Source organism: Microcoleus vaginatus PCC 9802 (assembly GCA_022701275.1).
GTDB classification, from domain to species: domain Bacteria; phylum Cyanobacteriota; class Cyanobacteriia; order Cyanobacteriales; family Microcoleaceae; genus Microcoleus; species Microcoleus vaginatus_A.
On record CP031740.1, the window covers coordinates 3,941,312 to 3,998,982 of the forward strand.

The following is a 57,671-nucleotide window of genomic DNA, read 5'->3' on the forward strand; positions in this document are numbered from 1 at the left end:
TGCCCATTGATTATTTTTTCAGCTATCCAAGATATTTTCGAGCAAGTTTGTAACTACAGCCTGAGTGAGAGAATTTATGATGTTCAATGCAACTGCTATCCTGATTGACGCTTTTGTGCAAGAGTTGCAGGCCGGCTACCGTCGCACCTACGGCAAGTACAAGCCTGACTACCCTGAAATTATCGCCTGGGCAGGGACTATGGCTCTGGAAAATATCGCTAACTGCGATGCTCTTTACCACAATGTGGAACACACAATGCTTGTGGCTTTGGTGGGACAAGAGATTCTCCGCGGCAAGCATATTCGCGAAGGGGGAGTGTCGCCGGAAGATTGGCTGCACTACCTGATATCGCTGCTGTGCCACGATATCGGCTACGTCAAAGGTGTTTGCCGCCAAGACCAAGAAGCTGTGGGACTCTACGCTACGGGTATTGACGGGGGCATGGTTTCTGTGCCTATCGGGGCAACTTCTGCCAGTTTAACTCCTTATCATGTCGATCGAGGAAAACTCGTAATTGACGAACGCTTCGGCGGGCACACATTAATTGATGCCGAACAAATCAAGCGCAATATTGAATTGACGCGCTTCCCAGTTCCTGCTAGCGAAACTCATCAAGACAGAAATAATTATTCTGGACTCGCTAGGGCCGCTGATTTGATCGGTCAGTTGAGTGATCCAAATTACCTGCGAAAAATAAGTGCCCTGTTCTACGAATTTGAGGAAGTCGGCACTAATAAAATCTTGGGATACAAGTCTCCGGGAGATTTGCGGCAAAATTACGCCAAGTTTTATTGGAATGGAGTTTTTCCTTACATTCCAGCCGCTTTGAACTACTTGGAATTGACCCAGGGAGGCAAACAGATTATTGCCAACCTCTACGCCAACGTATTTCAGGTTGAACACGCTGAACCGCTCGCTTTTACCAAGCCAAACGCTCAAGAATTCACCAAATCCCGCGCCAATAGCAACTTGAACGGCGAAAAAGAAGGTGAGAATCTTCAACCTTCCATGTCCGGGGAAAACAAGAAATTTACCGAGTTTCCAGACTTGAATTTGTGATGCTTTACGCCCCGAGTTGGGCAGCTATAAAGGCGAGTCAGTGAATTTGAGATTTTAGAAGTCGGCGTGACAGGTTGGCCGTAAATTTCGGCGTTCACTCAGTCAAATGATTGGAAATTTACTCCCTAGAGGCATCTGGGAGGTTGAACAATAGTCGAAAATTTTTGCCGACTGGCGACTCCTGTCGGAAAGTAAGTATCCGTTTTGGGGCCGGGTGATAATTAGAATAAGTTTGGATTTTCTAATTGCTGGCTCTTTTCTTTTAGCTCAAATTGAGATTTATCATCTCACATCTCCACTAGCTCTGGCAGCAGAGAGATTGCTAGCCCATTTTTTTGGAGCTAAAATCGAGAATTATAATCAAAAGTCGAAAATCGAAAATTGAAAACCTTAAATCGATATGGCAGCAGAGATTCAGCAGCAAATTCAACAGTTGAGGCAGCAGCTACAGGAAGCTAGCTATGCTTATTATGTTCTCGATGCGCCGATCATGCCAGATGAGGTGTACGATCGACTTTATCGCCAGTTGCAAGAATTAGAATCAGATTATCCTGAATTAATTACTGCGGAAAGTCCGACTCAGCGGGTGGGAGAACAGCCGGCTACTCAATTTTTTAGCGTCAAACACAATATTCCTCTCTACAGTTTGGAAAATGCTTTTAATTTTGAAGAATTTGCTAAATGGCAGGAACGCTGGCAAAGGGTAGCGCCCCCCCTAACCTCCGGTCAAGAGGGAAATGCACCCCCCCTAACCCCCCCTTGTGAAGGGGGGGGACAAGAGGGAATAACATCTTCCATTAGCAATCAGGAAAACAGGGAAATTACTCCCCCCCTTAGCAAGGGGGGGTTGGGGGGGGTTTGCTATGTTTGCGAGTTAAAAATTGACGGTTCTGCTTTAGCGTTAACCTATGAAAATGGAGTTTTAGTCCGTGGTGCGACACGGGGAGACGGCATTGCCGGAGAGGAAATTACTCAAAATGTCAAGACTATTCGCTCGATTCCTTTAAAGCTCAATTTAGATAATCCGCCGCCGGTTGTGGAAGTGCGGGGAGAAGCTTTTTTGTCTTTAGCTGTGTTTGAGGAAATTAATCGGGAACGGGAAAAAGCCGGGGAACAATTGTTTGCTAATCCTCGCAATGCTGCGGCGGGTACGCTGCGGCAGTTGGATTCTAAAATTGTGGATAAGCGACGGTTGGATTTCTTTGCTTATACTCTGCATTTAGATGAGGGTAACGAGGAGAAAACGCAGTGGGAATCGTTGGAATTGTTGCGAAGAATGGGGTTTAAGGTAAATCCCAATCGCAAAATTTGCTATGCTTTGGATGAGGTTCGGGAGTATTACGAATATTGGGATACTGAACGGCGAAATTTGCCTTACATGACTGATGGGGTTGTTGTTAAGATTAATTCGGTTTTGCTGCAAAAACAATTGGGTTTTACTCAGAGGTTTCCGCGTTGGGCGATCGCATTGAAGTATCCCGCCGCCGAAGTCCCTACAATAGTAGAAGCTGTCACCGTGCAAGTAGGGAGAACCGGGGCTCTGACTCCTGTAGCGGAACTCAAACCGGTGCAGTTGGCGGGGACGACGGTTTCGCGGGCTTCTCTCCACAACAGCGATCGACTTTCCGACCTAAATCTCCACATTGGCGATACTGTAATTGTCAGAAAAGCTGGGGAAATTATACCAGAAGTTGTGCGAGTTTTGCCGGAACTTCGTCCCCAAAAGGCTCAACTTTTCCAAATGCCTAGTTGCTGTCCCGAATGCCAACAGCCTGTGGTTCGGGAAAAGGGGGAGGCCGTTACTCGCTGCATCAATACGTCTTGTCCTGCGATTTTGAGGGGTTCACTGATTCATTTTTGCAGCCGGGATGCTCTCGATATTAACGGTGTTGGGGAAAAGTTGGTGCAGCAGATGGTTGATAGCAATCTGGTGCATTCTGCGGCAGATTTGTACGATTTGACTGCGGAAAAATTGATGAGTTTGGAACGGATGGGTAAGAAGTTAGCAGAAAAGTTGGTAAGTGCGATCGCCCAATCGAAAAATCAACCTTGGTCGCGGGTACTTTACGGCTTGGGTATCCGCCACGTCGGCACAGTCAACGCTCAATTGCTGACAGAAAAATTTGCCAATGTGGAAGAGTTAGCAGCGGTATCGGCAGCATCGATTGAGGGGGTTTACGGCATCGGGTCGGAAATTGCTCAAGCTGTTTATCAGTGGTTTCGAGTGCCGGCAAATCAAAGTTTAATTGCACGGTTGAAAACTGCCGGCTTGCAATTGCAGTCAGAAGTGAAAAATTCCAATTTAGCCCGCACAAATTTACCACTTGCAGGCAAAACTTTTGTGCTGACGGGAACTTTGCCCACTTTGAAACGAGATGAAGCTAAAGACTTGATTCAAAAAGCAGGCGGTAAAGTCACAAGTTCTGTGAGTGCTAAAACAGATTATGTGGTTGTGGGAGAAGAGGCGGGTTCTAAATTGGAAAAGGCTCAATCTTTGGGGCTAGAACTACTTTCGGAAGCTGAGTTATTAGAACTGCTATCGAAACCCTAAATGATTGGTGAAAGTCAATATATCTCTCTTTTTTCTTTCTCTGCGCCCTCTGCGCTCTCTGCGGTTCGTAAAAAAGCTGATTCACTTGAGCCGTTTTTCGACAACATCACCAACTATTCTATTGCGCCCGGTGCAAAATAGCCGATCGCGAAGTGGGCAATACCTCAAAAGGCATAGAAATCGCGTTAGCAGTTGGTGAATCTACATACTTCCCTGGCGGTGCTGCCCGAATCGGTTGTCGGTACAGGCTAGTTTTGCTAAAATTTGATAAAGTTTGCAATAGCGATGGCAACTGCGAGCTTAGCCAAATCCCAGCAATCATAGGAGATACATTATGTCTGAAATTCCAGCAGAACAAACACAAACAAACTTGACAACTCCAGAAATAACTACCGAAAGCTCAATTTCAGGAGTGGAAAACGTGAAAAACAGTTTGGGAAACGTCCTAAATAGTTGGAAATTGAAAGTAGGAGTAGCAGTTGTTGTACTGTTTGCAGTATCGCTATTTGCTTTCTACTGGCAGCATATCATTGCAGTCGTAGGTATGAAGAGTTGGTCGGCGCGATCGGGAGCTAACCCGATCGAATGTATGGTAAGAGATACTAATAACGACCAGTATGTCAGTTGCAGCGCCCTCCTCGATCAGCAGATTGTCCCTCTTGAGTGCAGTTCGAGTTTGTTCAATATCGGCTGTCGAGTCAATTACGGAACTGCGGCCGCAAATCCGAGACAAACCAACCCTAGATAGACCATCTGCGGGTTAGAGATGATTGTTCAAGGAACAGATTTGTTAGTAAAATATGGGACTTCCCCAAGATTTTCCACCGTGAAAATACTCCAGCAATAAAGATGAGAAAACTCTTGTTTGGCTGGTTGTAAATGAGCAGGTAAGTTGACTTACCTGCTATGGCAAGTTTCTGCTTGCTTGTTCCGGGTTAACATATCGGATGATACGATGCTTAGATAAACATAATTCACGCTCTTAAAGGTCGGGAGATAAGGACGCCAAAATACCAATCTGGCTCCTACCACAAAAACTCGCAAATTGCACACAGATGGTAGAATTTACTTGGATGTTATCTATGACGATTGATCCAAGAATATCAGGAATATTTGTATGCCATTTTACGAACTGCTAAATGTTCCCCAACGGAACAAATTCTCTCCCTCTTCCGAAGATATCATAGGCGTTATCGACACCCTTTATGACTACGTTGAATTTGTTAAGGGCGATCGTATTGCTACGCTTCCTGAAGACCGTTGGGGAACGGAAGTGGCGGTGATCGGTGCAGGAGTTGCTGGATTGGTTGCTGCCTACGAACTTTTGAAAATGGGTGCAAAACCTGTACTCTTTGAAGCTAGCGATCGCATTGGCGGACGGGCTTATTCTAAACACTTCACCGAATCTGATGGCAAAGAATCTCCTGTTTTGGCTGAGTTGGGAGCGATGCGGTTTCCTCCCTCTGGAAAACTGTTTTTTTACTATCTCAGCCAGGTTTTTAATCTTTCCACACAAGGAGGCAGCTTTCCCGATCCGGGGAAAGTCCCAACAAAACTGTATTACGAAAATGAAGAGATAGACTGGCCAGAGGGTTGCGCGCACCCGAACAACAAAGAATTTGAACGCATTGGAAACGAGTGGAATAGTTTTGTGAATAAGCTAGTCGAACCACTTAAACAAGCTTGGGGGGAATTAGCAACTGTCAAACAAAAAGGCGATGCTCAAGAGTACCAACAAAAGCGGAAAAAGCTCAGACAAATTTGGCAAGGTTATATCTATCGCTATCAAAACATCAGCTTCTACAAAGCAGTTCGTCAGGGGATTCCCAGTTGGACAGACGAAGATGCCAACAAATTTGGCGCACTTGGCATGGGTTCAGGAGGATTTGGGCCGTTATTTCCGATTAATTTCCTAGAATTCCTGCGAATCGTAGCTAACGGCTGGGAAGACAATCAGCAACTTCTCCCCTTTGGCATCAGCGCCTTTATTGAGAAATTTTACACCGAGCCAGTTGATTCTCCTCGGGGAAGGCAATCGCTGCAAGATTTGAATGCCCTGCATCTAAACACTCCAGTTACCGCCATTAAATACCAAAATGGTAAACCCGTCGTTTACTATACCAATCCAGATAAGAGCGAGCAATCGAAATCCTTTGAAGCGGTTATTGTTACAACCACAACTCGCTCAATGGAGTTAATGGGGTTAACCCTCGACTTTCCTACCAGTTCTGATGCGGTTATTGCTAAACAATCCGTTCAGGTGGCATTACGCAACCTACACTTAACCACCTCTTCAAAACTGTTTATTCGCACGAAAACAAAGTTTTGGTTGGATGATAATGGTCAGCCAAAACCGAATATTCCCCAAAATATTCAAACTGACGAATTACCGCGTGGCATCTACGCCCTTGACTATCCCAAAGAATACAATCCTGACAACAACGGAGTCGTCGTGGTTAGCTACACTTGGGAAGATGATTCAACGAAGTTAATGGGATTAAGCCCGCAAGAGCGGCTGAAACTGTTTAAAAAGGCGATCGCCAATGTAAGTCCCGAGTTTGCCAAAAATCTCGTTCCCCTTAAGTTTAAGGACAAGGAGGGTAAGGACAAGGACGATATTTTGTGTATTGACTGGCAAGCAGAAGATTATTACTACGGCGCCTTTAAGCTTCAGTATCCCGGACAAGAACCCAACACTCAGGCGGCGTACTATCAATTTTTAAGCGCCCTTGACTCTCAAAGCGATCGAGGAGTTTACCTGGCAGGTGATAGCATTTCTTGGGCAGGAGGTTGGACAGAAGGAGCGATGCACACAGCAATTAATGCGGCTTGCGCTGCTGCTAAACGCCTTGGTGCAACAGTCAAAGACAACTCACCTCTAATTCAAGATTCGCGCCTCTACTACTACGGGCAACGCCTTCTGCGCCATGAAAAGGCGGTTGGCTATTCAAACGATACCAACAATGAGCTTTACAATTGGTTTGACGATACAGAAGCAGCGAAAAATCAAGTCTTTCCCTTTTTGACCAAAATTGTTGTTCGTCACGGGGATATTATCGATCGCCTGCAAGTATGTTACGGCGATGAATGTCTGTTTGCTCGTGGTGGTAACGGTGGCGAAGAAAGTATCTTTGAAATCGAACCTGGAGATTCTCTCGTTGAAGTTTCGGGTTATTACGGCACTTGGTATGGTTGGAGAGCTATTCTGCAATTAACCTTTAAAACCCAAGATGGTAAAACCGCAACTTACGGGACAAAAAACAACGCTTCCAAGATGGAGTCTTTTTCCTTTACTGCTAACTCAGGCCAAAAGGAACGCATCTTGGCTTTTCACGGTTCTACATTTTCAGGAAACTTGGCAGGCGGACGTGCCACTTCGTTTCTAGGGTCTCTAGGGGTAACGATTGAATACCCCGATACTTCTCTTGAAGCAAAGTCAGGCTGAATGAGAATAATAATTAAGTATCAAAAGAGCGAGGGGAGTTGTTAAAACAGGCGATCGCCAAGGTGAATCCTGAATTCGCAAATAATCTTGGGTTTCCTAGCGAGGATGATATCTTAAATATAGATATCTCCAGAGACTAGGTGTTTATTTAGACAGGACAAAAATTTGAAATTATTTTTTGGAGAAGTCTAATGACGATCGTACTTAGTGGTTACCAGATAATTGCTCCGATTTATGAAAGCGCCAAATCCATAGTTTATCGAGGTATCCGACAACAGGATAACCAACCTGTTATCTTCAAGATGCTCAAGCATAACTATCCCACACCAAGCGAACTGACCCATTACAAGCAGGAGTATGAGATTGCTAGCAATCTGAACATCCAGGGAGTCATCAAAGCTTATAGCCTCCAGGAGTATCAAAGAAGGTTGGTTATCATCCTAGAGGATTTTGGGGGCACCTCCTTAAAGATGTTAATTAACGACCCTGTAGAGGCGAAAAATATTGCGTCCCTACCAAATTTTCTCCACATTGCCATCAAAATAGCAGAAATTCTGGGCAACATTCACGCTGCCAACATTATTCACAAGGATATTAACCCCGCAAATATTCTTTTTAATCAAGAAACAGGACAAGTTAAAATTATCGACTTTGGTATTTCCACCGTCTTCACTCGCGAAAATCCCACCCTGAAAAGTCCGAATGTTTTAGAAGGAACATTAGCTTATATTTCTCCAGAGCAAACCGGGAGGATGAATCGTTTCCTCGATTACCGCAGTGATTTTTATTCTCTTGGCATTACTTTCTACCAACTCCTCACCGGACAACTTCCATTTACTACTAACGATGCTTTAGAGTTGGTGCATTGTCATATTGCTAAACAGCCCGAGCCACCCCATCAAATCGATCCAGAAATACCCAAGCCTGTTTCCGATATTGTGATGAAGATGATAGCGAAAACGGCTGAAAATCGATACCAAAGTGCTTTTGGCATTAAAACTGATTTGGAAATATGTCTGAACCAGTTACAAATCCAAAACCTAATTGAGCCATTCACTCTCGGTTCTCAAGAGATATCCGGCAAGTTTCAAATTCCCCAAAAACTATACGGACGTGAGGCAGAGATTGCTACTTTATTAGCAGCCTTCGATAGAGTAGCAGCAGGGAAAGTAGACGGAATCGAACTGATGCTGGTAGCTGGTTATTCTGGGATTGGTAAATCAGCATTAGTCAAAGAAATTTATAAGCCAATTACTCGCGCTCGCGGCTATTTTATTGCCGGAAAATTCGATCAGTTTCAGCGTAATATTCCCTACTCCGCTGTAGTGGCTGCTTTTTCTGACTTAGTTCGACAATTGTTAACAGAAACAGAAACACAACTAAACAAATGGCGAGAAAAAATATTAACAGCTTTAGGTGTTAATGGTCAGATCGCGATCGATGTAATTCCTGAACTAGAACTAATTGTGGGCAAACAACCACCAGTACCGAGTTTAGGATTTGCTGAAGCGCAAAATCGCTTTAATATAGTATTCCAAAACTTTATTCGCACTTTTTGTTCTCAAGACCATCCGTTAGTTATATTTTTGGATGACTTGCAATGGGCAGACTCTGCTACTCTCAAATTAATTCAACTAATGATGACGGATGCAGATACGCGATACCTATTTTTAATAGGAGCGTATCGGGATAACGAAGTCAACTCGACTCATCCTTTGACGGTGGCTTTGGAAGACATCCGCGCCGGAGGATCGACTGTCAATAGGATCGCGCTCGCACCTTTAAGAAGAGAACATATTAGCCAGATTATTGCTGATACATTGTCTAGTACCATAGAAACCGTACAACCCTTATCCGAATTAGTAGTTAGAAAAACTAATAGCAACCCTTTCTTTCTCAATGAATTTTTGAAAAATTTGTACAATGAAGAGTTAGTTTATTTCAACTTGGATTCGCATATTTGGACATGGAATATCGCTCAAATTCAAGAGATAGCAATAGCAGATAATGTAGTTGAGTTAATGATTGCTAAGCTCAAAAAAATGACTGAATCCAGTCAGCAAGTCTTGCGTTTAGCAGCTTGTGTGGGCAGAGATTTTGACTTGAATACCCTATCAATTATTTGCGGAAAATTGGCAGTAGAGCTTTTTTCACATCTCAGAGCCGCCATTCAGTCAGAGTTAATTATTTCCTTATCAGAACTAGATTCAGAACTTTTAATCCAATCTTATAAATTCGGGCACGATCGCATCCAGGAAGCTGCATATGCTTTGATTGACGAATCAGAGAAAAAAGCAATTCATTTACAGATTGGTCGCCTACTTCGGCAAAATAGGCTACCCGAAACCTTGTCCGAAAAAATATTTGAAATCGTCGATCATTTTAATATAGCAGTTGAACTGATTACCCATCAACAAGAGCGAGACGAAATTGCCAAGCTGAATCTAATAGCAGGTCAGAAAGCAAAAGCAGCAACAGCTTATAGTGAAGCAGTTGAATATTTGCATACGGGATTAAATCTCTTGGCACAAGATAGTTGGCAAGGGCAGTACGAATTAACGCTCAATCTTTATACAGAAGCGGTAGGGGCAGAATACTTAAATACCAATTTTGAGGAAGCTGAAAAACTTTCTGAAGTTGTGTTTGAACAAGCTAAAACGGTACTAGATAAATTCAAGGTTTATGATGCAAAGATGCAGTTTGCTTGCGTTCAAAATCAGATGTCTTCTGCGATAGATACTGGGTTAAAACTTCTGGAAATGTTAGGTGTGTTTCTGTCAAAAATACCGCCAACTAACTTGAATATTGACAGTCTTTATGAATTGCCCGAAATGACTGACCCTGCCTTATTGTCAGCTATGCGTATATTCATAAATTTATTTAGTCCTGTCTGTATTAGTAATCCTGCCTTATTATCAACGATCGCATTTACCATGCTCGAACTATGTCTTCGAGAAGGGAATTCGCCCCAAGCTGCTTTCGCTTACGTTTTTTATGGAGTTCTTTTGTGTACGGAAATGAACGAGATCGAGGCGGGATATAAGTTTGGTAGATTAGCTTTGCAGGTGTTAGACAAATTTGAATCTAGCGATATAAAATGTAAGGTTCATGAAGTATTTAATGCTTTCATTAGACACTGGAAAGAACCTGCTCGCGCCTCAATAGAAGCTTTGCGCCAAACCGTTCAATTCGGGCTGGAAACTGGAGATTTAGAATTTGCCGGTTATTCTGCTATTCACTATTGTGCTTACATATTATTGGTGGGATATCCTCTGGAGTTAGTCGCTCAAAAGCAGATGGCATATATTGAATTTCTTCATAAATCAAAACAGAATTTTTCCCTGTTTTATGCCCAAATTTGGGTGCAGTTAGCCTTGAATTTAATGGGTAAAGCTAAAAATAAAACTTGCTTAATGGGTGAGCTTTTCAACGAAGAAGAAATGCTACCCTTTTTGCAAAACAATAATAATCTTAGTTCTTTGTTTGCAGCCCATCTAGTCAAAAGTATTCTCAGTTATTTATTTAAAGACTATCAGGAAGCTACCAACAATGCAGCGCTCGCTACAAAGTACGAACAAGCGATGGCAGGATTGCTTCCTGCCACTGAACATCCATTTTACTATTCTTTATCCCTTCTGGCTTTGTATGAAAAGGCTGATAGCGATAAAAAAAAAGAATATCTCGAACAAGTAAATCTTAATCAAAATAAAATGAAAAAATGGGTCGATTGTGTGTCGATAAATTTCCAGCACAAATACGACCTAGTGGAGGCTGAAAAAGCGAGAGTATTAGGTCAGAATTGGCAAGCCGCAGAACTGTACGAGCGAGCGATTAAAGGTGCTAGAGACAACGGATATATTCAAGATGAAGCCCTGGCTTATGAGTTGGCGGCTGAATTTTATCTAACAAGTGGTATGGATCAAATTGCCCAAACTTATTTACAAGAGGCATACTATAGCTATACTCGCTGGCAAGCTTGGGCAAAAGTTGAGGATTTGGAATCAAGATATTCGCAGTTACGAACTAAATCTTCGGCAGCCACTCGCTTTACAGAAGCGCCTACGACTTTAACCCAAATAAAAAGTACCAAAAGCTCGGACATCGCTTTAGATTTCGCGACAGTCATCAAAGCTTCTCAAGCTATTTCTGGGGGAATTTTCCTAGAGCAACTACTACCAAAATTGATGAAAATTTTGATTGAGAATGCCGGCGCGCAAGTGGGTTTTATAATTTTAGAATCTCAGGAAAGATTGCTGATTGAAGCTGAAGGTTCTGTTGAGTCAGAACAAGTCACAGTCTTACAGTCAATCAACATTGAAACTAGCGAAAAGCTGCCGCTAGGTGTCATCCAATATGTGGCGAGAACTCAAGAAGATGTCGTTTTATCGGATGCTACTAACGAAGGAGTTTTTACTCAGGAACCCTATATTGTCAAAAACTTGCCCAAGTCAGTTTTATGTGCGCCCATTCTCAATCAAGGGAAACTGATTGGGATTCTGTATTTAGAAAATAAATTGACAGTAGGAGCCTTTACGAGCCAGCGTTTAGAAGTCCTTAAGGTTCTATCTTCCCAAGCCGCTATTTCGATCGAAAATGCCCGACTCTATCAAAACTTAGAAGATAAAGTCGCAGAACGCACTGCTCAACTAGCTGAAGCGAATCAAGAAATTAGCACCCTGAATCAAAAACTAAAAGCCGAAAATGTCCGCATGAGTGCAGAACTCGATATTGTCAAACAACTGCAACAAATGGTGTTGCCAAAACAGTCAGAATTAGAGGCAGTGGAAGGCTTAGAAATAGCTGGGTTTATGGAACCAGCAGATGAAGTTGGCGGCGATTACTACGACGTATTGCAACAGGATGGTCAAGTCAAGATTAGCATTGGTGATGTCACCGGACATGGTTTAGAAAGTGGCGTGTTGATGATTATGGCACAAACGGCTGTCAGGACGCTTCAGAAAATGAACGCAACAGATCCAGTGAAGTTTTTGGAGGTTCTCAACCAGACTCTTTATGAAAATCTCCAGCGCATGGACTCTTCTAGAAATATGTCTCTAGCTATCTTAGACTATGCCGGAGGTGTCCTGAAATTAAGCGGACAACATGAAGAAATAATTGTGGTGCGCGCTGATGGAAAATAGGAGCGCATAGACACGATGGATTTAGGCTTTCCCATTGGCTTAGTAGAAGAGATTGGCGACTTTATTGCTCAAACAGAAGTGCAGTTAAATCCTGGGGATGTGGTGGTGCTTTATACTGATGGAATTCCAGAAGCTAAAGATATTAATAAAAGGCAGTACGGATTAAAAAGGTTGTGGCAAGTGGTGGTTGAAAATCGTCAGCGCTGTGCCCAAGAAATTCGGGAAGCCGTGATTGATGATGTGCGGCAGTATATTGGGACTCAGAAAGTTTTTGATGATATTACTTTGGTGGTGATGAAGCAGAAATAGAGTTCCACACCCGCTGGATCGATCGGCGCTTGAAACCGCTACTACACAACAAAAGTCCGCCTTCGCGGACTCAAGAAATCAAGATGGCAGCTTACCAAGGGCTTCCGATCATGGTGAAACTACTCCAATAGTAAGGATGAGAAAAACTTTGGTTTGCTTGTTGTAAATTAGCAGGTAAATTTAACTTGTCGCCTGTTGTTACTAGCTGTCCGTTTTCCAGCCGCACTTTACCGGACATTATTGCTTGTTGAGCGCGTTGCAAAGCTTCTGCCTTTGTTGTGGTTCCTCGCAACTGCTGGTAAAATTCGCTCATTAGCCCCAAAGTGCCTCCATCGTCAACATACCACAAACTCCCTAAAGCAGATTTGGCGCCGGATTTTACTGCTAAACCTCCAAAACCTAACTCTGCTTCCCGATCGCCCACAGCAGTTCTACAAGCACTCAATACTAACAAGTCTACCTGCGGATTGCGCCAATTCAAACTCTCCATGCGATCGAGCTGCAATTTGGAATTCCACAGTTGAATGTAGGAATTGCTCGGTTTTCCCGGTTTGAATTCAGCGTGAGTTGCTAGGTGAACGATCCGAAATCCTCCCTTGGCGTGTTCCGACGTGAGATTATCTAAAGTGAAAGTAGAATTGAGGAAAGATGGGCTCTGCCACTGAGCCGAAATCGCCTGCAATTCGATCGGCACACTGGGCAAGGGCTGTTGGTCAACAAATTCCGACCTTCCCATTGCTAGCACGGTGGCGTCTCTAACTGCTTTATAATCGGTATTAGTCGAACTAAAACTTGGAATTAGGCTGAAACTGTATTTTTCCATCAAGAAGCCTTTACCGTCGTGCAAAGCGGCCAAGGGCAGGCTTCGCAATCCCGCATCGACTGACACTAACAAAGTCTGAATTCCTAAGTTTTCTAAGTCTTTTTCTAGGGGTGCGATCGCCCATTTATATAGTTGCTGGGCCGCGGCTAGATAACTGGTACTACCGCGTTTTGCGGGATTGGTGATTTCATCGCGCAACTCCTTAACGGTGGGAAAAAGAGCTGCTCTGTTGGCTTCGGGGACGCTGTAGTGAATCGGCCGCCCCACGGGAGCAACTAAAATTAGTTCCAGTCGATCGGCTCGCGAGACTATGTAGATAATACCAGACCGCTTGCCGGTTTGCTGTTCAATATTTTGTAGAGTTTCTTGGAATGTCGAAATCAAGGTTTTTTCCTCTGGGAGGTTGGCTTTTACTCCCAGGTATTCTCCAAATTCTTGATTCCTCATTTCTTCGATTCCCCAGACTATTTTCTGTATGTCGTTACCTTCAAAAAGTCGATCAGGAGATCGAACATATCCCAGAACTAAATTAGAAGTAGGGTTGACTGTTGGTGGTTGTTTTGATTCTGGTGGGGACGGTACGATGTCGGCGGGTAATGGACTGGTGATACTTTGATCGATGGTTAAAATTCGATCGGAAGCAGCAACAGGGGGATTGTCTCGCGGTGGAGTTTTCGGGGGTTGAAAGTCTTCTGAATCAGGGGTTGAAGGTTGCGGTGCGGGTGTATCTCCGGCTGTGGGCGATGCTAGTGTTGTCACAGGTGCGATCGGATTTAAGGGATCTTGTACAGATTCTAGGGCTGACGTTACCGGCTGATTTTCCTGTTGATTGATGACCATTACTTGCTGATTTTCCTGCTGATTTGTTTCCGTTACTTGCTGATTTTCCTGCTGATTTGTTTCCGTAACCTGCTGATTTGTTTCCATTACCTGCTGATTTGTTTCCGTTGTTTGCGGAAGTATTGGCAGAACGGTTCCCGTTGTTTCCGTTATTGGCGGAACGGTTCCCGTTATTGGCGAAACGGTTTCCGTTATTGGGGGGATTGTTGGCGGAATTGTTGGCAGAACGGTTCGCGTTATTGGGGGAATTGTTGGCGGAATTATTGGGGGAATTGTTTGCGTTAGGGGCGGAATTGCTGGCGGGACTGTGGCCGGAATTGTTGGGGGAATTGTTTGCGTTAGGGGCGGAATTGTTGGGGGAATTGTTTGCGTTAGGGGCGGAATTGTTGGGGGAATTGTTTGCGTTAGAGGCGGAATTGTTGGGGGAATTGTTTGCGTTAGAGGCGGAATTGTTGGGGGAATCGTTTGCGTTAGAGGCGGAATTGTTGGGGGAATTGTTTCCGTTAGAGGCGGAATTGTTGGGGGAATTGTTTCCGTTAGAGGCGGAAGTGTTGGGGGAATTGTTTCCGTTAGGGGCGGAATTGTTTCCGTTAGGGGCGGAATTGTTGGGGGAATTGTTTCCGTTGTGGGGGGAATTGTTGGGGGGATTGTTTCCGTTGTGGGGGGAATTGTTGGGGGGATTGTTTCCGTCGTTGTGGGCGGAACGGTTGGCGTCGGGTCGATCGCGTCATCAGTCAAAAACGCAATATTACCAACACTACTAGAACGCGGAAACGACTGCGATGTAATGGTAGATTGTCCCGTTGTAATTGCACCCGCCGTACCGTTGCTAGCAGCATCCCCCACCACAAACGGTTGAATCGGCGTCCCTCCATCTCCCCCAGCGTGCACAATTGTAATTTGGCCACCCCCGGCGGCGCCAGCAGTAGAAATGCTAGCAAATCCCGTCGGGGAAACTGGGGTGGAAAAAGCACCCGTAGCGCGGAAAAATCCCCCCGTCGATTCAATAAAGACCTCGCCCCCGGTGCCGCCAGTACCGCCTTGGGCATTGATCCACTCTACTTGAATATCGCCGATCGGATCTAAGAACACATTGCCGGCATTTCCGACTATACCGCTAGAGTTAATCTGTCCGGCCGTAATTGAAGTTATCGCCTTAACAGTTATGTTACCGCCACTGTTTCCCGATGTATTCAAATTGCCTGCTGTGAAGTTGTTACCGCTTGTAAAGAGAATTTCTCCGCCATTAGTAGTAATATTTTTAACACTTATATCGCCCTTGGCAGTAATATCGACTTTGCCTGCGGTGACATCTCCCGATAAATTGACTTTTTCCGTGTTTGGTGCTGTCAATTGTTGCGCGTTAATTGTCGAGTTTCCTGTCACATTGCCAGCATTTTCGATCGCAAGATTTCCTAACTTGCTGGTGCCACCCACCGCACCGTTGAAAGTGATGCTGCCGCTACCGGAGGCTAGAGTTAAGTTGCGGGCATTAATGCTGTCACTGTCGATCGCACCTCCAAAGGTAATATTCCCCCCGGCTGTACTCAATATCGCATCTTTCGTCAACCCGAGAAGACCGTTAATATTGATATTGCCCTGATTAGTAGTAACATTGCCACCCAACTTAGTGCTTGCAGCAGCAATATTTAAACCAGAATTGCTCGCAATATTACCTGTGAACTCCGCCTGCGTTGCAGTAACATTCAAAGCAGAAACTGGTGCTGTTCCTCCGATATTTCCTTGCACCAGCACATTTCCTGTAGCTGCATCTAAGTTCAACAAATGGTTGCCGCCGATCCCCCCAATTATCTTAATATCTCCGCCGCCGGTACGGAGATTAATATCGTTTCCGAGTTGGACAGTGCCGTTGAGAGCGATCGGATTTTTATTGGTATTGATGCCATCATTTAAATTAATCGTGGAAGCATTGATAGCAATGCTGCTGTTGTCATTTCCGGTAAGAGTGCCATCAAGTGCGATCGCACCAGTTCCCGTTTGGATATTTACTGGATCTAAAAATGTAAGATTAGAGGGAAGACTAACATTTGCACTGCTATCCGATCGCCCGATCGCGATCGAGCTAAATCCATTTTGAATTAAACTAATTTCCGATGCAGTCAAATCTAAAGCGCTAGTATTGTTATCAGTTCCGCCAACAGCAATATTTTGTCCGGCTGTTGCGGGTTGCAGTGTTAACGCGCCCGTACCCGAAACATTCCCCGAGAAATCTATTTCACCGGCTGTTAAATTCAGCGGGTTACTACCTGCCGATAAACTCGAACCGAAAGCAATTGTTGCATCTCCCAGCGTAAAACTTACAGGAGCTGTTAATGTCACCGGATCACTAAAAGTAATGTTATCATTAGTTGTGGTGATATTTCCGCTAACCGCAACAGTTCCCCCGCCATTTTGAATAAATGCACCGTCTAAGTTCAGGTTGTTCTCAATATTTAGATTTACCTTATTGGTGATTGTGAGCGTGCCGTCATTGGTGGTTGTTACCGTTCCTTTGAGATTGACATTATCAGCCGCAATACCCAGATTGCCAGCTACGTCAACTGTCTTGTTGAAACTAATCCCGCTGCCTAAAATAATCGAGTTTTTGGCAATTGTGACAGCATCTGCATAAGTTTGACTGCCAGTTGTAGTGACATTGCCCCCTAAAGATATCTTGCTGTTGGCAGTTAAATTAGTGAGAGGAGTTGTTTCGCCGATCGTACTTTTGAAGGTAAGATTACCGCTAGCAGCATTTACAGTCAAATCGCTGGTACCATCAACAGTATTATTGAAAGTAATGCTGTCGCCTGAAAGAATCGGATTATTGGCAATTGTAACTGCATCTCCATAAGTTTGACTGTCTGTTGTAGTGACATTGCCCCCTAAAGATATCTTGCTGTTGGCAGTTAAATTAGTGAGAGGAGTTGTTTCGCCGATCGTACTTTTGAAGGTAAGATTACCGCTAGTCGCCTTCACAGTCAAATCGCTGGTACCATCAACAGTATTATTGAAAGTAATGCTGTCCCCTGAAAGAATCGGATTATTGGCAATTGTAACTGCATCTCCATAAGTTTGACTGCCAGTTGTAGTGACATTGCCATTAAGTTGAGTTGTGCCGCCAACATCGGTAGTCAAACTCGCGGCATTGACTGTTTGATTAAATGCAGTTGTGCCTGTAGAATTAGCTGTTAAATTGCCGATCGCATTTGTTGGATTCCCAACTGCACCATTGAATGTAACATTACCGGTAACTGCATTCGCCGTTAAATCGCTGCTGCCGTTAACAGTATCGTTGAAAGTAATTTCGCTGCCTGCGAGAATCGGATTATTGGCAATTGTAACTGCATCTCCATAAGTTTGACTCCCGATTGTAGTGACATTGCCATTGAGCTGAGTTGTGCCATCAATATCTGTAGTCAAACTCGCGGCCTTGACTGTTTGATTAAATGTAGTTGTGCCAGCACTACTCTTGACGGTGACATTTCCTATTCCTAATGCCGGGGTGTTGCCTACAGCACCTTTAACGTCAATGTTTCCAGTACCTGTTTCTAAGGTAAGATTGCCACTGCCATCAATGTTATTGTTAAACAGAATATTGCCACCGGCTGCAGTGCCATTGCTGACTAACACGCTATCTCCAACTAAGGTATTGCCGTTAATTGTGATATCTTGAGATTGGGTGGTAATATTGCCATTCAGGTTATTAGTTGTAGCATTCAGAGTAATTGAAGCATTATCAGTTCCCGAAATCGATTGATTGGGATTTACAGAAATAGTGCCTTGAGTATTGAAACTCACAGGATCGGGAAAAGATACTGCCAAATTCTCTACAGTGATATTGCCTGTAGTAGTCTTCCCTCCGAAAACAATGGCACTAAAGCCATTACGCAATGAGGATAAAAACGGTGCTCCTATATCGATCGCCTGCGGATCGTCAGGAAGTCCAGCCTGGAAGCGAATTCCGACATTTGGCGAAAAAGGCTGAATTGACAAAGTACCTTGACTCTTGACCGAATCTGCTATTCCCGAAGATATAATCTCATTGCCGCTAATGGTAATATTTCCAGTACCGGGCAATCCATTAGCATCAATGCCTTGTATCCCAATTTGCTTGGGAGTTGCGATCGCGATATCTCCGGCGGCACCGGAACTAGAACTAGAGTTAAGATTACCAACAGTAATATTGTTGGCACTGAGTGTAATCGGGCCACCATTTTCGGTACTGGATGTGGTATCAATTCCCACTGCACTCGTATCAATATTGCCCTTAGTGCTGGTAAGGCTGATCGCTCGTCCGGGATTTGTGATATTGCCAGCAGTAATATCGCCTGTAGTCGTAGCAGTAATATCGCCTGTAGTTGTAATTGCGATCGGGTTCGGACTGGTGACATTGAGAGAATGTTCTATTTTCAGGGAACGCAATGGCACAGGCGTCCCAATTGGCCCGCTGAGATTAATAATACCTGTTCCCGTAGTCAAAACTAGGTTGCCATCGCCGTCAACCGTTCCCCCAAAATTAATGTCGCCTGCATCCGTTAACCCAGTATCGAGAGTGACATTAGAACCCGCAGCGAGAGAGACTTGCTCACCAAAGGTAATATTCTGTTCGTTGGTGAGAATATTTGCGTTTAAGTTAGTCGTTGGAGCCTTAAAAGTAATTGAAGCGTTGTTTACACCTGTAATGTTTCCATCGACTGCAATGGTGGCAGCTTGCATAGTGACGGGGAAATTAAAAGTAACACCAGCGGGGTCAACGGCGAGATCCCCCGTCCCATCCGTGCGCCCGATAATCATTTGGGAAAACCCATTCAATACGGGAGGTGCGAGTTCCGCTGCACTGAGATTCAAACGAGCGTCCGTAGTATTGCCGCCCACAGTAATATCTAAAGTGGGAGTAAGCGGCTGCAACTGGATAGTCCCAGTACCTTTAACTTGACTTGTTTCTGACAATAGAATTTCATCGCCCGTCAAAGTGACATTGCCGCCTAAAGTCGCGTCAATCACACCGTCGATGAGGTTAATTGCAATGGAATTGTTGTTAGCACTTCCGGTGAGGCTAATATTACCCGTTCCCATAGCTTGCACCCTATTAGGACCAGCCTCGTCGCCCTGGCCTAAGTTAATCCCATAGCTGCTAAATTCAGTCCCTACACCGATACCGGTTAAAGCAATATCCCCATTCTGCGATCGTATGCTGCTTGCGACGAGCGTGATCCCACGATTACTGCCCGTCCCTGCACTGCCCGTGCCCGTCAACGTTACCTTTCCCAGACCTGCGCTGTTGACTGTAGAATAGACTAGCAATATACCGTTGTTGGCAGCCCCAGTCCCAGCACCTGTACCAGTCAGACTGACATTTCCAGAGATCGCTTCCACTCTGCCGCCACTAACTGATATCCCTTGATTGCCGCCATTAGTCCCATTGCCGCCAACACCGCTCAGAGTCACATTCCCGGTGCCTGCCGATTGCACTGTGCTGCTGGTAATAGATATCCCTGTGTTATTAAATGTCCCGTTCCCACCAGTACCGTTGAGAGTAATACTCCCTGTCCCGGTCGATTCTACTGTGCTGATAAAAATGTTAATCCCGTTGTTCTCGCTTCGAGTTCCATTACCGCCAGTACCGTTAAGAGTAATACTTCCACTCCCAACCGTCGTGATTTCGCTGTTAGAAAGATCAATGCCGTGATTGTTCCTGTCTCCAGCGAGTCCTTGACCTCTAATAGAAATATTTCCAGTGCCGGCATTGAGGGTGGAATCGGTGAGAGAAACTCCGATGGGATTTGGCGCTGTCCCTACTGCTGGGGAATTTGACGGGTTGCTGCCTCCTCCTAAAATGATGTTGCCGCCGTTGGAGTTGATGGTAGCATTGGTAATGGCGATCGCCCCTGCACCACTGGTATCTACATCTGCATTCAGGGTGATACTGCCACCGTTAGCCGTGATATTTTTGTTAACAAGTATGCTGTTATTAGCATTCAGAGTTAGGGAATTACTATTCGTCCAAGATACCGGAGCGCTGACTGTAATATCGCCTTGGCTCGGAAAACCCGACGCAGTGGAAATAGTCACATTTCCCAAACCTAGCTGTGTTTGCAGCGTCCCATTATTAATTGTAGAAGTACCCGCCGAGGGCGTAAATGCTCCCCCTGCTAAAGTCCCGCCTGCATCCGCACCTTCGATAATAGTAATATCAGTAGGGTCTAACAGTAATGTGCCAGCGATCCCAAAGGTTGATCGCAAATCAACTAATCCTTGAAAATCCAGCGATTGCTTTCCCGACACTTCCACAAAGCCGCCATTCCCAGAAAATAAACCGCCTCTGGCCGTAATATTCCCATTAAAACGAGTAGTTTCATCCGCCCAAACTATAACTCGCCCGCCATTCCCATTACTAATAGCATCAGCATTAATCGTCGAGTCGCTGCTAACAAAAGTCCGCGCAGCATTGGATACAGCCCCCAAACCCTGATAATCTCCGCCAATCAGTACATTACCGCCGCCGTTAACCCCAGAAGCATCGATATTGCCCGCAATAATACCTACTCGATCGCCTAAAATATTTACAGTACCGCCCGTGTTGCCAGAGACATTGAGACTGCCAGAGGCGATCGCAGTTCCCGCAGTTACGGGCACAGCAGCATTCCCCGTTAACACAACTTCCCCATTGGGATTTACCGTCAAACCCGTCGCCTGTGCCACACCTTGTCCAGTCAGCAACTCCGGCAAAGATAACACTGGCTGCGTCCAATTATTCGGCAGCGAACTTTGATTTGCTGTCGGCTGAATATCCAAACTCAATAAATTTCCAGCTTGACTAATTCGCACCAAATTGTTACCCGGTACGGCGCTGATCAGAATATTGCCGCTAGGCGCATTTACCTGACCATTATTGACAACCGTACCGCCAATCAAACTTAAACTTTGACCTGGTGCCACCGTCAAATTGCCTGTATTAACAATGCTTCCCCCTTGCAAATTTGTAAACGCAAAACTATTCGGTGCCCCGATTAATGTTGCCCAATTGTTATTTCCGATCGCACTAAACCACTGATTGTTCCCAAAACCAATCCCTGTCGCCGTAGTAGCATTAAAAGATCCAGGCACATTGAGACTGGCATTCGGCCCGAAAATTATGCCGGCAGGATTCATCAAAAATAAATTGGAATTTCCCCCCGTCACTTGAATTAAGCCATTTATTAAAGAAGGATTACCCCCAGTAATCCTTCCCAAAATATTTTGAATATTGGGATTAGTCAGAAAGTTAGCCGTTTGAGCCTCGCTGAGGCCGAACTGAGTAAAACTGTGAAAAAGATTAGCCCCATCTCCGCTGAATGCCCCCCCGGAAATGTCGTAGCGGTTGCCGCTGGGAGTAACAACTGTGTTAGTGCCGTCTGGTGCCGGGGCGATGGGTTGTGCGTTTGCCGAACCCGCCGCTGCACTCAGCCAGCTAACAATGAATAACCATCCGAGCAAATTTAGTCTGTTGGCTGTCATTGTGTTTAAAGATTGTGCTTAAAGTGCGATCGTATTTATTTCTACTATTTTTACTCCTAAAAATTTCTCATGTCAATAGGAGCCGCCTATTTTGGGTGAGAAAATAATTAGCACTGAAAAAGAAAATGTATGGTTTTAATTACTATGATTTACGTAAAAACAGTTTTTTTACTAGAAGTCAGGCGCGGGAAATGAAACTTGGTTTCTTTTTTTGACTTTCCCTGCTTCCCTGACCCAACTACCTTAAAAAACCGGGTTAATGCGTCCGGGACTGTTGGTGAAAATATGGCGCGGAATGCGAGGGCTAGAGGTTTAAAAAACTCGGAATATTAGTCAAAAGTACGTAAGTACCGATCGCCTATTATACAGCTTGCTTAGAGAGGCAAAAAACTCGCTCAAACCCCTACTCGCGGTCGCCGCTGCTTCTTTCTGCATCGGGCGACCAGCTTGCAGCCCGCTTTCACGAACAACTGACTGAACAGCCGACGTTCTCTCAAAAACTTTATATTTTAGGGATGAACTTTACCAAAACTTCATAAAGCTCGATTAAAAATTTTATGTATTTTTGATGAAAGCCAAGAGTTGCAAGTCTTGTACTCAACTTTAGACTGTTACTAAAACGAAGTAAATGTAGTAGGTTGGAAGTCTCGGCAGGATGAAAAGCTTGCTGTTACAGATTAAACTGTGCCAATCTGGTGTCAGTGAAAACTCTTAGAAGAAGCACTCATTTACTCCAAAACACCCTTAAGTAAGATCTCTCTGTAGATTCACTGGTGTGGAGCCTCTTCTTTAAATTTGACGATCGTCCTAAATATAGCAGGCTCGCGATCGTCGATTCGCGTCACGGCAACATGGCATTTTGCGCCTTACTACGTAACACTACTGGAGGAATCAGGGTTATGACTACCTTAACGCTAGTCAAAAAAACATCTTTTACAGTCGCCAGCTTGGCAACCACAATGTTGCTCAGCATCTGCACGCCCGTCAGAGCTTTCATGTTTGGCACTGCCGGCATCCAGTTCGATGAAGATACCAATATAAACTTTACCTTTGACCAATCTCACAGCCCTTACCAGTCCAGCTTGTGGGTGGCCCAAGCTCAGTCAGGAAACAATGGCTACACCAACATCGCCAGACTGTTTAACGAGACTAAACCCTCAGATAACGGCTCTGCCAACAACTGGGAAGCAACCTTCGGCAACGCAGTCACCTCCGAAAACGGCTCCATCACCCAAACCTTCACATTTTTGCAGGATCAAATTTATGCCCTGCTGCTGTGGAGTGACACGGGTACCGGCAAGCCTTTGGAGCAATACGTCTCGTCGAGTACCTTCATGAACAGCCCCCAATGGTGGGCCGCCGGCACCCAGTTCCGAAGAGATGAATGTCGGGTTGCGGGATGTCAGCTTGCTGTGTTTGGTGACTTTAGGCTTGACTACAACTCCAGCGACTCATTTGCAAACATCAACGGCGGTAAAGGCCCCGAGCAATTTTCATCGCTCACAAAGGCCCAACTGGCTATGGGCACAAAAATCTCCTTCGACGATGCCAAACCAAGAACCGAGCTTGACTTCAAAGACTTCACCGTGTCGGCTGAGTTAGTCCCCGAACCAGTCCCCGAACCAGTCCCCGCACCAGTCCCCGAACCAGTCCCCGCACCAGTCCCCGAACCAGTCCCCGCACCAGTCCCCGAACCAGTCCCCGCACCAGTCCCCGAACCAGTCCCCGAACCAGTCCCCGAACCAGTCACAGTGTTCGGGACTATGCTGGGGATCGGGGCTTTGGCTGCGGCTCGCAGGAAAAAAAAGCGAGGGCAGTAACAAAAAAAATGACTCTTAACCAGCCCCATACAAATCTAAATAGTGCGTCTGTTCAGTGGTACTCTGAGAAATAGCATTTCTAAATGTTAAGACTTTTTCCATAACGGGAAAAATAGCATCCTAACAAAGGCACTATTCATGGTATCCACCGCAGAAAAAACGAACGTAGGCTACATCACCCAAATCATCGGGCCAGTTGTAGACGTAAAATTCCCAGGCGGCAAACTGCCCCAAATCTATAACGCTCTCACAATTTCCGGCAAAAACGAAGCAGGTCAAGACGTTGCTGTTACCTGCGAAGTTCAACAACTGCTCGGAGACAGCCAAGTGCGCGCCGTTTCCATGAGTACCACCGACGGCTTGGTGCGTGGCATGGAAGTAGTAGATACCGGGGAAGCAATCCAAGTTCCCGTCGGAATCCCAACTCTCGGCCGGATTTTTAACGTCATCGGTCAACCCGTAGACAACCTCGGCCCGGTCAATACTTCCGAAAGTATGCCCATCCACCGCAACCCGCCGGCTTTCACCGAACTGGAAACCAAGCCTTCGGTGTTTGAAACCGGGATCAAGGTGATTGACCTGCTGGCGCCCTACCGTCGCGGTGGCAAAATCGGTTTGTTCGGCGGCGCAGGCGTCGGCAAAACCGTGATTATGATGGAACTCGTGAACAACATCGCCAAGGCTCACGGTGGCGTGTCCGTGTTCGGTGGTGTGGGCGAGCGTACCCGCGAAGGTAATGACCTCTACAAAGAAATGATCGAGTCGGGGGTTATTGACGAAGAAGACCGCAGCAAGTCGAAAATTGCTCTGGTTTACGGTCAAATGAACGAGCCGCCTGGTGCTCGGATGCGCGTGGGCTTGTCGGCTCTGGCGATGGCCGAATACTTCCGTGATGTCAGCAAGCAAGACGTGCTGCTGTTCATTGACAATATCTTCCGGTTTGTGCAAGCGGGTTCTGAGGTATCGGCTCTGTTGGGTCGGATGCCTTCGGCTGTGGGATATCAGCCGACTCTCGGTACAGACATGGGCGACTTGCAAGAACGGATTACTTCGACTACCGAAGGTTCGATTACTTCGGTTCAAGCTGTGTACGTACCTGCGGATGACTTGACTGACCCCGCACCGGCTACGACTTTTGCTCACTTGGACGCTACAACTGTGTTGTCTCGCGGTTTGGCTGCGAAGGGGATTTATCCTGCGGTGGACCCGCTGGATTCTACGTCTACGATGTTGCAAGTTAGCGTTGTCGGCGAAGAGCACTATGGTGTTGCTCGTCAGGTGCAATCTACTCTGCAACGCTATAAGGAATTGCAAGACATTATTGCAATTTTGGGCTTGGACGAGCTGTCGGAAGATGACCGCTTGACAGTTTCTCGCGCTCGCAAAATTGAACGGTTCTTGTCTCAACCGTTCTTTGTGGCTGAAGTGTTCACCGGTTCCCCCGGCAAGTACGTCAAGCTGGCAGACACCATTAAGGGCTTCCAGATGATTTTGGCTGGCGAACTTGACGAATTACCGGAACAAGCTTTCTATTTGGTGGGCGATATCAACGAGGCGATCGCCAAAGCTGAAAAAATGAAAGCTGACGCCAAGTAATTTTAGTCATGAGTCAGTAGTCAGTCGTCAGTCGTTATTAGTTATTAGTTATTAGTTATTTGTTATTGGTAACAACTGACAACTGACAACTGACAACTGACAACTGACAACTGACAACTGACAACTGACAACTGACAACCGACAACTGACAATTTATGACATTAACTGTGCGCGTAGTGGCCCCAGACAAAACTGTTTGGGATTCTAATGCTGAAGAAGTAATTCTGCCGAGCACCACAGGCCAACTAGGTATCTTGAGCGGTCACGCTCCAATGTTGACAGCTTTGGATACCGGAGTAATGCGCGTCCGTCCCGGCAAGGAATGGGTGTCTATTGCTCTGATGGGTGGCTTTGCAGAAATCCAAGAAAACAAAGTTACTATTCTTGTCAACGGCGCTGAAAAAGGCGAAACCATTGATAAAGAAGCTGCTCGTACTGCTTACACCGAAGCAGAAGCTCGTTTGGAAAAGGCTACTAGCGGCACTTTGCAAGAGCAAATTCAAGCCAAGCAAGCCATCAAACGCGCGAGAGCTCGTTTCCAAGCTGCCGGTGGCACGCTCTAGCTCTAAGGGTAGAGACATAGTGCTTTTGTAGTAGGGACACAACATTGTTGTGTCCCTACTGTTTTTCTCGCGTTGTGTCCCTAATGTTTTGCTAAACTCCCGCCTCCGACAAGAGAGACTGCATTGTTTCCCAAGATAACCCCTGCTGAAGATAGCGGGGGTTATTTGGATTGTAAGGGCTCTCCACGCGATCGACACTGACAATTTTTGCTTCCTCCGGCAAAACAGGAACCTCGGGATCGAAAGCGGTCGATCGCGTCAAAGAGCTAGAAAAGCCTTTAAAAATAGCAATTTCATCGAATTCGCCGTCAATTTGGGCCTTGACGATTAAAACTTCGTGCGATCGTTTTACCGTGTATTGTTCCAAGCGACGAGCAATAGAGTCAGCCATAGCAAATCTCACTTTCCTGAAATCTGCTATAATATAGCTTAATTTTGTGGCTAATTTCAGGGACAGCGAGCCAATATTTTATTCTTAATTCAACCGTTTTTAACAGCAGGAAGTAAGCGCACCTAATAGAGTTTATCTAAGAAAAATAAACTATTTTAATTCTGGGAGGGTGACAACCCGCCTGAAACCAGGATGGAGTAAAGGTTTTGCCCACTTATGCTAAAAAAAGATAGGCAGCCGAATTGTTACAAGCTAGCCTACCCGAAAAATAATGTTACCCACATTCTACCAAACCCACTTACAAAAACAACTAACGCACACCCAGTTGAGGTTGCTCACAATATTATTGGATCTTATACAATCGGAAAAACAAGTGAGGCTGGAACGGCTCGCACGGGTATTTCCCTATCCAATTACTACGGAAAGTCGCCGTCGCAAACTGCAAAGATTTCTTGACATACCTCAATTAACGATCGCACTTATCTGGTTTCCCTTAATCAGTTATTGGTTAACCACGTATTGCTCTGTGGGGCAAACTTTATCAATTGCGATCGACCGCAGTCAATGGGGGTGTATCAATCTGTTTACGATCGCCCTACTTTGGCAGCGAAGAGCTATCCCATTATACTGGTGCGTCTTACCCAAATTAGGTAACAGTAATTTATCAGAACAAACTCTCGCTCTGCAGCAAGTATTACCATTACTTAAAGAATATAAAGTGATGGTTTTGGGCGATGGCGTCCCGCCCCGCAAGCTACGTGAATTTTGTTCGGTAGACCTGGGAAGCTGGCTGAAGACAATGGGTGTGTCTTTTTGCTTGAGACTGAAAAAAAATCATTGTCTGGAAACAGAAAACTTGATCTGGGAACGCTTAGACCAATTAGGAGTAGTGCCTGGAACATCTTTGTATTTTCAAGGAGTGAGGGTCAGAAAAACTCAACCAGTAGCAGGATTTGATATTGCTTGTAAATGGAAACGCAAATATCGGGGAAGGAAAGTAAAAGACGCCTGGTTTATTTTGACAGATTTAGGCTCGTTGCCAGTAGCGATCGCCGCTTATAAACAACGAATGGGAATTGAAGAAATGTTTAGAGACTGCAAGAGTGGAGGTTATAATCTAGAAGGGAGTGGTTTAAGGGGAGATAGACTGATTAAGATGATTCTGTTAATGGCGATCGTTTACACTGCAGCGATATTTCAAGGCACTGAAATTCAGAAAAAGCAGGTGCAAAAATATGTATCTCGCCAGAAAGACCAGCCCCAAAAATACCGTAGAAGGAGTATATTTGGGAGCGGTCAGGATGGAGAAAAGTGGGTAAATTATCTTGATCGCTACGAATTAGAAGTTCAAGAGTTAATGAAGTTAACCCGCAATAAACGTCGCTTTTACCAACAGGGTCTACGGGCTGCAACCTTGATTAGGTCTAGTTCCTAGACCTCTTTGTCACCCTCCTAGATTTTAATTAGGGAAAACCTATTTGTCCGATATTTTATGAGCCACAAAAAGACTAGGCTTACATTATTAAATATAAGTTTAATTTCTCTTAAATAGCGTTTTACTTGGGGATATACGCTACTATTTATAGTGTTTTTTTGCTGTAGTTCAGCTCTGGCAAGTTGCAACTCAGAGCTAATAAATAACTCTACAGCAAAAACCCAAAATGCACCCTCAAACTTAACAAGAGTTGTAATAATCAGGCATCAGCGTTTCGGAGCGCTGTTTTATCTCAAAGCTAAAAACTCATTGGAAAACCGTTTAGCAAAAATGGGGTGGTCTGTAGAATGGACGGAATTTGTCGCAGGGCAGCCAATTTTAAAAGCAATAGAAAAAGGAAAAAATGACAGTTTTATTTTCGGACATTCGCTCCTTTACAACTATCTCAGAAGCGATGACTCCCCAAGAAAACTTTAGTTTTATCAACAGCTACCTCAGCCGAGTGAGTCCGGTAATTCGCGCTCACCAAGGTTTTATCGATAAATATATTGGCGATGCCATTATGGCACTATTTCCTGAGTCGGCAGATGATGCTGTTCGCGCGGCGGTGGAAATGCAAAAACAAGTTATTATTTACAACCAGGATCGACTACGGAGCAATTACCCACTGATCGTGATCGGCATTGGTTTGCACGCGGGCCATTTGATGTTGGGTACGATTGGCGAGCGAGAACGGATGGAAAGTACGGTGATTGCTGATGCGGTGAATCTCGTGTCTCGTTTGGAAGGATTGACTAAAGTTTACGCCGCCAGAATTCTAGTTAGCGATGCAATTATCCAGCGCCTAGACGATCCAGAAAAATATAAGTACAGATTTGTCGATCGAGTAATGGTGAAAGGAAAGACAAATGCTGTGTCGGTGTTTGAAATTTAGGAGACAGAAACAGAGCAGAGCATGGTACTTAAGCAACAAACTGCGGAGGTTTTTCAAGAAGCTCTCAATTTTTACTACGAGCAAAAATTTGTTGTCGCCCAAAAAGTATTTCAGAATATTTTACAAATCAATCCTGACGATCGGGTAGCAATGCTGTATTTCAAACGCTCTCGCAAGTATCGATCGAATGTACGGATCCCCGGAGGGGTGGTGTGGGGTCGAAACTTCGACGGAGAAATAGGGCGCATACTGCACGCCCTACTCTCTTTAAAAGATGCTTGCACAAAGTTTAAAATATAGTTGTACAAATGCCTAATTTATTCCAAGTTTTAGGGCCGACAATGCCATCAACAGCCATCTTATTTTCCTTTTGAAATTTGATGACTGCTTGTTCGGTTTTTGGGCCGAAGAATCCATCAGTTGCGACGGGATATCCGTTTTTAAGTAAGGATTGTTGGAGATAGCGCACGTTTTGATTGGCAGTGGTGCTATTATTTCGTTTCAGTGTGGGTAGTGAAGAGCAAAGAGGCAATTGAGCGTAAATTGAATTTGTGGTTTGCATGGTTTGATTGGGGATTAGTGGTTTGCAAGTCGTTTGAACTTGCTATTCCCCAGTTGTAGCTGTGGGGGGAAGTGCTTTAACAGTCCCTTTTTATAGTGACGCTGATCGGGGTAGCTCAGATGAGTGACAGCCAGCTATCCAATCCGTTTTGTACAAAGTAATTGTCAAAGGCAAACAGCAGCGAATTTCCATTTTTTATCAATTTTTAGCATCTTTGCCACCCGCCCCACACCATACCTGTAGGGCTGTTGGTGTCGGGATGGATAGGCGGATTGACGTAGGCTGGCGAGTCAATCAATCGTGTCACGGTGTAATCGATCCACTCTGGTAAAAGCTGAGTAACCGTCTTTTCTCTCTTCGAGGCAACAATACTGTTTTTAAAGCGAGTCAACCATGTGATCGAAAAGGGCGATCGGAAAAATTGGTGTGGGGTTGGGACTTTAACTTAGAAGTGATATCGTAGTAGCGGTAGATACTAGATTTGCGGCTGTCAAACAACTTGAGAATTGAATCAATGACAATTTCTGTAACTATCGGGTTAAAATCGGAAATAAAGTCGTCGGCGTTTAGATTTTGTTTAAAAAATTCTTTAGCTCGATCGCACTGATAGCGCATTTCGTCAAAGCCAACAAGTTTTACCACAAACGTTGTCAGTGGCGAGTTCTCCAAATCGGTATTAGAAGTGCTTTTAGCCCGCCCATTTTCTAATAAATTCAATACTTCCGCTTCTAAATTAATTTTAGGTTGGTAAGGTTTATCTATTTCTGGAAAAAAGCTTTCCAGGCGCACGCAGTTAGCAGCTTGATCCGGAATTCCTCCCATCATCATCGCCAGAGAAACCTCAATCCCCAAATCCGAAGAAAGAGCTTCTAGCAGGGCTAGAGCAGGCAGTTTGCACCCCAAATAAAGCTTCGCAATTTCGAGATTGTACTTAGCAGTAGTTTCCCAGCGCTGATAGGTGCGATCGTCTGGATATCCCTCAAACTGGCGGAAAATTATTTCTGGCTTGAGATAATTCAGAAAACCTTCCATCTTGACCAAAGCAACTCGGTAGTCGCGAACCGTGTAAAAACCGCAGCAGATGAGATTGTGATTGGTTTCCGGCAGTAAATTCCAGGTATTTGCCAAAAAATGGGCTGAACTATGGTGAGCAAAACTCATCACATCCCGGTTAGAAATTCGCACAGATTTTTTCACCGTTTCCCGCATTTCCTCGTCAGTCAAACTGAGGTTAAACAGGCTATTTGTTGCTTGCAAGCGGTCATAAAGGCGCTGGCTTACCGTTACTCCGGACTCGGCGGCGCGAAACGGAATTGTTGCTTCAATGCAGGCTGCAATTTGAAGCAATTGCTCGCGTTTGAGAAATGGTTCTAGAGCTTTTGCTGCTACCACAGCGCTGAGAAATTCGTTTTGTCCGGAGAAAGGATTGAGGACTTCGCCGGGTTCAAAATTGAATACCAGCATTACCATCTCGAAGGTAGCATCCGCAGACAGTTCAGATTGATCCCGAATTTGTAGTTGTGTGTTAACCTCTTTTGCAACAGGAGTGATGTAGTAGCTGACGTTAAAGTTAATGCTGCGATCGACTTGCACGTAGACGGTATCGTGAAATAAAGCTGCCAAAACCTCGATCGCGTCTTCATCTCCCCCCACCTCAAAAATATGTTCGGGAGTGTGAAAAAACCGCCAGGGCCCCATCATCGGCTGAACAATCAGTTCGGCAATCCGAGCGACTTCACTTGGTTCGACTTTTGCTTCCAGGCGATCGAGCGCCCAAATCAGCCTTTCTAAGCACTGTAAGTAGGCTTGTTTGCTATCCATCACAGTCTTTCCCAGTAACATTGCTGTCAGTCGATTTTAGATTTTAGATTTTAGATTTACTCCACAGATGAATCTGGAAGCTGGAACCTTAGTCTAAAATTTTTAGATATCCTCGACTGGAGTCGGCGGCTTGTATCCGTTTTTGGGCAACTTCACGTCATCCACCCTGCTGTTAGTTTAATTTTTTCCTAGATGCGCCCCGGCTTCTTTTATTGGGGATTTTTGAGCTTTTTATTGAAGACTTTAGCTGCCCTTTAGGAGGCAAAGAATTACTTAAAATCCACTTAATTTCCCGTAGCTGACCTCCCCTGTTTTCCTAGTCTAATTAGCACAAAATATGACAAATAAATTACATAGATTGCTAAACCTATCAGACCCAACAATCCCAAAAATTGAGGGTTTGCCGTAGGGTGAAACATTTGTTTGTAGAGCCAAGGTGGGTCTAACCAAACGCGACAAAAAGGTTCGTCAATTACCTGAATTTGAGATTTAAAGGCACAGCTTAAGAAGGGAAGTTGAGCTAGAGCGCCCAAACCGCTGTAAACAGTAATCGCCCAGCGCCAAGCTGTAAAAGCCAGTTTCAGGGGCGACTGCGGTCGATCGGCAATTTCTTCGTTTAAATCCTCCCAAAACCACAGACTAGCAGGAATTAAGGCTCTCCCAATCACCGACGATACAAAGCTCACAGGCAGCGCAGCCATCATCAGGTAAAGTGTAATTGCCAGCAAACTCGCCACCCGCCAATAAATAATCGACAAACGGACGATCGCCTCAGCTTTTGCCACAACAGCCCAAATCAGCACTACCAGCGGGATCGAAATTGTTAATAACACAGACAACCGATAATCCATCCAGACTAGCGGTTGAAACCAAGGCCCGGTGGCTGCCAATAAAAGACTCAACATCTTTGGGAAAATATACTCACTTATTTGTGACAAATTTTACTACAAAAATGCTAAAAAATCAGCAACCTGAACACGGTCTTAATGTTTTAGTTACTGCTACCTTTTCTAAGGTACTTGCCGCGCTTTGAAAGGTACTTGAGACACGATAGACGGCAATATGCTTGGATTAAAACTGTTTATTCCTCGAATCTCGCCTTCCCATCCCCCCAACCAAGGCGCGCCAGAGCAAATTATTGTCCCCCTGGGTTGGGGGAGTGGGGAGAAGCTGGCTGATTTTAACCGTATTGGGATAGAGGGCAAATCTCGTCATTACCTAAAGGCTCAACCCCTAAAATAAAATTCTCCCGCGCCAAAAGTTAGATTTCGGCGGGGGAGGGAAGGGATAGAGCTAAATGGCTCGTTTATTCGTCGTAGATGCGGCACTCAGCAGCGTCAGGATTGTCGTCGCAATATTTTTCAAAAGAATTCTTAGGTTTGACTTGCTTTTGGTGGGAAGCTTCTGCTTGCAGTTCTTCAACTGCGTCCCATGCCGCCGCGCATTCCCCGGAAGTGGCGCCCTTGACGTCACAGACGGTACGAGCGCTTTCTAGTTCTTCTTCAATTTTTTCTTGGATGTTGCTTGGGGGTGTTGTTGTCATAAAGCTTGTTGGTATGAATGTGTAGGAGAATATGGTTGTCCCCGACCTATTTCTAGGTAATGTTAGCACGCCCCTTTGTTTAGTGAGCTTGTTCGGCTAACGGCACGTCCTTAACCCAACTAAAGATGTTTAACCGTTAACGACAGACCAAGGGACTAGCTAAGCATCCGCTTGGTGTCATGACTCAAAAAACGTAGACCTCTAAAGTCTTAGGCTGGTCAACTGTGGTTTAAGTCTTAGGCTCGAAGCGAGCGTGTCTTTAGACCTGGGTCGTTGACCTTATTAAGTAAGAAAGGTTTTCTTTTTGGATGTTAGTTTGGGTTGGATTTGCTGTTTCGGTCTGGCGACCCCAGCTAATAATAGCTTGAGATGCGCTGCTGTTGGAGCAGGCCAGATAGAAACCATCCATAACTGCGATCGCAGCAGCCGTCTCTACTTCCTGCTTTACTAGCCCGTAGGCGGGTTCTAGTACACAGGCATCAATGTAGGTCAAGCCGACCTTACTTTTGATGAAAACATTACACGAGGTTGGTGTGTCAAACTGTATTGAGCTTTATCTTTTAAGATTTAGCTGAACACGGCATTTAACACACAAGAGATTAATGGGACTCTCATGTTAACTTATGTTAACACAAGAACGACGATCGAGGGAGCATCGATCGCCCCAGAAAACCGAGAAGGCCAGCGGCCAGTTCCGGTTAGCGTGAACTACCCAACATCAATCACAAGCTGTCACCATTGATATGGGCTTCCCCATTCAACGGCGCCAGCCTCTACGGTAGTAGATTTGTACCCATACGGCTTTGGTCTTACATCGCCTCCAAGGGCAGTAACGCTGGTTCCCAACGCCAAAACCCGTAATCCTTCATTTCTGATGTTGATGGCAGCATTCACATCGTGATCGTGTCGTTGCCCGCAGTGCGTACAATCAAACTCACGAACCGATAGAGCCATTTTTGCGATGGGCAGTAAAGTATTCGAGCACAGATGTGTTGAGGGAAAGAACCTACCTACTTCTAGATAGACTTTGCCTTGTGATTCTGCTTTATATTTCAGCATGGTGCAGAACATCCCCCATCCAGCATCACTGATTGATGAAGCTAGGTTATGATTTTTCACCATATTCTTTACTGCCAGATTTTCGACAACAATAACTTGGTTTTCGTTGACCGTCTTACAGGACAGTTTATGTAGAAAATCTTCGCGTACTCTTGTGATTTTTGAATGCACCTTGGCAACAGCTAGTTTAGCTTTGCGACGCTTACTTGTAGTCTTGTCCCTTTTACGGGATAGCTTACGTTGTTTACGCTTGAGGTTGCGCTCGTGTTTTTTGAGATGTCTGGGATTTTGATGTTTTGAGCCGTCAGATGTGACTGCAAAATCAGTCAAACCTAAGTCAATCCCGATGGTTTTGCCCTCATTACTGGACTCGGGCTGTTCGATGCCATCATCAATCAATAGTGAAGCATAGTAGCGATCGTCAGGCATTTTAGATACAGTGACAGTCCTTAACTTTCCGATAGTGTCGGGATGAATTTTTACTTTCATCGTCCCAAGATGTCCAGGAAATTTGATTTCAGAATCGCTCAAGATTTTGACATTCTGAGGATACTGAATAGACTGCTTGCCTTAAGGCTTTTTGAAGGTTGGGTATTGAGTCCGACCATCAAAGAAGTTGATAAAAGCTTGTGATAAGTTGAGAACAGAAGACTGGAGGCATTGTGAATAGCATTCTTTCAACCACTCATGCTCAACCTTCCATACCGGAATCTGTTTCTTCATTATGAAAGTAGAAAGCCCCTTGCCAGTCTCTTTGTAAGTCTGTGACATGGTAGCTAGAGACTGATTCCACACCCAACGAGCGCAGCCAAAGGCTTGCACTAAATGACTTTGTTGTTCAATGCTGGGATAGATTCTGACTTTGACTGCTTTCAACACGATACCTTTCTGTATCACATATGTGGAAGCTATGATATCGAACATATTCAGAGAAAGCAAGGTAATTGGTTCGCCTCGTCATCCACCCGCCCGCTGCCAATATCTAAAGCTTGTCGGGTTGCAGGCGGGTGGAATCCTCTCATAACGTGACGAGTCATCCCAACGCACAGCCGAGTAGGGCTATACTGTGGGGATTCCCGTCTGTCTAGCTAATGTATAGAGATAGTTTTATAGAGAAGTTTGCCTTATGTACACCGAAAACCAAATGCAATGGGTCAGCGCTTTATCAACCCGTCCGTCTTTGGAGTCCGCCCTCAAAGAAGTTATAGAACAAGCCGATCGCGACCTAGAAGGCCCGGCTGATTTAGCGCTGATATTTATCTCGTCTGCCTTTGCCAGTGAGTATTCTCGGCTGATGCCTTTACTCCGAGAACTGCTGCCAGTGCCCGCGATCCTGGGCTGCGGCGGGGGAGGTGTCATCGGCACGAACCGGGGCGGCCTCACCGAAGAAGTCGAGGGAACTCCGGCAGTCAGCCTCAGTCTGGCGCGTTTGCCGGGAGTGAATGTCAGAACTTTTCACGTCGGTGCAGAAGAACTGCCTGACTTAGATAGTCCCCCGGATACTTGGGTGGATCTCTTGGGCGTGCCGGCCCAGGAAGAACCGCAGTTCATCATCTTGGCCGACCCGTTTTCCGCAAAAATTAACGATTTGCTGCAAGGGCTAGATTATGCCTATCCGGGTGCGGCGAAGGTAGGGGGGCTCGCCGGCGGGGACGGTGCGGGTAGGGGCGCGGCGTTGTTTTGCGACTATCAGCTTTACCGAGAAGGGACGGTTGGGGTAGCTTTGAGCGGCAATATAGTTTTGGAAACGATCGTAGCTCAAGGCTGCAGGCCGATCGGGCATCCTTATCGGGTGACGGAAGGAGAACGCAATATTTTGCTGAAACTCGAAGAACAAACCGACGATACCGGCAGCGGGGGCATCGAGCGATCGCCCTTAGAGGCTTTGCGGGAGTTAGTTCAAACTTTGAGCGAAGAAGACCGAGAATTAGCGCAGCACTCGTTATTTGTAGGCTTAGTTAGCGATGAATTCAAGCTGACATTAGAGCCGGGAGATTTTTTAATCCGCAATCTGTTGGGAGTAGATCCGAAAGTGGGGGCAATTGCGATCGGCGATCGAGTCCGTCCCGGACAGCGCATCCAATTTCACCTGCGGGACGCGCGCACCTCCGCAGAAGACCTAGAAATGCTGCTCGATCGCTATCAGCGGGCCGCCGAGTACACTGGTACATCCAGCGCCGGCGCCTTAATGTTCTCTTGTCTGGGGCGCGGTGAAGGGCTTTACGGCGAATCGAACTTTGACTCCCGACTGTTTGGCCGATACCTCAAAAACATCCCCCTGGGCGGCTTTTTCTGCAATGGCGAAATCGGCCCCGTCGGCGGTAGCACATTTCTGCACGGCTACACATCCGTATTCGGGATTTGCCGCCAAAATTCATAATTTGTGAACTGTTGACTGTTGACTGATGACTGTTAACTGTTGACTGATGACTGTTAACTGTTAACAATCTAAAATCTAAGATCTAAAATCTAAAATCGATCGACTGATGACCAATAACTAAAAGCGGCAGTCGCCTGCCGCTTTTAGCTGTAACTAGAGGTCTGGAAACCTTAGAAAGTAAAGGTAGTACGGAGGAGTCCGACCCAGATATCGTCGTTTCTGTGGTTGTGTTCTGGATTCAGAATCACGTAAACGCCCGGTGTCACTGACACAAAGTCATTGACTTGGAAGCGATAGAAACCTTCTAAGTGATAAGAGGTGTCGCGGTTTCTGGCGACATCACTCTCAGTAACTTTTGGCGGTACACCGAAGACGAAGCCGAGGAGGTTGCCTTGCCGGCCAAAATCTGCCAGGGCCAAAGTGATAGCACCATTCTGGATCGTCGCGTCATTGCCGCCCCCCCGCAGTTGCTCAGCCTTCGTATAACCGTACCAACCGCCAAGCTGAAAGCGACGGCTGGGTTTGAAGTTAACTTGCACGCCATAGTTATCTGCTTGAGTGGGTGCTTGACCGAAGGGCCGGTTAGCCAAAGAACTGCCGGTGCCACCCATGATGCCAACATCGCCTGCGCGATTGTATTTGTGGGTGTAAGTGAAGGCCAAATCAAACGGTTTGCTAAAAAAGCCGATCTGACCCAGAGCGCTGAAAGAACCGTCGGCAACGCCCCTGCCGTTTGCGGGGTTGGGAGCATCGCCGTCGGAGGCAAGATAGCCCCCAGTAGCTCGGAGGGGGCCCAAGTTGAAAGTCAAACTTGCGCCAGCTCCCTGCGGCCCGCGGAATACGGCCGGGTTACGAACTCCAAATCTGGAAATGGCACCAGTACCCGTAGAGTTAAAGGGTGTTACCGTGTCTGCAATTTCATGCAGGTCAAGTCCTTTAGGACCGACAAAGGCTGTAGCGCTACCCATCGGGAAACGATAGTACAGTTCGTTTAGTGTGAATTGGCTGCCCTCCTCGCCGTCAAAGGCCAAGCGAGCCATGTTGGTACCGGTAGCCGTGGCGCTGTCGTAGCGGGCGACGTTGACTGCTTGCAAGCGGGTTCTGAGCAAGTCTCGACCGGTGAAGCTGGTGCTCAAGTTCAACCGCACCCGGTAGCCGAGGTTTGTGACCGTTTCGTCTTCGTCGTCGTCAAGGCGGATACCCTCTCCGACAAAGGTGTCGCTGACAGCAAAAATGGCTTCTCCAGCCAGTTTGGTGGTGGTGGAGAACTGGTTGGCTTCGAGTTCTGCGGTGCGAGCTTCTAGGCCGTCTACTCGTCCGCGCAGGGTAGCGAGTTCGGCTGCAAATTCTTCTTGCAGGCGTTGCAGGATGGCTAAGTCGTCTCTGGTGACCAAGTTACCTGTGGACCCAATTAGCTGGGTTATTTGGTCTAAGCAAGCGTTGACGCCGGCTGCAAATTCGTAGCGAGTCAGGGCGCGGTTGCCACGGTAGGTGCCGTCTGGATAGCCTACGATACAACTGTAGCGTTCGACTAGGGATTGCAGGGCTTGGAATGCCCAATCTGTCGGCCGCACGTCGGAGAGTTGAGTGACCGATGTCACCTGGGACATGGTTCCGGACTGTTGGGCCGGCAGCGCTTGGGGAGCGACAGGGACGATCGGGCCGCCCATTCCTGTCGGTGCTGTCTGAGCAATTTCTACCTTAGTAGCTGGGGTAGTAGCTGTGGTAGTAGCTGGGGTGCTGGCGACTGCTGGCACTTCAATTTTCCCAGCGGTTTCTGTCTGGCTGCTTTGCACTGCCAAGTCTGATGCTTGGGGCGACGGTTCGGCTGTGCCTGTTGCTGCCAGGGGTTCAGTCGCTGCTGCTGTGCTGGCGGGAGCGATTGGGGCTGCTGAATCGATGTCGATCCCTGTGGTTTGCAGTGCTGCTGCGCTGGTGTCTGGTTCAATTTTTGCCAGTTTTTCAGCGTCTGCGGAGTTGGCGACCGGGGTTTGAGCTGCCTCTGCGCTGCTGTTTAAAGCTAGCTTTTCTGGGGTCGCAGGGGCTGCTGCAACTGGTTCGGCAACTGGTTCTCCATCTATTTCTGCAACTATTTCTGCAATTTTTGACTCAGATGACTGAGCTGTAGCTAGCTGGTTTGCTTCAGCGGTTGCTGGAGCTTCTGCGGCGATCGCAGCGGCACTGACGACTGATGATATACCCAGAATTGCCGGGGATACTAGCAGTAAATTCCAAAAAGTTCTGTTCATTTTCCTCACACCTTCACACTCTATTCAACTCGACGAGCAGCAATTCCCAACTGGTAATTTTTGTGGTTGCTTGCCTGTTGACAATAATAACAACTGCCAAAAGAGAACCTATCCATAACTTTGGATTCACAGTTGATTCACAATTTGTTGACAGTTGACTGTTAACTGTTGACTCATGACTGTTAACTGTTGACAATCTAAAATCTCAACTCTCAACTCTAAAATCTAAAATCTAAAATCGATCGACTGATGACCAATAACTAAAAGCGGCAGGTGACTGCCGCTTTTAGCTGTAACTAGATGTCTGGAAACCTTAGAAACTAAAGGTAGTACGGAGGAGTCCGACCCAGATATCCTTGTTTTCCTCGTTGTGTTCGGGATTCATAATCACGTAAACGCCCGGTGTCACTGAGATAAAGTCATTGACTTGGAAGCGATAGAAACCCTCTAAGTGATAAGAGGTGTTGCGGTTTCTGGCGACATCACTCTCAGTAACTTTTGGCGGTACACCGAAGACGAAACCGAGGAGATTGCCTTGGCGGCCAAAATCTGCCAGGGCCAAAGTTATAGCACCATTCTGGATCGTAGCGTCATTGTTACCGCCCCGCAGTTGTTCAGCCTTCGTATAACCGTACCAACCGCCAATCTGAAAGCGACGGCTGGGTTTGAAGTTAACTTGCACGCCATAGTTATCTGCTTGAGTGGGTGCTTGACCGAAGGGCCGGTTAGCCAAAGAACTGCCGGTGCCACCCATGATGCCAACATCGCCTGCGCGATTGTATTTGTGGGTGTAAGTGAAGGCCAAATCAAACGGTTTGCTAAAAAAGCCGATCTGACCCAGAGCGCTGAAAGAACCGTCGGCAACGCCCCTGCCGTTTGCGGGGTTGGGAGCATCGCCGTCGGAGGCAAGATAGCCCCCAGTAGCTCGGAGGGGGCCCAAGTTGAAAGTCAAACTTGCGCCAGCTCCCTGCGGCCCGCGGAATACGGCCGGGTTACGAACTCCAAATCTGGAAATGGCACCAGTACCCGTAGAGTTAAAGGGTGTTACCGTGTCTGCAATTTCATCCAGGTCAAGTCCTTTAGGACCGACAAAGACTGTAGCGGGACCGACCGGGAAACGATAGTACAGTTCGTCTAGTGTGAATTGGCTGCCCTCCTCGCCGTCAAAGGCCAAGCGAGCCATGTTAGTGCCGGTAGCGGTTGATGCTCCGTAGTTGGCGACGTTGACTGCTTGCAAGCGGGTTCTGAGCAAGTCTCGACCGGTGAAGCTTGTCAATAAGTTCAACCGCACCCGGTAGCCGAAGTTGGTGACAGTTTGGTCGTCGCGATCGCGGATATGATTGCCGTTGGCGTCACGAGCTTGTATAGGATCTCCGAAGGTGTCGCTGACGCCAAAAACCACTTCTCCAGCCAGTTTGGTGGTGGTGGAGAACTGGTTGGCTTCGAGTTCTGCGGTGCGAGCTTCTAGGCCGTCTACTCGTCCGCGCAGGGTAGCGAGTTCGGCTGCAAATTCTTCTTGCAGGCGTTGCAGGATGGCTAAGTCATCTTTGGTAACTAAGTTACCCGTTGACCCAATTAGCTGGGTTATTTGGTCTAAGCAAGCGTTGACGCCGGCTGCAAATTCGTAGCGAGTCAGGGCGCGGTTGCCGCGGTAGGTGCCGTCGGGATAACCTACGATACAACTGTAGCGTTCGACTAGGGATTGCAGGGCTTGGAATGCCCAATCTGTCGGTCGCACGTCAGAAAGCTGAGTGACTGATGTCACCTGGGACATGGTTCCGGATGGTTGGGCCGGCAGCGCCTGGGGAGCCACAGGGACGATGGGGCCGCCCATTCCGGCGGGCCCTGTCTGAGCAATTTCTACCTTAGTAGCTGGGATAGTAGCTGGGGTGCTGGCGACTGCTGGCACTTCAATTTTCCCAGGGGTGTCTGTCGGGCTGATTTGCACTGCCAAGTCTGATGCTTGGGGCGAGGATTCGGCTGTACCTGCTGCTGCTGCTAGGGGTTCAGTCGCTGCTGCTGCGCTGGTCGGAGCGCTTGGGGCTGCTAACTCGATGTCGCTCCCTGTTGTTTGCAGTGTTGTTTGCGGTGTTGTTTGCAGTGCTGCTTCGCTGGTTTCTGGTTCGATTGAGGCGAGTTTTTCAGCGTCTGCTTCGTTGACGACCGGGGTTTGGGCCGCTTCGACACTGCTGTTTAAAGCCAGCTTTTCTGGGGCAGCAGGGGCTGCTGCAACTGGTTCTGCAACTATTTCTCCAACTATTTCTGCAATTTTTGACTCAGATGACTGAGCTGTAGCTAGCTGGTTGGCTTCAGCGGTTGCTGGAGCTTCTGCGGCGATCGCAGCGGCACTGACGACTGATGATAGCCCCAAAATTGTCGGGGATACTAGCAGTAAATTCCAAAAAGTTCTGTTCATTTTCCTCACACCTTCACACTCTATTCAACTCGACGAGCAGCAATTCCCAACTGCTAATTTTTGTGGTTGCTTGCCTGTTGACAATAACTGCCAAAATAGAACCTATCCATAACTGTTGATTCACAGTTGATTCACAGTAGGCGTGTCTACTTCTGCTTGAACGTAGGGGGCTGAGCCCTTATACCGCCCAGGCATCAATTCAGGTCAAGCCCACATTACATTACAGTTGATTATACCATCACGTGCTAATTTCATCTCTCGATCGCCCGACTTGCTTGAGTTGCTCTGCGGGCGATCGACAACTGGTTCTACGGGTTCGACCACAATCTGCCTCTAACTGACAACTGCCCCTAGTCCTCGATTACGCCAGACTTAACAGACAGTTATAGGTAGGATTGTGGCTGCTTGTCGCATCCCTTATACAGCTTTGTATCCTAGAATGTCAAGCTTTTTAACCTAACTTTAAACCTCGCGACCCGGCAGGGGCTATTTTTTCGCCATTAGCGGGGAACTGAGACCTAAAGGCTGGTAGATTTACCCGATCAAAACCAAAGTTCAGGCTTGACCAATGTTGGTTTTTTGATGCCCGCTGCAGTCGGGACTTGCCAGGGCGATCGCCATTTTTGAGACTAAGCGTCAGCGGGTTTAATTTCCCGCTATTTTAACATAACTTTTTTGTTGTTTGAGTGCGACTGCAACGGGTGGTGCTTGACCCGCTGTTGGCGCAAGGAAAGCTCAGTGGGTTGGCCGACCACTATATCCATGATTCCTAGAGGTTTTAACGATGTTTTGGCCTACGGACGATCGCAGGAGTTTAGTGCTAAGCTGGCGAAAATGCAGAAGTCAAAAATAGAGCTGCTGTCAGAACAAAAAACCCAAACGCTGGGGGTGAGCAAGTTATACCATTTTCGATTAAATAATTGGCAATAACTGATGACATAAAGGTTTGGAGCTTGCCTACAGTTGCATTATTTTGGGTAACTGGTATTAGTAAAAGAGTGAGGGTTTATGGAAGATTTTGGTATTATTATTGCCTGCTGCGACCAAGATTATCTGTTTGCTAAGGGGTGCTGCGCTAGCATCCGATATTTCCTGGGAGATGTGCCGATTTGTCTGTTGATTGACGGTACGTTTTCTGTGAGTGCTTTGGAAAAATCCTATGGGGTGCGAGTTATCAATCGCACAACTGTTTCTGAAGAAGTTCTCAGAAAAAGAAGTTTTGGTTGGGGCAAAACTAAAATGATTGCTTTCTGGGAAAGTCCTTGGTCAAATTTTATGGTTTTGGATGCCGATACGATCGTCTGGGGCGATGTTCTCAAATTGGCTAATTTTCAAGACTTTGATTTTATTGTAGATAAGCCTTGTTACGATTACCCGGATGCGGATGTTTCGGAATTTTTCTTTGACATTCCGGGCGTTGAGAAGCATTTCCCGAATTTTCGTTGGTCGGAATCGCGATCGAACTATTTCTGCACGGGTACTTTCTTTGCTAAACGCGGCGTTTTTAGCTTGGAAGAATACGTGGAAATTTTAGATTTTACGGCGGCAAACCCGGGGATATTTAAGTACGGAGAAATGGGGTTTTTGAACTTTATGATTTTCCGGGCGGCACAAGAAAATCGACTGCGGGTGCAGAATGTGGATATGCAGTTGTTGGTGCCGGATTTTGACCAGGATTTGCTGAGAAAGCAGTTTCCGGTTGAGTCAAGCGGGCCTGCGGGCGATCGCACTCAGGCCACGGTGATTCACTGGTGTGGGCCGAAGCCGACTTTATCTACGGGGAAAGTTTACTCGGAACCGATGAATTTTTGTCGCCGCAAGTGTGAGGAGGATGTTTGGAACCGCACGGGTTTGGCTGCCGAGATGTCGCTACAAGTTGAGGATTTACAGCGATCAATCTACGTGTATAAGAATAAGTTTAAGAAGAAGTTTCGGCAGTTGACTGGTAAGTAGATTAAGACTGGCGCGCGCGAGAAATTGGGCATATCCCTCGATTTCTCGCCGCCAAATCCAGATTTTGATAATAGTCTTTTGTCAAGAGGCTTTTTTTTACCGCTGATGTCAGCGGGTCAACGCGGGTGCACGCGAATTTTGGCTTACTCATCCAGGGGTAAAGTTGGCCCGGCTGGGGGTAAAACTTGGCGGTGAACGCTTACTTTGTGACTTTCCCGCTGAGTTTGCATTTCGACGGCGATCGCCTCAAATTCGACTTCCATGCAGCCGTAGGGAATCTCTAACTCGACACTTGCTCGGACGTTTCCCAACCCGTTAGATTTAAATTCGGTAATCCAGCGCGGCCCGTCAAGAATCAGGTAGGTTTGTCGATCGTACACCCAAACTTTCACATAAATCCGGGGCATTAATTCCGGGAGTTGCACTTGCACTTTTACGGGTCCGCCGGCGAGGATTTCGGCGCGCGGCAATTCCAAAATCGGCATCGGTACTAACTCGTCTTCGGGCAAAACGTAGGGAGTCGGGGGAGTTACTTCTTCTGCGACAGTTGCGGTTTTTGTAGCAACTTTTTTCGGTTGCGGGGGTTCGTCAAAGACGACAAATTCTCTGGCTTCCGGGCTAGTGGATTGGGGGTCGGAAATTGTTTGGCTGGTTTCGGGTTGCTGCGGGGTTGCGCTGCTTTCTTCCACAACGGCAATAGCGTCGCTGCTATTTGCGGCGGCTTTTGGAGTGGGCGACAGGGTGGTTGCTTTCAGCCATTCCGGGGATTCGCCGTTGCTGGCTAAGGAACTCAGTCGCGACCAAAATCGACTTTCGACGTTTAAGGTTTGAAATGCCTGTTTTGTGGGTGCTGGCTGGGTTTCTGGGGCTGTTTTTTCTAATTCGGGGCTGTTTTCTGGTTTTTGGTCGATCGCTCCGATTTCCGGTGTTTTAGGGGAAATTGGGATGTCTGAGGGTTTGGTTTGTGGGTCGATCGACTCTGCGACCGTTCGAGGCGAATTGGAGATTTCCGACAGCAATTGCGATCGGCTGCTGTCGGGCAGTTTGTTACCGAATGCGGGCAATTCTAGACCGCCTGCACTTGGGGTGTGACGCGAAGCCAGTAGAGGGGGTAAGGCTTCAGTGGTTGGGACTTCGGCGGGGGAGGGAGGGTCTAAGGATTTTTCTACTAGCTTGAGGAAGGATATATTTTTGGCGCTTCCCGGCTGTTTTGAGGCTGTTGGGGAGGGTTCAGCTTGATGCTTTTCTTCGATGAAATTGTCTTTAATTTCCTGTAGAAGGTGCTCTAAACGAGCTGTAATTGTGAATAGTTTGGTGGCTAGGGTGACGCCACCGCTGCTGAGAATTGCTTCTCCTAAAATTAGGCGGCTTTTGCACTCGGTTGGAATGTAGGTGACGCAGGCAAAGATGCAGGGGGGAACTTGTTCTGGCATCGGCTGCTGGATTTCGGCGAGAATTTTTGAGGTTTGGGGGTCGCGCAGGTAAATTTGCAGTTGTGCTGAACCGATGAGTTGTTTGAGTTCTAGCGCTTCGGATTCGGGGATAAGAGTTGCTGTTTTTCTGGTTTTTTGGGGAGGCTGGGGAATGTCGATTTTGCCGGAAATGATTAAGGGGCGACCGAGTTGAGTGACGAAGGTTTCTTGATCGAGGACGAGTTCGAGTCTGACGCCCGGTTTGGGTTCGGGGGTTTGGGGAATGGGGAATTGGTAGATTTTGGTCGGCTGCGGTGCTAAATCGGCTGCTGGGATTTGCGTTGGTGCGGGGCGATCGACCGGCGCTGCAATTTGTGGGGCTGGGCGATCGATCGGTGCTGCGATTTGTGCGGCTGCGTGATCGACCGATGCTGCGATTTGTGCGGCTGCGGGGGAAGTTGCGGGCTCGGTTTGGTCGATCGGCGGTAGGGGTTCGGAGGTTTCCGATTCTGCGGGCAATACTTCCAACTGAACGCCGTACTGCCAAGGTTTTAGTGGTGTTGCTTTGGGATCTGGCAAGCAGGAGAGTTCCCACAGTCCGGGTTTGAGCCTGGTGTAGGGAATGATCACGACTAATCCTTCGGGGTTGGTGCGGGCCGATCGGCTTTGGACTTTCCGCTGCGCCCCTGGGTCGAAGGAGGTATGGGTAACGCGAATTTCGATGTCGGTGTTGGGGTGCTGAATGCGAGCAACAACACGGTATTTACCTTCTAGAATTTCCACGTCGGAGGTTTCTAGGGGCAACCAGGCGCGATCGCCTTCTTTTTGTAGCAAAAATTCTAATTTTTTCATTTTAGTTTCCCCTTGAAGGCTCCCGCTTGATTCGTCACAGGTTGGTGGTGGTTGGTTGAGCGACAGCTACAGGCATTGAATTACTTGATCACTCTGTACAGACAGATATATAATCGACGAATCACAGCCAATTTTAGCATAAGCCATGTGATTGCCCGCTATCAGTACAGATTCTACCCGACAGACCAACAGCGATTGAGGCGAGCTGCGGTTGTTCGGTTGTGTTCGAGTTGTCTGGAATGATGCGCTAGCGTTTTGTAAGTCTTCTGAAAAGCTACTAGGGTACAGTAAACTTTCTGCCATGCTCACTCTGTCTAAGAAGACAGAAGAAAGGCAGTGGTTGAAGGAAGTTTCATCGGTTCCATTGCAGCAATCTATAAGACATTTGGATGTAGCCTATCGAAACTTTTTTAAGTCTCGAACTGGCAAACATAAATATAAAAAGTTTGGTTTACCTAAATTCAAGAAACAAATAAACAATCAATCAGCAGAGTTTACCAAAGCAGCTTTTTCGCTATCAGGCAATTACGTTTACCTCGCCAAAATAGGTAGTATTAAACCTATTTGGTCTATAAATTTACCGTCAGCACCTAGTTCTGTGACGGTAATTAAAGACTGTGCCAATAGGTATTTTATCAGTTTTGTAGTTGAGATAGAACCTGAAACAGTTGAGCCTATTAATCAGTCTGTTGGGATTGATTTAGGTTTAAAGACTTTCGCAGTTCTTAGCAATGGTGAGAAGTTCGACAGTCCTGACTACGCAAAACATGATAGAAAAATTAGAAAACTACAACGTAAATTAGCACGTCAAGAGAAAGGAGCTAATCGAAGGAATAAAACAAGAGTAAAGATTGCTAAAGTGCACAACAAAATCGCTGACACTAGAAAAAATTTCCTGCACAAACTCTCGACTAAAGTAGTGAACGAAAACCAAGTAATCACTTTAGAAGACTTGAATGTCTCAGGAATGGTTAAAAACAAGAGGCTAGCTAGAGCTATTAGTTTGCAAGGTTGGCGCGAATTTAGATTGTTGTGTGAAGCAAAATCCGAAAAGTTCCGTAGAACTTTCAACACTGTCAGCAGATGGGAGCCTACAAGTCAAGTTTGCTCGTGTTGTGGTTACAAATGGGGAAAATTGGATCTTAAAGTGAGGAATATCACTTGTTTAAATTGCGACACAACTCACGATAGAGATGAGAACGCAGCAAAAAATATAGATAAAGTCGGGATAGGAAACTGCCACGACTCTAAACGGACACAGAGAAAATATAAGACTACTTCGGTAGCAAATTTCGATGAAGTGTCAAGAATCACCGCACCTAATAGTCGGGTGCGATTCGTTCTCTCGAAATGAGTAGCAATACTTAAGGATGAGAGGCAAGGGAAAAAAAAGAGGGAACAATCCCAATATAACCTTGACAACTTGATAGCCATGTAGGTGAGGGTTCCTCCCAAATCCTACCCCACAGGTGCAGTGGTGAAAGCACGATCCCTACTAAGGAGACTAGCCGTCAAATTGGTAAAGCGGGACGAAAGAAGGTAGCTGACAGCCTAAGTCGGTAATCCCTTTAGCAAGAATCCATGAGTAGCGAAAGCGAAGATGCGCTTGAACCATCGTGAAAGGCAACCAGCGAAATAAGGCTTTATGCGCTGGAACCAAAAGGTAACGGATTAGGGGCTGATAAATCTGACCGTATCAGCAGCACTCCCAATAACCCGGTGGAAAGCATCAACTCTAAAGATTCAATCAATGGCTACCAGGAACGAAGTAACCTTTCGTATGCTCTCTTGGAGGTCGAAAACCAAGAGTAGGTGCTAACCGGATGCTGCGAACAGGTGGGATAGAGTCAGAAGCCAATGTCCTGTTGTAATGACAGGGATACGCAGACAGACTCACGGTGATATGGAAGATAAAGTCGAAAGTCCGAGTATATATGTCTAAAACACGGTCACAACCGATGGTGGAATGGAGACACATTAACTGGCGAAAGCTGGAACGGTCTGTCTATAAGCTCCAAAAACGAATTTATCGAGCCTCTCAACGTGGTGATGTTAAAGCAATACGCAGACTCCAAAAGACGTTGATGAAGTCCTGGTCAGCAAGGTGCTTAGCGGTCAGGCGGGTAACACAAGACAACAGTGGCAAGAAGACGGCTGGTGTGGATGGGCTTAAGAGCCTGACCCCAAAACAACGTCTCGCCCTTGTTGCCAAACTTAAATTAAGCCCAAAAGTCGCTCCAACCAGGCGAGTATGGATTCCCAAGCCAGGTACGGAGGAGAAGCGACCATTAGGCATCCCGACAATAAATGACCGAGCCTTGCAAGCACTTGTCAAGCTGGCACTAGAGCCAGAATGGGAAGCGCGATTTGAACCTAACTCATACGGGTTCAGAGCCGGACGCTCATGCCATGATGCGATAGAGCAAATATTCACGGTAATTAGTAGGAAAGCTAAATACGTGCTAGATGCTGACATTGCCAAATGTTTCGACCGCATCGACCATGAAGCACTGCTCAAAAAATTAAATACATTCCCCACCATCCGCCGACAAGTTCGAGCCTGGTTAAAAGCGGGAGTGATGGACGGTAAGCAGTTGTTTCCAACATCTGAGGGTACGCCTCAAGGTGGGGTTATTTCCCCATTATTAGCAAATATCGCCCTCCACGGGATGGAAAACCGGATAGCTCAAGCTTTCCCAAAAAGGAAGGTTTATAAAGAAGGAAAGTACGCAGGATTCATCTCTGCTGCCCACCTAATCCGATATGCCGATGACTTCGTAATTCTCCACGAAGATATAACCGTTGTTCAAAGATGTAAGGAGATAATCTCCGAATGGTTAAAAAGCATGGGCTTAGAATTGAAGCCTAGTAAAACTCGCCTAGCCCATACCCTTGAGGAATACGAGGGAAATACCCCAGGTTTCAACTTCCTTGGGTTTAATATACGGCAATTCCCAGTTGGAAAGTATCACTCTGGGAAGAATAACGGAAAATTGCTAGGTTTCAAAACAATCATCACCCCAAGCCAAGAGAAGCAGAAGATACACTACGAGCAAGTAGCAAACATCATCTACGCCCATAGAACAGCGACTCAAGAAGCGCTAATTGGAAAACTTAATCCAATTATCCGAGGATGGGCAAACTACTACTCAACCGTCGTGAGCCGTGATGCTTACGAAACTCAAGACCATTTAATCTTTTGCAAACTTAAGGCTTGGGCAAAACGCCGTCATCCCAAAAAGTCTATCCAGTGGATCATCAATAGATATTGGAAGACCATTGGCGGTAATAACTGGGTATTCGCAACCAATGCAAAAAGTGAAAACTTAATGCGGTTAAGAACGCATAGCGAGACTCCAATAGTCCGCCATGTGAAAGTTAAAGGCGAATCGTCTCCATACGACGGAAACCTGGTTTACTGGAGTACAAGAAGGGGAAAACACCCTGAAATCTCAACAAAAGAGGCAACTCTAATGAAGAGTCAAAGGGGTAAATGTAACCATTGCGGATTGATTTTCGGAGTTGAAGATAAATGGGAAATCGACCATAAAATCCCCCGTTCCAAAGGTGGTAGGGATGAATATACCAATCTTCAGCTCTTACACAAACATTGCCACGATGTAAAAACAGCCAAAGATGGTTTGGCTGGGGGTAGTATAGACAGTTACCCAAGTCACTGAGGAGCCGGATGAGGTGAAAGTCTCAAGTCCGGTTTTGTAGGCGAGGCAGGTAGGCGACTTCCTGACCTTAGCTACCTGAGTGTTTCAAAGCCTATCACCAGTGTCGGTCAAGAGGCCGACTTACCAAGGACTGCCGATCATGCTGAAAGCTGCCCAATAATACGGATGGGATAAATCTTTGCTGTCGAGTTTAGGGATGGACGGGGGCAAGGGAGTTTCGTCTCGGGAACTTCGCAGTTGACCGCCTTCGATCGTCACTTGGCCTTCGATCGCGGCAATTTGTGCTTGTCTGAGAGCTTCAGCTTTAATGATTGGAGGGTCGTTTGGCCTGTTGATTTTTAACTGCTGGTAAAACTCTGTCATCAGGGCGAGAGTCCCCGCATCGCTGACGTACCACAAGCTGGCGAGGGCTGATTTTGCTCCCGATTGCAGGGCTAAACCGGCAAATCCGAGTTCTGCTTCTTTGTCTCCCAAGGCGGTTCTACAGGCGCTTAATACTAACAGTTCGAGGGGCGGATTGTTCCATTTTAATTCTCTCATTTGATCGAGGCGTAGTTGGGTGTCCCAAAATTGAATGTAGGAGTTATTTGGGGTTCCTGGGCGGAATTCGGCGTGGGTGGCAAGGTGGATGATTCCGTATCTTTGTTGCAGTCGCTGGGATTGCAAGTTTACTATGGTGAAGTCTTGGTTGAGAAAGGATTGACCTGGCCACTGTCGGGCGATCGCGCCGAGTTCTAATGGAACTGCTGGTAGCGGTTGTTTTTTCGCCGTTTCTGCGAAATCTGATGCTCCCATTGCTAGGACTTGCACGTTTCTGAGGTCGGTGTAATTGCTGTCTGTGAGTTTGAAGGCGGGGATGCGGGAGAGGCTGTATTTTTGGATCAGAAATTGCTTTCCGTCGTGCATTGCTGCTAGGGGTACGGTTCGCAAACCTGCGCCGACACAGAACAGCAATGTTTCAATTTTTGCTGTTTGCAAATCGGTTTCTAGGGGTGCAATTATCCATTGGTAGAGTTGTTGGGCTGGTTCTAGATAGCTGGTGGTGTTGAGTTTTACGGGATTGGTGATTTCGCTGCCGAATGCTTGGACTACAGAGAGCAGTTTCTCTTGTTTGGCTTCCGGGACGCTGCGAAGAATGGGCGGGCGATCGGGTAATATTAAGATTAATTCTAGTTGGTCGGTGCGCGGTATAGCGTAAATTAAAGCAGGTTTTTTCTTTGTTTGAGCTGCTAGGCGGGAGAGAGTTTTTGATATTGCTTCGGCGGTTTTCGCACGGGCTGCAAAGTCTTGTTCAAAGTATTTTTGATAGTCTTGTTCCCAGTTTTGTTCGATTCTGGTTACGGCTTCAGTGAGGTTGCCTCGATCGAGCAAATTTCTCATTTCTTGGCCGTTAAGCCCGCCCTGGCCTGTGTTTTGGGCAATTGTAGGGAGGTTGGCGGTGTTCCAGCAGAAAAATAGTGCTATCAAGCAGTAAAAAATAGCTTTTTTAATTTTTTTCTGAGTGGTGTGTTTTTGGCGTTGCTGCTGGAATTGGTAGTGCATGATTTTGGGGCGGTTGAGGGCGCCGTTGGCGGCAGCAGTTGGCAAAAGTTGGGATGTGGGTGGGAATTTTGACTCTGCTGGCGATGGGGGCACGATTATAGCATTCAAGGTCAACCGCAAATATCTACCGTAGGGTGTGGACACCAGCACCAACAAAGTCCACGTACCAAGAAATTCGCGATTTATGTAAAAGTTTGCAAATTATGCAGGGGTTTTGCATAAAAAGGACTTACGCAAAAACCCGGTTTCTTCAAGTAAGTCCTGTTTTCTACATAGCAGCCAGGTACATTTCATTTAATCGGCATTACCTATACGGGCGTCTTTGATTTTTTGCGGTCCATCCCCATTTCTCAGTTTTAATAGGGTTTTGTCTTGGTATTAAGTGAGGACTCCCCTGAATCGAGCGCCGATATATTGAGTTATTTCAGTAGAGATATACTCTGTATTTACTTGTTTTAAAATAGTTAATTCTTTTCGTGCCAACTTACTTAAAGCTCGACTGGTTAATTGTTTTGCCTTGGATATCTGCCCGGTTATTTCGTACACTTCGCCGAGACTGCCTTTTGCCTAAGATTTTGCATGAAAATCTCCTAGTTTTTTAACATCATGGGCGGCGGATGCCAATAGTTGAGCAACATCAATAAAAACACTTAATTATTTAGAGAATTTTACGCTATGGGGTCGATCGCTTTTTCCTTCTTGATTCTTGCTTCTCTCCTAGATAACTAAAGCCTGCTTCCTTCCGCTATACATTGTGTGCGATCGCACTTGACACGGTGCGATCCAATTGGGGGATGCGTCTTAGTATTTCTTCACATATCATGCTTTCGGTCTATGATATATGCCTTATGGCCTCCTTGTGTTTAAAGCCCGTTACCGCGTACCGCTGATGAGTCAATCAACCAATCCACCGCTATCCCCACCAGTTTCTCGAAGAACCGCCCTCAAATTCCTCGGAGTCGGTGCCGCCGGCGGGCTGCTGGGCTACTCTCGATTTTCCAAGCCAGAGCCCACCATTTTTGTGCAAGATTCTCTTGACTTGCCGCGAATGCTGAATAACCGCAAAACCGTTGCAGTTGTGGGGGCAGGCTTGGCAGGGCTCGCCTGTGCTTACGAGCTCAGTCAGCGGGGTTTCGCCGTAACATTACTCGACAAATCGCCCCAACTCGGTGGCAAAATTGCTAGTTGGCCGATTCAAGTTGGGAACGAAACTTTTATGATGGAACACGGTTTCCACGGTTTTTTTCCGCAATACTACAACCTCAAAAGTGTGGTTGAAGAACTAGAAATTACTGATAACTTTGTATCTTTAGAATCCTACGCCGTTGTGTTTCGAGACGGCAAATACAAACCCGAAGTTTTCCGTCCCAACCATTCAGCTTTTCCCTGGAATATAGTTGATTTGGGGATATCTTCTCCCAATCGGCTCAAGTGGGGAATCAATCTTACAAAACCCGCTCACTGGCAAGTATTTCGGGAAATCGGCGGTTTTCAGACTAAAAAAACTTTCGCTCGCCTCGACAATATATCAGTTGCCGACTGGGTAAAAGGTGAATTTCCGCGCGGGCTTTATGACTTGTATTTTCTGCCTTTTGCCAAATCCAGCCTCAACGCTCCCGACGAATTGAGCGCGGGAGAATTAATGCAATTTTTCCACTTTTACTTTTTCGGAAATCCAGAGGGTTTGGCCTTCAACGGCACGCGGCAAGATATGGGCACGAGTTTGGTGCAGCCTATTGCCAGAGCCATTGAAAGCAAAGGCGGCAAAGTATTGACAGATGTCGCAGTCAGTGAGATTCGCTGGGAAAACGGCAAGATTGATTCTCTGAGTTACCAGTCGGGAGATGTGCAAAGTAAAATACCTTTTTGGGTGAAGCGAAACGCGCTGTTAAGTGACAGCAACTCTACGGAATATTTCGGCGCTGGGGACAGCGTATTTGCCGCTGCACCGTCGGGAAAAGAGGCAATTTCTCTGAGCTGCACTCACCAAGGCTGCACTGTTAAGAAACAGAACGACGGTCAATTTCACTGTCCTTGTCACGGGGCAGTTTTTGATGCCGAAGGGCGAGTTGTGAGCGGGCCTGCTCAGCGGGATTTGCCTCGATTTAAGGTAGTCGATGAAAAAGCAGATGAAATACAGTTAGCAGCAGCGGTTAACCAATCGCAGCCGCAAAATTTGGGAGAAACATTGAAGGCTGATTATTATGTTTTGGCGGCCGATGTTCCGGGGATGCAGCATTTGTTTAGTTTGGCTAGCGGTGAGGTGAATCCGCAGGTGCAGAGTCGGATCGAGAGTTTGAATATAGCCGATCCGTTTGCGGTCGGTCGCTTTTGGTTCGATCGCGAATTTGCGTGGGATCACAGCAATTTCAGTTCGCTTTCCGGCTACAAACTGACTGACAGCATTACGCTTTACCACCGAATTCAGGATCAGTTCATCGAGTGGAATCAGAAAACTGGCGGTAGTGTAGTGGAACTGCACGCTTATTGTTACAAGGAGAAAGAATTTCCCAACCAGCAAATTTTGCTGGCGACTTTTGAGGAAGAATTGTACGAAATTGTACCTGAATTAAAAGAGGCAAATATGCTGCACCGGGAATTGGTAAATCAAAAGAATTTCTCTGGATATCCGCCCGGTAGTTATGCAGAAAGACCAGAAACTTGCTGCGCTGTTCCCAATCTTTTGTTTGCGGGAGATTGGGTAAAAATGCCGTTTCCTTGCGGTTTAATGGAAAGGGCGGTTAGCAGCGGTTTGTTGGCAGCTAATGCTATTTTATATCAGGAGGGTTTGCAGAGGCGATCGCTCTTGACGGTGAATCCCGAAGGCGTGTTAAAAATCTAAGGTTTGTAGCGGGGCGGGTTTTATAAATTGTCAATTATCGGCTGCTATTCTCGGTAAAACCCGCCCCCTGTCATACCATTTTAGATTTTAGATTTGAAGAAATGGGAATCACTGATTAAATAAGGATTTGGAGGTTTCCTAAAGTTGCATTCTTTTTTTAAGATGAGTTACGGTTTGTGGGTGTGGTTTCGCTGACGGGAAAAGGCAGAGCTTGCGAACAAAAAAAATATCTGCGTTGAGGGGGGTGGATCTGCGGTTAAAATATTATTGAATGAGTATAAAGCAATAATAGATGCTGAAGAGTAACTGCAAAATTCGCAATAAATCTGTAATGTTTGATGCTTTTGCAACAGAATACGATTTCGCCGCCACCTTGCAAAACCAGAACGATTTCTTTACTAACAACCTATCGGTCAGCAAAGGTGCAGCATTAGATATTGGCTGCGGTTCGGGAATTCTTGCTTTTGAATTAGCCCAGTATTACGATAATGTAGTGGCCGTCGATTTATCAGCAAAAATGCTGGACATCGCCCGTCAAAAACGCTCAGCCCCCAATATCGAATACATCCAAATGGATGCCAGTCAATTAGCGATCGACCGCAAATTTGATTTAATAGTTAGTGCTGCTACTTTTCACCACCTGCCCAACCTCCCAGCCGCCCTTGAGGCAAGTAAAAAATTGTTAAATCCGCACGGAAAAATCGTCTTTTTAGATAATATATCGGAAGTCGAGACACCTCCTAGAATAGGCTACATATTAGGGGCAGCGAGAGATTTTAATCCCGACTGTTCCACCTACGGATTTCGCAATGCTTTAAGATTATTAAAATTTAGATTGTCGCCGGGGTGGTTGAAGCATTTAGCTAGCGATAGGTATTTGTCAGAACGGAGATTTAGAAAAATTTACGGTCGTTGCTTTCCGGGCTGTTATTTTGTAAAATTGGGTTGTTTTATGGGCGTAATTTGGGAACATTTGTAATGCAAAACAACGCGATAAAATCGGTATCTCCAAAGGGAGAAAAAACTCACATCCGCGAGTTGGGCATTAATCTCGATCGCTGGTATGCAATCGCCCGCACCAGCGAGGTGCACACTCAGCCCCTAGCTGCGAAAATCTGGAATCGGGCGATCGTACTTTTCCGCGACAGTGCAGGCAAAATCAACGCTTTAGAAGATAGATGTCCGCATCGGCAAGTTAAACTCAGCCACGGTCAAGTTAAAGGCGATTTAATCGAATGTGCTTACCACGGATGGCGGTTAAATGCAAGGGGAGAATGCGCCGAAGTCGATTATTTAGCAGAAAATCAAAAGCTACCTAACTGCAAAATTCGCTCCTATCCTGTCAAGGAACAAAACGGTTTTATCTGGCTGTTTCCCGGCGACGAAATGCAAGCAGAAAAAAATAATTTACTGGATTTGCCAGAGTGGGAACATCTCAATTATATTGCCACAGTTTCAGTCATCGACTGTCAGGCACACTATTCATTTTTAATTGAAAACTTGATGGATATGTACCACGGACACTTGCACGATGATTGGCAAGCTTGGGCAAATCCGGTGTTAGATACTATAGAAGAAAACGAGCATCAAGTAACAGCGCGCTATCAGGCTCAAAGTTATTACAAAATAGATAAAATTTGGTCAATTTCTCAGTTATTTTTTAAGTCTTTGCGCCGACTGCACCCGGAACCGCTGGACGTGAGTTATGTTTACCCGCATTGGGTTTCAACTTTGGGGAGCGACTTTAAGATTTACTGCTTGGTTTGTCCGGTGAGCGAGACAGCAACTCGCGCTTATTTAATTCATTTTACCTCATTAAATGCGTTTTGGCGGCTGCACAAATTGCCTGTGTGGTTTCGCAGGTTTATCAAAGATAGTTGTTTCGGTGCGGCTCAAAAGTTATTAGATGGTTTGGTGCGGCAGGATGTGTTAATGATTGAGGAAGAACAGCAGGCTTTTTTGCAGAATTCAGAAAGAAAGAGTTACGAATTAAATCGGGCTTTGGGGAGTGTGCAAAAGTTGATGAGAAGTCAGGCGGAAAATGGATGATATATTCACTCGCAGATTGAAACCTGTGGCGGGACGAATGAAACCAGCCTGCACAGGCTAAGTTGAGGGTTAGCCTTTCCAAGCTTGAGCATGGTATTCTAGTAACAAGGAAAATTGACTTTCGGGAAGCAATTAACAACCACACCTAAGACAGGAACCCAGCATGAACCGTGTCAGCATCAAGGGTGAGGAACACCCCATTAGAAAAATCTTTAGCGATGACTTTATGTTCACCATTCCCCTCTACCAACGTCCCTATGCTTGGACAAATGAGCAAGCTGGAGAACTGCTGGAAGACCTGCTAACATCATTGGGAGATGGCAATGACACGATTGATCAACTCAACCCGTACTTTCTAGGCAGCATTGTTTTGATCAAATCTGGGCCGCCAGATGCTGAAATTGTAGATGGTCAGCAACGTCTAACAACTCTCACCATACTACTAGCTGCTCTCAGGGCATCATTGCCAACAGAACACGCCAATGACTTGACCACTTATCTATACCAAAAAGGCAGCTTAATCGCGGGTATAAATAATCGTTACCGTCTGACTTTGCGCGAGCGAGATGCCGACTTTTTTAAGGAATATCTTCAAAATGAAGGTGGTATTAACAAGCTCAAAGAATTGAACAATGTTGAGCTGATGGATACTCAGAAGCTTATTAAAGAAAATGCACATTTATTCTTGCAACGTTTGCAGACTATCGCGGAATCCCACCGTATACGTCTTGCCCAGTTCCTCATTACCCAGTGCTTCTTGGTAGTGGTTTCTACGCCTGACTTTGACTCTGCATATCGGATATTTTCTGTGTTGAACAACAGGGGATTGGATCTCTCCCTAACTGATATCTTGAAAGCTGACATTATCGGAAAAATACCCGAAAGCCAACAAGAAAAATATACTAAAAAGTGGGAAGATACCGAGGAGGATCTGGGACGCGAATTATTCAAAGATTTGTTTTCTCATATTCGCATGATTAAGGAAAAGAAAAAACTCAACAAGAGCGTCCTTAAAGATTTTCAGGAAAACATCAATCCTGCGGCTGGGCCTCAGCAATTCATTGATGAAATTTTAGATCCTTATGCTAAGGCTTTTTCGGAAATTCAGAACTTAAGGTATGAAAGCGAGCGGCGTGCAGAGGAAATAAATCAACTGTTTAAATATTTAGAGAGAATTGATAATTTCGACTGGATACCGCCTGCCATTCTCTACCTGTCGCGCAACCGTAATAACCCGGATAATTTGGTGCGTTTTTTTACAGATTTAGACCGCCTTGCGGCAGGTTTAATGATTGTCCGCGCCAATATCAATGAACGGATTGAACGTTACAGCAGATTGCTTACTGCTATTGAGCAAGAGGAATATTTATTCAATTCCTATTCACCGCTCCAGTTTACTCCTGAAGAGTCAAAAAATATCCTCAGAGTCCTCGATAGTGACCTTTACCTAATTCAAAAAATTCGTCGTTATGTTTTGCTGCGCTTAGATGCTGCTCTGTCAGAAGGTGAAGCATCTTACAACTTCTCCAACATTACTGTCGAGCACGTACTTCCCCAAAATCCCGACGCTAATAGTGAGTGGATGAAGTCGTTTCCTAGTCAGCAAGAGCGCGATCAATATGTGCATCGTCTTGGCAACTTAGTTTTGCTATCTTCTGCGAAAAACACTCTGGCACAAAATTATGATTTTGATGTGAAAAAACAGAAGTATTTCACCACTAAGACAGGTGTTTCACCCTTTGCACTTACTACCCAAGTGCTGCGGGAACAGGAATGGACGCCAGAAGTAATCGCTCGACGACAGAAAGAGCTGATTAATGTTCTCAAGAATCTTTGGCGCTTATAGGATAATTGAATTTGATATCAAATCGCTCTTATCTGTCCATCAGCACAAAACCATCTGCGTCCATCTGCGGTCAAAAAAATCTAAATTCCGCCAGCAAAAACTTTACTTTTTAGGTTGCTGCTTCTGGTAAACGCTGATAACTTTATCGGCATAAGTAGCTGTTGCCCCACTTTTGCAAGCTGCGGAGTCCCCTGTCATCCACCAGCAAGCGGCGCGGCGTACAGCGGTTAATTCATTGTTGCTGCTAGCTTTGTATTCGTCGCGCAGCAAATCGCCCACGATACAGGTAACAATTGATTTGGCTTTTGTCGCGTCGGCCTCAAATTGTTGGGGTGTTAAATCTTGTTTGGTACAGAATTTGGCCCAGCGGGAAATATTGCCCGGTAAAACTTGCCACTGACTGTACATTCCGTCATTTGCGGCTTGTGGCGGGGCGGCTTGTCGCAGCGCTTCTACGAGGGCGGAAACTTGCGCGTCGGTGACTGCTTGCGCTGTGGCTGGAAGTGATTGCAATCCGAGGCTAATTATCAAACTGCCGAATAGTAGATTGGTTTTTGCGATCGATTTAAAATTCATTCACAATGCCCTGTTTGATTTAAACTTTGTTTCCTCAAACAAGGTTTACTATTTTGTCTATCGAATACCTCTGTCTTAAGTATGATTTCCCCGCTTAATGCACTGTCGATCGCCCTTACGATAGAAATTGTTAATCAAGTACGATAAAATCATGCAAGTACAACCCAGGGAAATTCCACGTTACACTACAGCAGAGGGTACGGCACCATTCACCGAGTGGCTTGATGCCCGCCGCGATCGGAATGTTAGAGTTAGAATCAAATCTAGGCTTGACCGAAGTTGAGCAAGGTAATCTCGCAGAATTCAAGTCACCGGGACAATGAGTTTTTGAACTCAGAATTAATTATGGCCCGGGCTACCGCGTCTACTTCGGACAAGTCGGCGTGACAATTGTGGTAATCCTCATAGCTGGGGATAAAAGCACCCAAAAACAGAAAATTCGACAAGCTATAGAATACTGGACAGATTATGAAAAACGTGAAAG

General features: G+C 46.1%; 28 protein-coding genes and 6 pseudogenes (2 of these 34 running past the window's edge). 20 read left to right on the forward strand and 14 right to left on the reverse strand.

All coding sequences use genetic code 11. From position 1 onward, the window contains the following. Positions 1 to 79 precede the first annotated feature (79 nt). Both D0A34_16045 and ligA read left to right on the forward strand, forming a co-directional pair. Positions 80 to 1,060, forward strand: a complete 981-nt coding sequence (locus D0A34_16045; GenBank protein ID UNU22326.1) for a metal-dependent phosphohydrolase — start codon at positions 80 to 82, stop codon at positions 1,058 to 1,060. Positions 1,061 to 1,460: 400 nt separating this feature from the next. Continuing rightward, a complete protein-coding gene (gene ligA, locus D0A34_16050) occupies positions 1,461 to 3,611 on the forward strand; it encodes an NAD-dependent DNA ligase LigA (protein UNU20185.1) in 2,151 nt (716 codons plus the stop codon). Positions 3,612 to 3,729: 118 nt separating this feature from the next. Here ligA and D0A34_16055 read toward each other — a convergent pair whose 3' ends face one another. Continuing rightward, positions 3,730 to 3,933 (reverse strand): hypothetical protein, encoded by a 204-nt coding sequence (locus D0A34_16055; GenBank protein UNU20186.1) that lies wholly within the window; start codon positions 3,931 to 3,933, stop codon positions 3,730 to 3,732. Positions 3,934 to 3,945: 12 nt separating this feature from the next. Between D0A34_16055 and D0A34_16060 the strand changes: the two genes are divergently transcribed. The 3 genes and pseudogenes from D0A34_16060 (at position 3,946) to D0A34_16070 (ending at position 12,506) form a co-directional block, all read left to right on the forward strand. Next, on the forward strand, positions 3,946 to 4,359 hold the full coding sequence (locus D0A34_16060) for a hypothetical protein (GenBank protein ID UNU20187.1): 414 nt from the start codon (positions 3,946 to 3,948) through the stop codon (positions 4,357 to 4,359). Positions 4,360 to 4,728: 369 nt separating this feature from the next. Beyond that, positions 4,729 to 7,056: a hypothetical protein gene (locus D0A34_16065; protein ID UNU20188.1), complete on the forward strand. Its 2,328-nt coding sequence runs from the start codon at positions 4,729 to 4,731 to the stop codon at positions 7,054 to 7,056. 197 nt (positions 7,057 to 7,253) lie between these two features. Next, positions 7,254 to 12,506, forward strand: a pseudogene (locus tag D0A34_16070) (GAF domain-containing protein). Positions 12,507 to 12,597: 91 nt separating this feature from the next. Here D0A34_16070 and D0A34_16075 read toward each other — a convergent pair. Next, on the reverse strand, positions 12,598 to 21,666 hold the full coding sequence (locus D0A34_16075) for a CHAT domain-containing protein (protein UNU20189.1): 9,069 nt from the start codon (positions 21,664 to 21,666) through the stop codon (positions 12,598 to 12,600). Positions 21,667 to 22,565: 899 nt separating this feature from the next. On the opposite strand from D0A34_16075, the pseudogene D0A34_16080 reads away from it, so the two are divergent. From D0A34_16080 to D0A34_16090, 3 genes and pseudogenes are all read left to right on the forward strand, one after another. Then, positions 22,566 to 23,282, forward strand: a pseudogene (locus D0A34_16080) (PEP-CTERM sorting domain-containing protein). Positions 23,283 to 23,624: 342 nt separating this feature from the next. After that, entirely contained in the window at positions 23,625 to 25,082 is a 1,458-nt protein-coding gene (gene atpD, locus D0A34_16085; GenBank protein ID UNU20190.1) for a F0F1 ATP synthase subunit beta, read from the forward strand. Positions 25,083 to 25,237: 155 nt separating this feature from the next. Then, on the forward strand, positions 25,238 to 25,645 hold the full coding sequence (locus D0A34_16090; protein ID UNU20191.1) for a F0F1 ATP synthase subunit epsilon: 408 nt from the start codon (positions 25,238 to 25,240) through the stop codon (positions 25,643 to 25,645). Between the two features lie 91 nt (positions 25,646 to 25,736). Here D0A34_16090 and D0A34_16095 read toward each other — a convergent pair whose 3' ends face one another. Next, positions 25,737 to 26,036, reverse strand: a complete 300-nt coding sequence (locus D0A34_16095; GenBank protein ID UNU22327.1) for a hypothetical protein — start codon at positions 26,034 to 26,036, stop codon at positions 25,737 to 25,739. 271 nt (positions 26,037 to 26,307) lie between these two features. Between D0A34_16095 and D0A34_16100 the strand changes: the two genes are divergently transcribed. Continuing rightward, the gene (locus D0A34_16100; protein UNU20192.1) at positions 26,308 to 27,471 is read left to right on the forward strand and encodes an IS4 family transposase; all 1,164 of its coding nucleotides are present in this window, start codon (positions 26,308 to 26,310) and stop codon (positions 27,469 to 27,471) included. A 330-nt stretch (positions 27,472 to 27,801) separates the two neighbouring features. Further along, positions 27,802 to 28,646 (forward strand): annotated as a pseudogene (locus D0A34_16105) (adenylate/guanylate cyclase domain-containing protein). 48 nt (positions 28,647 to 28,694) lie between these two features. Here the strand turns inward: D0A34_16105 and D0A34_16110 are convergent. The 6 genes and pseudogenes from D0A34_16110 to D0A34_16135 form a co-directional block, all read right to left on the reverse strand. After that, positions 28,695 to 28,967 carry a peptidoglycan-binding protein gene (locus D0A34_16110; protein UNU20193.1) on the reverse strand — a complete coding sequence of 91 codons (273 nt, stop codon included), beginning with the start codon at positions 28,965 to 28,967 and terminating at the stop codon, positions 28,695 to 28,697. Positions 28,968 to 29,354: 387 nt separating this feature from the next. Continuing rightward, on the reverse strand, positions 29,355 to 30,809 hold the full coding sequence (locus D0A34_16115; GenBank protein UNU20194.1) for a hypothetical protein: 1,455 nt from the start codon (positions 30,807 to 30,809) through the stop codon (positions 29,355 to 29,357). Between the two features lie 263 nt (positions 30,810 to 31,072). Continuing rightward, complete coding sequence (locus tag D0A34_16120) at positions 31,073 to 31,693, reverse strand: DUF3177 family protein (GenBank protein UNU20195.1); 621 nt, start codon at positions 31,691 to 31,693, stop codon at positions 31,073 to 31,075. A gap of 401 nt (positions 31,694 to 32,094) precedes the next feature. Then, positions 32,095 to 32,331 (reverse strand): hypothetical protein, encoded by a 237-nt coding sequence (locus D0A34_16125; protein ID UNU20196.1) that lies wholly within the window; start codon positions 32,329 to 32,331, stop codon positions 32,095 to 32,097. 259 nt (positions 32,332 to 32,590) lie between these two features. Further along, positions 32,591 to 32,824: a hypothetical protein gene (locus D0A34_16130; protein ID UNU20197.1), complete on the reverse strand. Its 234-nt coding sequence runs from the start codon at positions 32,822 to 32,824 to the stop codon at positions 32,591 to 32,593. A 239-nt stretch (positions 32,825 to 33,063) separates the two neighbouring features. Then, a pseudogene (locus D0A34_16135) lies at positions 33,064 to 34,269 on the reverse strand (transposase). A 247-nt stretch (positions 34,270 to 34,516) separates the two neighbouring features. Here D0A34_16135 and D0A34_16140 point away from each other — a divergent pair. Continuing rightward, on the forward strand, positions 34,517 to 35,770 hold the full coding sequence (locus D0A34_16140; GenBank protein ID UNU20198.1) for a hypothetical protein: 1,254 nt from the start codon (positions 34,517 to 34,519) through the stop codon (positions 35,768 to 35,770). 170 nt (positions 35,771 to 35,940) lie between these two features. Here D0A34_16140 and D0A34_16145 read toward each other — a convergent pair whose 3' ends face one another. Continuing rightward, positions 35,941 to 38,019 carry a porin gene (locus D0A34_16145; protein ID UNU20199.1) on the reverse strand — a complete coding sequence of 693 codons (2,079 nt, stop codon included), beginning with the start codon at positions 38,017 to 38,019 and terminating at the stop codon, positions 35,941 to 35,943. A gap of 313 nt (positions 38,020 to 38,332) precedes the next feature. After that, on the reverse strand, positions 38,333 to 40,435 hold the full coding sequence (locus tag D0A34_16150) for a porin (protein ID UNU20200.1): 2,103 nt from the start codon (positions 40,433 to 40,435) through the stop codon (positions 38,333 to 38,335). A 1,008-nt stretch (positions 40,436 to 41,443) separates the two neighbouring features. Between D0A34_16150 and D0A34_16155 the strand changes: the two genes are divergently transcribed. Further along, on the forward strand, positions 41,444 to 42,388 hold the full coding sequence (locus tag D0A34_16155; GenBank protein ID UNU20201.1) for a hypothetical protein: 945 nt from the start codon (positions 41,444 to 41,446) through the stop codon (positions 42,386 to 42,388). Between the two features lie 143 nt (positions 42,389 to 42,531). Here the strand turns inward: D0A34_16155 and D0A34_16160 are convergent, their stop codons facing one another. After that, entirely contained in the window at positions 42,532 to 44,652 is a 2,121-nt protein-coding gene (locus tag D0A34_16160) for a hypothetical protein (GenBank protein UNU20202.1), read from the reverse strand. Positions 44,653 to 44,799: 147 nt separating this feature from the next. On the opposite strand from D0A34_16160, the pseudogene D0A34_16165 reads away from it, so the two are divergent. Then, positions 44,800 to 46,006 (forward strand): annotated as a pseudogene (locus tag D0A34_16165) (transposase). Positions 46,007 to 46,586: 580 nt separating this feature from the next. Next, complete coding sequence (ltrA, locus tag D0A34_16170) at positions 46,587 to 48,332, forward strand: group II intron reverse transcriptase/maturase (protein UNU20203.1); 1,746 nt, start codon at positions 46,587 to 46,589, stop codon at positions 48,330 to 48,332. Between the two features lie 120 nt (positions 48,333 to 48,452). Here the strand turns inward: ltrA and D0A34_16175 are convergent, their stop codons facing one another. Further along, positions 48,453 to 50,024, reverse strand: coding sequence for a CHAT domain-containing protein (locus D0A34_16175; GenBank protein UNU22328.1), 1,572 nt, complete (start codon positions 50,022 to 50,024; stop codon positions 48,453 to 48,455). 691 nt (positions 50,025 to 50,715) lie between these two features. Between D0A34_16175 and D0A34_16180 the strand changes: the two genes are divergently transcribed. The 4 genes from D0A34_16180 (at position 50,716) to D0A34_16195 (ending at position 56,611) form a co-directional block, all read left to right on the forward strand. Then, positions 50,716 to 52,716: an FAD-dependent oxidoreductase gene (locus D0A34_16180; GenBank protein ID UNU20204.1), complete on the forward strand. Its 2,001-nt coding sequence runs from the start codon at positions 50,716 to 50,718 to the stop codon at positions 52,714 to 52,716. Between the two features lie 292 nt (positions 52,717 to 53,008). Beyond that, complete coding sequence (locus tag D0A34_16185; protein UNU20205.1) at positions 53,009 to 53,695, forward strand: class I SAM-dependent methyltransferase; 687 nt, start codon at positions 53,009 to 53,011, stop codon at positions 53,693 to 53,695. Beyond that, positions 53,695 to 54,765 carry an aromatic ring-hydroxylating dioxygenase subunit alpha gene (locus D0A34_16190; protein ID UNU20206.1) on the forward strand — a complete coding sequence of 357 codons (1,071 nt, stop codon included), beginning with the start codon at positions 53,695 to 53,697 and terminating at the stop codon, positions 54,763 to 54,765. Before D0A34_16185 ends, D0A34_16190 begins: the two co-directional genes overlap by 1 nt. A 163-nt stretch (positions 54,766 to 54,928) precedes the next feature. After that, positions 54,929 to 56,611: a DUF262 domain-containing protein gene (locus tag D0A34_16195; GenBank protein UNU20207.1), complete on the forward strand. Its 1,683-nt coding sequence runs from the start codon at positions 54,929 to 54,931 to the stop codon at positions 56,609 to 56,611. A 102-nt stretch (positions 56,612 to 56,713) separates the two neighbouring features. On the opposite strand, the gene D0A34_16200 is transcribed toward D0A34_16195, so the two are convergent. Continuing rightward, the gene (locus D0A34_16200) at positions 56,714 to 57,187 is read right to left on the reverse strand and encodes a hypothetical protein (protein ID UNU20208.1); all 474 of its coding nucleotides are present in this window, start codon (positions 57,185 to 57,187) and stop codon (positions 56,714 to 56,716) included. Positions 57,188 to 57,338: 151 nt separating this feature from the next. Between D0A34_16200 and D0A34_16205 the strand changes: the two are divergent. Beyond that, positions 57,339 to 57,671: pseudogene (locus D0A34_16205) on the forward strand (type II toxin-antitoxin system RelE/ParE family toxin); it runs 13 nt beyond the window's last position. Further along, positions 57,656 to 57,671: the 5' end (the start) of a transcriptional regulator gene (locus tag D0A34_16210; GenBank protein ID UNU20209.1), read on the forward strand. Its footprint extends 380 nt past the window's final position; the window shows 16 of its 396 coding nt (coding positions 1–16); it begins with the start codon at positions 57,656 to 57,658; its stop codon lies beyond the right edge, outside the window. Before D0A34_16205 ends, D0A34_16210 begins: the two are co-directional and overlap by 29 nt.

Excerpts from the sequence above, each read along its gene's own strand:
- D0A34_16045 (UNU22326.1), top strand. The coding sequence starts at position 80 with ATGTTCAATGCAACTGCTATCCTGATTGACGCTTTTGTGCAAGAGTTG.
- ligA (UNU20185.1), top strand. The coding sequence starts at position 1,461 with ATGGCAGCAGAGATTCAGCAGCAAATTCAACAGTTGAGGCAGCAGCTA.
- D0A34_16055 (UNU20186.1), bottom strand. The coding sequence starts at position 3,933 with ATGATTGCTGGGATTTGGCTAAGCTCGCAGTTGCCATCGCTATTGCAA.
- D0A34_16060 (UNU20187.1), top strand. The coding sequence starts at position 3,946 with ATGTCTGAAATTCCAGCAGAACAAACACAAACAAACTTGACAACTCCA.
- D0A34_16065 (UNU20188.1), top strand. The coding sequence starts at position 4,729 with ATGCCATTTTACGAACTGCTAAATGTTCCCCAACGGAACAAATTCTCT.
- D0A34_16075 (UNU20189.1), bottom strand. The coding sequence starts at position 21,666 with ATGACAGCCAACAGACTAAATTTGCTCGGATGGTTATTCATTGTTAGC.
- atpD (UNU20190.1), top strand. The coding sequence starts at position 23,625 with ATGGTATCCACCGCAGAAAAAACGAACGTAGGCTACATCACCCAAATC.
- D0A34_16090 (UNU20191.1), top strand. The coding sequence starts at position 25,238 with ATGACATTAACTGTGCGCGTAGTGGCCCCAGACAAAACTGTTTGGGAT.
- D0A34_16095 (UNU22327.1), bottom strand. The coding sequence starts at position 26,036 with ATGGCTGACTCTATTGCTCGTCGCTTGGAACAATACACGGTAAAACGA.
- D0A34_16100 (UNU20192.1), top strand. The coding sequence starts at position 26,308 with ATGTTACCCACATTCTACCAAACCCACTTACAAAAACAACTAACGCAC.
- D0A34_16110 (UNU20193.1), bottom strand. The coding sequence starts at position 28,967 with ATGCAAACCACAAATTCAATTTACGCTCAATTGCCTCTTTGCTCTTCA.
- D0A34_16115 (UNU20194.1), bottom strand. The coding sequence starts at position 30,809 with ATGTTACTGGGAAAGACTGTGATGGATAGCAAACAAGCCTACTTACAG.
- D0A34_16120 (UNU20195.1), bottom strand. The coding sequence starts at position 31,693 with ATGTTGAGTCTTTTATTGGCAGCCACCGGGCCTTGGTTTCAACCGCTA.
- D0A34_16125 (UNU20196.1), bottom strand. The coding sequence starts at position 32,331 with ATGACAACAACACCCCCAAGCAACATCCAAGAAAAAATTGAAGAAGAA.
- D0A34_16140 (UNU20198.1), top strand. The coding sequence starts at position 34,517 with ATGTACACCGAAAACCAAATGCAATGGGTCAGCGCTTTATCAACCCGT.
- D0A34_16145 (UNU20199.1), bottom strand. The coding sequence starts at position 38,019 with ATGAACAGAACTTTTTGGAATTTACTGCTAGTATCCCCGGCAATTCTG.
- D0A34_16150 (UNU20200.1), bottom strand. The coding sequence starts at position 40,435 with ATGAACAGAACTTTTTGGAATTTACTGCTAGTATCCCCGACAATTTTG.
- D0A34_16155 (UNU20201.1), top strand. The coding sequence starts at position 41,444 with ATGGAAGATTTTGGTATTATTATTGCCTGCTGCGACCAAGATTATCTG.
- D0A34_16160 (UNU20202.1), bottom strand. The coding sequence starts at position 44,652 with ATGAAAAAATTAGAATTTTTGCTACAAAAAGAAGGCGATCGCGCCTGG.
- ltrA (UNU20203.1), top strand. The coding sequence starts at position 46,587 with ATGTCTAAAACACGGTCACAACCGATGGTGGAATGGAGACACATTAAC.
- D0A34_16180 (UNU20204.1), top strand. The coding sequence starts at position 50,716 with ATGCCTTATGGCCTCCTTGTGTTTAAAGCCCGTTACCGCGTACCGCTG.
- D0A34_16185 (UNU20205.1), top strand. The coding sequence starts at position 53,009 with ATGCTGAAGAGTAACTGCAAAATTCGCAATAAATCTGTAATGTTTGAT.
- D0A34_16190 (UNU20206.1), top strand. The coding sequence starts at position 53,695 with ATGCAAAACAACGCGATAAAATCGGTATCTCCAAAGGGAGAAAAAACT.
- D0A34_16195 (UNU20207.1), top strand. The coding sequence starts at position 54,929 with ATGAACCGTGTCAGCATCAAGGGTGAGGAACACCCCATTAGAAAAATC.
- D0A34_16200 (UNU20208.1), bottom strand. The coding sequence starts at position 57,187 with ATGAATTTTAAATCGATCGCAAAAACCAATCTACTATTCGGCAGTTTG.